This window comes from Motiliproteus sp. MSK22-1 (assembly GCF_001968815.1).
Lineage (GTDB): Bacteria > Pseudomonadota > Gammaproteobacteria > Pseudomonadales > Balneatricaceae > Motiliproteus.
The window spans coordinates 57,672-115,342 of the sequence record NZ_MIEQ01000010.1 but is presented as its reverse complement, the minus strand read 5'-3'; the positions used below and the strand labels follow the sequence as shown (position 1 = coordinate 115,342).

The following is a 57,671-nucleotide window of genomic DNA, read 5'->3' as shown; positions in this document are numbered from 1 at the left end:
AAATCCCACCGAAGTTCAAAAACTGGTAGCGGAGGTTCTCGGAGTACCCTTTAACAAAGTTGTTATTGATATGCGCCGCATGGGCGGCGGCTTTGGAGGTAAAGAAACCCAGGCAGCGGGTCCTGCTTGTATTTCTGCTGTAATCGCCAAACTGACAGGTCGTCCGACCAAAATGCGCCTGCCTCGGATGGAAGATATGATGATGACAGGAAAACGTCATCCCTTCTTCAACAGCTATGATGTCGGGTTTGATGATGAGGGTCGTCTCACCGGTGTGGAAATGAAACTCGCAGGAAACTGCGGCTATTCCCCTGACCTATCCAATTCGATCGTCGACAGGGCGATGTTCCACTCAGATAACGGTTATTATTTAGGCGATGCAACCGTCACAGGAATTCGTTGCAAGACCAACCTTGCCTCTAATACCGCCTATCGTGGTTTTGGTGGGCCTCAGGGTCTGATAACCCCGGAGATTATTCTTGATGATATTGCCCGTCGTCTTGGAAAAGATCCGTTGGAAGTCCGTAAAGCAAACCTTTACGGTGAAGAGGGTCGCAACATCACGCATTATTACCAGACCGTGGAAGATAATCAGCTGCCGGAGATGATTGCCGAACTGGAAACCAGTAGTGATTATCAGCAGCGCAGAGAAGAGATCAGTGCTTATAACCGAAACAGTCCAGTGCTGAAAAAAGGCTTAGCACTAACACCGGTTAAGTTCGGCATCTCTTTCACAGCAACCTTCCTGAATCAGGCGGGTGCACTGATCCATATCTATACCGACGGTAGTATTCACCTGAATCATGGTGGTACTGAAATGGGTCAGGGGCTGAATACTAAGGTTGCCCAAATTGTAGCTGAAGAGTTTCAGGTAGATATAAATACCATCCAGTGCACCGCAACCAATACTGACAAGGTACCGAACACATCACCAACCGCCGCTTCTTCTGGTGCAGACCTTAACGGTAAGGCCGCTCAAAATGCAGCACAAACGATTAAAAAGCGTCTAGTGGAATTTGCTGCCAACCACTTTAAGGTAACTGAAGAAGACGTTAGTTTCAGCAATAACCACGTGTTGATTCGTGATGAAATTCTGCCTTTTGCTGAATTTATTCAGTTGGCTTATTTTCATCAGATATCGCTGTCAAGCACCGGCTTCTATCGAACGCCCAAGATTTATTACGATCGTGACCAGGCCCGTGGCCGGCCATTCTACTATTTTGCTTATGGTGCCGCCTGTTCAGAAGTCATCATTGATACGCTGACTGGCGAATATAAAATTCTGCGAGCGGACATTCTTCATGATGTCGGGGCTTCCCTTAATCCCGCCATCGATATAGGCCAGATTGAAGGTGCATTTGTGCAGGGTGCGGGCTGGCTTACCAGTGAAGAATTGGTCTGGAACAAGCAAGGTCGGTTGATGACCAGCGGACCTGCCGGCTATAAAATTCCAGCCATCGCAGATATGCCGATAGATTTCAGAACACAGCTTGTGGAAAACCGCAAGAACCAGGAAGACACTGTTTTCCACTCTAAGGCAGTGGGTGAACCTCCATTTATGTTAGGTATCTCTGTGTTTTGTGCCATTAAGGATGCCATAGCCAGTGTTGCAGACTACCGTGTCAGTCCCGCAATTGATGCTCCAGCAACGCCTGAACGGGTTCTTTGGGCCGTTGAAGCTTTAAAGCAAGAAAAATCATCCAATCAAAGCGTTTTATCAGAACATACTGAAACCACGGAACCGGTACCCGCTTAGGAGGTATTCACAGTGAGCAAAAGTATGAGCACCAGCAACTGGATTCAAGCTCTGTCAGAGCTGGATCAGCAAGACACTCCGGCGGTACTGGTAACCATAGTCGAGCAACGGGGCTCCACGCCTCGTAACAACGGCAGCAAGATGGTGGTTACAGAGGATAGCTGCTTCGATACCATTGGAGGTGGCCACCTTGAGTATAAGGCAACCAAAATAGCCCGTCAGATGTTGACAGACAATGACCAGCAATCACGGATGGAGAGCTTCTCCCTGGGTGCCAGTCTGGGTCAGTGTTGTGGTGGTGCTCATACATTACTCTTTGAACCTGTTGGCGGAGCAAGATTGAATATTGCCGTGTTTGGTGCCGGTCATATAGGTCGCGCACTGATTCCGATTCTTGCCTCTTTACCCTGCAACTTGCGCTGGATTGACTCTCGGGAACAAGAGTTTCCTGAGCAAATTCCGAACGGGGTAAAGAAGATAGTCAACGAGTACCCGGTGGATGAAATTGATGATATGCCAGAAGGCAGCTACTTCATCGTCATGACTCACAACCACCAGTTGGATCTTGAGCTGACTGAAAAGATTCTGAAGCGCGGTGATTTTTCCCATTATGGACTGATCGGCTCAACAACCAAACGTAAGAAATTTGAGCATAGGTTAAAGGCCAAAGGTTTTTCACCCGACACCATCGATCGAATGGTCTGCCCTATGGGAGTAGCTGCGGTCAAAGGCAAGCTTCCAGCAGAAATCGCTATTTCAATCGCAGCGGAAATCGTTTCTTTGTACAACTGTGATTTTGGTAAAAAAACAACCACACATCAAAAAGATAAACAAACCAAGGCTCCAAAGGTCAGTCGCTTAGCCTGCTAGCCTTGCAGCTGACAAACATTCGCTTTTTGGCGTCAACCTTTTACAACAAATACGAGCATTAAAGATCATGACTCAGCCCACTAAGGCCGTTCGCGGTTCTATCATTCACAGTCTTGGCGACCCAGCTGTGGTCGGTATTGAAAACTCCCATGAATATTTCGAAGACGGTCTGTTGGTTATTGAGAACGGTCAGGTATCCCGTGTAGGTCCCGCCGAAGCTCTATTGAAGGATCTGCCTGCTGAGATTGACATTACTGAATATCGGGATTCATTGATCATGCCCGGTTTCGTTGATACCCATATACATTACCCTCAGACCGGCATGATCGCATCCTATGGCGAGCAGTTACTGGATTGGCTGAATAACTACACATTTCCAAACGAAAAACTGTTCGAGAATAAGGCCCACGCGGATGAAGTTGCCGACATCTTTGTGCAGGAACTGCTTCGCAACGGCACAACGACAGCTCTGGTTTTCGGCACGGTGCACAAGCAGTCGGTCGATGCCTTTTTTGAGGTAGCACAGCAAAAAAACCTGCGTATGATTGCTGGTAAAGTGCTGATGGACCGTAACGCACCGGATTACTTGCTCGACAGTGCAGAATCCGGCTATCAGGATAGTAAAGCACTGATAGAAAAGTGGCACGGTCAGGATCGCCTGCACTATGCAGTAACTCCCCGATTTGCTCCGACCTGTTCCGATGAGCAGTTGGCAGTTGCAGGTCAGCTTTTAAAAGAGTACCCCGATCTCTATATGCACACCCACCTTTCGGAAAACAAGGACGAAATTGAGTGGGTAAAATCCCTGTTCCCGGAACGAACCGGCTACCTGGATGTGTATGACCACTTTGACTTACTGGGAGAGCGCTCAGTCCTGGCGCATGGAGTACATCTATGTGATGACGAATGCCAGCGTATAGCAGAAACTGACTCTGCTATCGCCTTCTGCCCGACTTCCAATTTGTTTTTAGGCAGCGGACTCTTCAATCTCCCTCAGGCAGAAAAGTATAAAATGAAGGTGGGACTGGGGACTGATGTCGGAGCAGGCACCAGTTTCTCGATACTACAAACCCTCAACGAAGCCTATAAGGTTATGCAGCTTCAGGGTGAAAAGCTCAGTTGCTTCAAATCACTGTACTTAGCAACCCTAGGTGGAGCCAGAGCACTCAAACTGGAAGACAAAATTGGCAGTTTCCAAACTGGAAATGATGCTGACTTCGTAGTCCTGGACTACCGCTGCACTCCCCTAATGAGCTATCGGATGGACCAGGTGAAATCATTGGAAGAGCGTTTATTCGTATTGATGACGCTTGGAGACGACAGAGCCGTGCAGGAAACCTATGCCGCCGGTCAATCTGTATATCAGCGCGGGTAGTAGCAACCAACGCCAAAAGGGGTCACCTATGCTGCTGGCAGGAATCCGCCGGCAGCATGAAAAGCGTGGAATTCTATAGCCAAGTCAGAACCAAAGTCAGACCGGAGCTGAAGTTAGCTTATTGCTGTTCTAGTCGTTATTGTTTTCCGACCAAGTGAGAGAAAACTGCGTGCAGATCACCTGAAGCTGATTCACCATCCAGATTCAATTTAGCCTCAATATGATCCAAATGATGCATCATCAGATCCACCGCTTTCTTTTTGTTTCCAGACTCAATAGTGCGAAGCAGTTCGGTATGTTCATCATAAGAACAATGGTGCTTACCCCCACTCTCGTATTGAGCAATGATGAGAGATGTCTGTGAGACTAAACTGCGTTGAAAACTAAGCAACGGAGGATTATTTGCCATAGTCGCTAATCTCAGGTGAAACTCTCCGGAAAGACGAATGCCAGCTCCGCGATCACCCTGGGCAAAGCAAACCTGCTCTTCTTCGACAAGCTGCACCAGCTCGTTAATCTTTTCCGGCGTAGAATGCTCCACTGCTAATTCAGTGATAGCTTTTTCCACCACCCGGCGGGCCAAAAATATCTGTTTAGCCTCTTCAATACTTGGACTGGCAACAACTGCACCCCTGTTTGGGCGCAATACCACGACCTGCTCGTGCCCTAAACGCGAAAGAGCCCGGCGGATAATCGTGCGACTGACACCAAAAATTTCTCCCAGAGACTCTTCGCTCAGTTTGGTTCCTGGGGCGAGACGCTGCTCCAAAATAGCATCAAATATATGTGCATAGACAATGTCGTCTTGAGTCCCTTTGCGCTCGCCTGACTTTCGGGAAATTACACTATGTAAAGAATCGTTCATCAATTATTCAATCACTAAGCAAGTGGAAGTCAGAGGTCAAGAACAGCGTTCATCGCCTCGAAATACTATGAAAATAGTACACAAAGTGTCGAACATTGTACACAGACAGCAAAAACAACCCGATGGTCTGCTGGTTTTTAAATACTTTTTACACTCTAACGCCAGGTAACAGAGCTGATCCGAATGATAGCAATCTATTGGTGCACAATATCCGTCAATCCAAAAAACAGTAACTTATTGTTTTATTTATGCTTAAAATATCAAAAAGAAACAAATATCAAAAAAACCTGACTCCAGGGTTGATTTTTTTGTATACAATTGGATAATCAATATACGCACAACTTTTACAAATCATGTAACTGAGAGTGTGACAATCTGTCGAAATTCGGCACACAACTAGAGAAAGCCACACGAAAATAAGTATTCGGCTTTCAAATAACTCAACCCGATATGAGGAGCACAAGTTGTGGAGAGCATTCAACAAGAACAATCAGCTCACAACCTTGAGCAAGACCGCACTACTCAGGACCAAAGCACTGTAATTCAGGGCAAACGCGGAATCCTGGATCGCTTTTTTGAACTGCAAGAACACAAGACCAGCATAAAAACGGAACTGCTCGCAGGTCTTACTACCTTCGTGACGATGTCATATATCATCTTCGTGAACCCGAGCATTATGGCCAATGCCGGAATGGATCACGGAGCTGCTTTTGTAGCGACCTGTATTGGTGCCGCCTTAGGCTGTTTCTTAATGGGGCTCTATGCAAACTGGCCGGTGGGACTGGCTCCAGGTATGGGATTGAACGCCTTCTTCACCTATACAGTGGTTGGTGAAATGGGATACAAATGGGAAGTAGCCTTGGGTGCTGTTTTCTTATCCGGCATTATCTTCGTCTTCCTGAGTGTCTACAAGATACGTGAATGGCTACTAAACAGTATCCCCATGAGCCTCAGATTCGCGATGGGAGCCGGTGTCGGGCTATTTTTGGGCCTTATCGGTCTGAAAACTGCTGGTATCGTCGTTGATAACCCCGCGACCCTTCTGTCTATGGGTAGCTTTACTGAGCCAACAGTACTACTTGCCGCCATCTGTTTTCTGATGATTGCTGTACTCTCTCACCAGAAAATTTTCGGATCGGTCTTGATCGGTATTCTGGTTGTAACCTTTATCGGCTGGGCCCTGGGCTTGGTTGAGTATCAGGGAATTGTGTCCATGCCACCGAGCATGGCTCCGACTTTCATGGCTCTGGATATTTCAGCAGCTTTTGACGTGGCAATGATCAGCGTGATTCTGGCATTTCTGTTTGTCAACATGTTCGATACTGCAGGTACGCTGATGGGTGTTGCTCACCGGGCAAACCTGATTCGTCCTGACGGTTATATTCCAAACCTGAGCAAAGCGCTTAAGGCAGACAGTGTATCCAGCGTCGCTGGCGCTTTCTTTGGTGCTCCACCGGTTACCAGTTATGTAGAAAGTGCTTCCGGTGTCGCGGCTGGTGGTCGCACAGGCTTAACAGCTATCACTATCGGTGTTTTATTTGTCGCTGCCATGTTCCTGGCCCCCTTAGCAGGAATGATCCCGGCCTACGCAACAGCCGGCGCATTGATCTACGTTGCCATGCTAATGATGACCGGAATGTCCCACATTGAATGGGAAGACCTGAGCGATACCATTCCCGCTATTATCACCGTTGTGATGATGCCGCTGACGTTCTCCATTGCCAACGGCATTGCTCTCGGTTTTGTTACCTACGTAATTATGAAAGTATTCACCGGTAACGCCAGTAAGGTATCGATTAGTCTTTATGTGCTTGCAGCAGTATTTATCGGTAAGTTCATCTTCCTGTAAAATATGCTGATTTAGACGAGCTTGTTGCACAATAACCCAGGCTCCCTTAACCCAGGCCCCTTTTCTCAGGGGTCTTTTCTGTAGAAGCGTTTTTCCATTTCCGCCTTCAAGCCATTAACGGGACAAAACCCATCCATTAGAGGATTATTAATGTCATTTGAAACCTGGTTACTGTTTTGTTCTGCCTCTGTACTGGTAATTCTGGTGCCTGGGCCACTATCACTCCTGATGGTAGCCAACAGCCTCAACTACGGGATAAAAAGAAGCTATCCTGCTTTTCTGGGTGGTGTCAGCGCGTCGCTATTGTTGCTAATCGCTTCAGCGACAGGTTTGGGGGCACTGCTGCTGGCGTCAGAACAGCTATTCAGCCTGCTGAAGTATGCTGGGGCAGCCTATCTGATCTATCTGGGTTATCGAAGCTGGTGTGAAGCACAGCGGCATCGCAACGCCGAGTCAGAAAATAAAAACAACCCGAACACAACCCAGATATCAACGATCTCACCTGGTTTCAGATCGCTTTTCTGGCGTGCCTTTGGCTTGGGTATCAGTAACCCTAAGGATATCCTGTTTTTTGTTGCCTTTTTACCTCAGTTTATCAGCGCAGAACTTCCCTTTACCCAGCAGCTTCTGGTCATGGTAGCCAGCTGGACAGTATTGGATCTGGGATGCAAACTAATCTACGGCGGCAGTGCAAAACTGGTTGCCCCTGCCCTACAGTCTCATCGAGGTCAGAAAATATTCAATCGTTTTTGCGGTGGCCTGTTTATCAGCACAGGTGCCTCTGCGATGATACTGAAATAAAATTCTCCCGTTTTATCTGGACTGCTTATTGGGCAGTCCAGCCACCCTCTACAGGCAATGCCGCCCCGGTAATCGATGCGGCTGCCTCACTGCAGAGAAATACGGCCAGTTCACCGAGCTGCTCAACGGTAACAAACTTTTTTGTCGGCTGCGCTTTCAGCAACACATCCCTTTTGACCTCTTCTTCACTGATACCTCGAGCCATGGCTGTATCCGGTATCTGCTGTTCAACCAAAGGGGTTAAAACGTATCCTGGACAAATAGCATTCACGGTAACACCATATTCAGCAGCTTCTAACGCCACGGCTTTAGTTAATCCAACCAGCCCGTGTTTTGCAGCCACATAAGCCGACTTATAAGGGGAAGCAACCAAACCATGAGCCGAAGCCAGGTTAATAATTCGGCCCCAGCCCTGGGATTTCATACCTGCCAGTGTGTGCTTGATAGTGTGGAAAGAACTGGAAAGGTTTATTGCTAATATGGCCTCCCATTTGTCTTCAGGAAAATCCTCTATCGGCTGAACATGTTGAATTCCAGCGTTGTTAACAACAATATCAATCCGACCAAGCTCCTCGCGTGCCAGCTCAACCATTAGTTTGATTTCTTCCGCTTGAGTCATATCTGCATTGGAGTAAATAACCTTAACCCCATAACTGTCGATCAACTGCTTGCGAAGCCGGTCTATTTCTCTGGGATCACCGAACCCATTCAACATCACATTAATGCCAGCCTTGGCAAACGCCGTCGCAATTCCCAAGCCTATTCCGCTGGTTGATCCGGTTACAATAGCATTCCGCTGATATGTCATTGATTCGCCTGTTTATTAGTTTTGGTTTGTCATCGGCGCTAGATCAACACCTTAACGATATAGTTAGCCAGTAACGTGCCAATCACAGAAATTTTTAAAATATTAATAAATAACATATACTTAGAAAGAAAAGCAGTGATCATCCCAGGTGTTATGTCTGAGTATCCATACATTTTTATTTGGAACTGTTATTCAGTTATCCAGACATCTGTCTGATATACCAGACAAACCATCCGTATGAATCAACACCAGCGATTCAAGATTTCTCAGAACGTTCATTGCTATTGATAACTAAAAGCCTACTCTTGATGATCGCTTAGAGCCCAATCACTTTAGATTTGGCCATTGCATCGCCATGGTTGCTAACTGGGTACGGTTATCGATTTCCAGCTTTCGATAGGTATTGGTAAGGTGTGATTTAATAGTGCATTCGGATAGATTTAGCTGATCGGCAATCTGCTTATTCTTCCATCCATCCCTTACTCTACTGATAACTCTCAGTTCGCTGCTGGACAGGTAGTGAAAGGCGACCTTTTCATTGATAAGCTCTGCCTCTTGATGATTCTGAGTCTGTTCTGGATACCAACAACCTCCGGATAGAGTCAGCTGCAAAGCCTCCACAAACTGCGTACTCGGTAAACCCTTGGGAAGTAGTGTTTTGACCGCAGCAGACCGAGCCCAGCGAACCATACTGCAATCAGCATTCACTGTCGTCATAGCAATGACAGCATCGTACCCTCGAGCTAATCTTTTAATATCTTCCGGCGCCTTTATGCCCGCTAGCCCTCTATCAACGACTAGCAGATCAATCTTCTCGCCGTTGCCTAGCCATGACTCCACTTCGAGTAAGGATTCCGCTTCGATTAATCGATATCTTGATATAAATTGACGAATGGCAATCGCAACAGCCTGACGATATAACGGAGACAGGTCGGCCACAACAATAGTTACAGGGCTATTCATGACAAATTCTCAAGGCAGGGAAATGCAGGGACACTGTTGCCTGATCAGTTCCTGATAAAAGACCGATCAATGCGTGCTGGATCGGTCTGGCGTCTCAGGCTTCCCAGGCATCGATAATTTCTTTGGCCGCTCTTAGCGCTTCCTGCGCAGCAGGCGCTCCGCAATACACAGCGCTATGGAGAATAACACCGATGATCTGATCTTTACTGCACCCGTTTCGAAGGGCTCCACGAACGTGCCCCTTCAGCTCTGTGGGAGCTTTTAAAGCCGCAAGCATGGCAATGGTGACTAAACTACGAGTGTCCAGCGGCAAATCGTTACGCTGCCAGGTTGAGCCCCACGCATGCTCATTGATGAAATCCTGCATCGGTTGAGTCAGTTCATCAGCCTGGCTCAGCGCCCGGTCAACAAATTCATCTCCCATAACCTTTCGGCGCATCATCAATCCATCTTCGTAAGTATCACTCACTATCAACATTGCCTCTTATTTAAACAGAGTAAGAGCCGGTCTTTATCGGATCCTAATAAGCTTAAATTAAACAATGACCTAGAAGGTCATTTCAGGAACCGAGTCAGGCACAACCAATTCACCTTCTGTCTTCTCGACTATTTCCTCGACTGACACCCCGGGAGCCCTCTCTTTCAATATAAAAGCTCCATTCTCAATTTCCAGATACGCCAAGTCGGTCAGAACCTTTTTGATACAACCTGCACCAGTTAACGGCAGACTGCACGTTGATAAAAGTTTGGACTCTCCATGCTTGGATGCATGAGTCATAGTGACGATAATATTGTCAGCACCAGCCACCAGGTCCATTGCGCCGCCCATCCCTTTGATCAGCTTTCCTGGTATCATCCAGGAGGCAATATTTCCTTGGGTATCTACTTCGAAAGCCCCCAAGACAGTAAGATCCACATGGCCACCACGAATCATGGCAAAGGATTCTGCTGAAGAAAAAATAGACGCGCCGGTTGCGGCGGTTACCGTTTGTTTGCCGGCATTAATCATATCCGCATCAATTTCATCTTCCGTTGGAAAAGGCCCCATGCCGAGCAGTCCGTTTTCGGATTGCAGCATAACTTCCATTCCTTCTGGAACATAGTTGGCAACCAACGTTGGGATACCAATACCAAGATTGACGTAGTAACCATCTTGCAGTTCGCGGGCGACACGCATTGCCATCTGTTCACGAGTAAGTGCCATGATGTTTCCTCTTATTCCGATCGGTGACCATCAAGAAACCAGGTTCCTTAGAAAGCCCCGGCAGACCACCCAACTATTCAGGACATCTGCGATATTTATGTGTTAAACCCTGTCAGTTATCAAGCCTGGCGAACGGTGCGCTGCTCAATACGCTTTTCAAACGTCCCTTTAATCAGTCGATTAACGTATATGCCTGGAGTATGAATCTGTGTTGGCTCCAGCTCTCCGGGCTCGACAATCTCTTCGACTTCAACAATAGTGATCTTGCCTGCCGTTGCAGCAAGTGGATTAAAATTCTGAGCGGTATCACGGTAAATAACGTTACCGTAACGATCGGCCTTCCAGCCCTTAACAATGGCAAAATCACCTGTAATAGATTCTTCCAGGATATAGTTACGGCCATTAAATTCGCGGACCTCTTTTCCCTCAGCAACCGGCGTTCCGAACCCTGTTGCTGTATAGAAAGCAGGTATCCCAGCACCGCCAGCACGCATTTTTTCTGCAAGAGTTCCCTGAGGAGTAAGCTCTACTTCCAATTCACCGGCAAGTAACTGTTGTTCAAACAGGGCATTTTCGCCCACATAGGAAGAGACCATCTTGCGAATCTGCCGATCTTCCAAAAGAATGCCAAGTCCAAACCCATCAACACCACAGTTGTTGGAAACGATAGTCAGCCCTTTCGTTCCCATGACTTTGATCTGCTGTATCAGATTCTCTGGAATTCCACACAAGCCGAAACCACCAGCGATTACAGTCATGTTATCTTCAAGACCGGCAAGTGCTTCTTCATAGCTATTGACGACTTTGTCGAAACCGGACATAGGCATACTCCTGTGAGTCGTAGTTGTCTTTATCTTGTTATTACGAAGGAACCTGTCGGCCCTCCAATTAATTTTAGTAGAGTCTGCTACAATGGCTTATATTTATCCAATGCAATTATTTGATAGTTTGATTTAATATCTAAATAAATATAATCAAAATAGCAGTCGCTGAATCCAATGAACGTTACTCATAAACAGCTACGCGCTTTTGTCGCCGTTGCAAAAACCCGAAGTTTTGCTGAAGCTTGCGGACTCGTGCACCTTTCCCAACCCGCCCTCAGTATCGCGATTAAAAACCTGGAAGAAGCAGCGGGGGGGCGGTTGCTGGCCCGCACCACTCGCACTCTGGCACTGACACCCGAGGGAGAATCCTTCTACCCCGTAGCACAACGATTATTGGCTGACTGGGATGATGCGATGGAGGATCTGCATAATCATTTTGCCTTACGACGCGGAAAAATCACTGTCGCGGCTATGCCTTCTTTCGCCTGTAACTTGCTCCCTAAGGCTATACAGCGGTTTCGCGAAACAAATCCTGCGGTCAATATCGCGGTTAACGATGTAATAGCCGAAGAAGTTGTAGAACTTGTGCGAAACGGTCGTATGGAGCTTGGCGTAACATTTGATCCGGGCGGTTCCGAGGACCTTGTCTTTGAACCGCTGTTTGAGGATCAGTTCGTCGCAGTACTACCTATCGGCCACCCATTGTTACAGCAATCGGTAATCCACTGGTCCGATTTGGCAAAAAACGATTTCGTCGTACTTCAGCGGCCATCAAGCATACGGGTACTCATTGAACAACAAATGCAAAATGCAGGACTGCACCTGTCAACGATTCTTGAGGCTCACCAGCTAGCGACCGTAGGCCGTATGGTAGCAACAGGACTCGGCGTCAGCGTTGTCCCAGCTCTGTGTATCAGTCAAATGGAAGAACTGGGCGCCCATTGCCGGCCCTTGGAAGAGCCGGGCATTAATCGCAGAGTTGGTGTACTAAGCAGACGCCGATACCCGCTATCGGTGGGGGCAAAATCCATGCAGGATATATTGATTCAAACCTTTCGGGCATGAAATGTATTGTAGCTGTTGCCAATCAACATCACCGAAAGATGAACCTAGCCCTCACCAATAACCAAAAGATCTTTCTGGGCAACATGAATAACTCTTTCGGAAGTATTACCGAAGAACTTCCCGGCCAGCCCTTTTCGTCCCATAGTGCCAATGACAATGCAGTTTACCTGTAGTTCATTTGCCAGACTGGCAATCATTTTCCAAGGACTACCACTCCTGATATGGATATGGGTGTTATCCAGATCATAGCAATCAAACAGCGATTTAAACTTTTGTCGTACAGATTCTTCAACTTTCCGGTTGTGGTCTGTTACATCAACCAGATTCAAGCTCTTAAGCATTTCGGGAATTTTGATGATATAGCAACAATGCAAATCACTGTTTGTTTCCACAGCCAAGCGAAATGCGGATTCAATCAAACGCTGATTAAGATCCTGTTTTTCATCACTTTTAGCCATCAGATCAAGAGCAACTAAAACCGCTTTACCATCGGAGTAATGTTGATCTGAAACCAAATACACAGGTATCTTCGAATCCCTCAGCAATAACCAATCGGTCGGAGTATAAAAAGCAGCTTCACTACGGTGCCCTTTTTTAACAACAAGATCGTACGTATGTTCACTACAATGCTTCAATGTCCAGTCTGCAGCATATTTTTGCCAGACCAGCTCGTAGGTGACCGACAAGGATCCACATTGAGCCTTCAGATACTCTCGCCACCAAACTTCTTCTCCATTTAGAATATCCACCTTGGCATTAACAGAGGCCTCACTATTCTCAGCTTCATCAAGCCAACCTAACTCCTCATAACAGATAACCGCAACATGAATACTCGCCGAATTAAGCTTCGCAAGTGACAGAGCCTTGACCAAAGCTACCTGAGCTTCTTGGGCTCGTTCTGCAATAACCAAAATCTTTTTCATCCGAACGCCCTCCTTTCTTAGATAAAAAAGCCTGCTCTTTTAACTATAGTCCCTTGTTGATAAACACTCGTTTTGGAGTTACGTGTTTAACCTCAGGGAACCTTTGAATAGTCCATTATGTTCTCAGCGAGCCCTCGGTTCCAAGGGGCTTGTTCGCAGGCTACTTAGGTAACCAAAAACCGTCTGAGAAGTGAGCCAATACCATGATTCGTTCTGATAAATCATATGGCACTAAATAGCATGCATAAATCGCTGAAATCTATTGCTCCAGCCAACAAAATTCTGAATAATCCGATTTTTACATTGAGCGATAAACATCGACTCAAATTACAGTGAGAAACGCATGAGTAAACTCAAAAAAGACCACCAGTCTTCCGGTAAGAAGCTGGTTTTAGCTCCTGTCGAAACAGGCAGGGGAACTATTCAAGACAATTTTCTGGCAGCACTGGTCACGTCCAGGGTCTACAGGTCCCAGATTGTCAAAGCGAAGAAAGGTAAAGGTGCGTACCAGCGCAAGGATAAACATAAGAGTAAAGGACGAGAGTCCTGTTTAATAGCAGCTTAGGAGTTCCTATTAAACAGGGTTTTCGTCTTTCCTCCTCCCCCTCCTTTTTCTAGCTTGTGCACTTTTTAGTTACAGACACAAATGAGACTAGTGACCAATCCCAGAGAGCCTTCAAACCGGTTGCTTGCAGCTCTTCCTATCTGCCAAACCGAGGTCGTCCCGGAACGGATTGGAACCTACAGGGCTTACTCCCGGACTCCCTAACCAAATAACGACACAGGCTAGCCCTAAAGCGACCTTGTTCAACTCTCCTTAAATCGTAGATTGCTCTCGCTATTACCTCGCTACTAAACTCACCCTTTTCAGAGTGAACATTCTGTCGGGCATACAACAGTTTTATCAATGCAGTATTTGCCAGCAGAATAATAAAACAGGGTATTAATAATGCTTGGTGTCATCTCCAACTGCTGGGCACTTTTCCTCGGGCTCGGGCTGATCATGCTGGGCAATGGTCTGCAGGGGTCACTACTGGGTGTTCGGGCTTCAATCGAAGGTTTCAATACAACAGTCACCGGCATAATTATGGCCGGTTACTTTCTGGGTCTGATTATCGGATGTATGCTGGTTCCCAAGCTTGTGGGCAGAGTCGGTCACATCCGAATATTTGGAGCCTTGGCCTCCCTTGCCTCGACCTCTATCCTGGTACAGGCTGTCTTTGTCGAACCCTGGGTTTGGTGGGCTATGCGGATTGTGACGGGTTTTGCTTATGCCGGTCTCTACATCGTAGCCGAAAGCTGGCTCAATGAGTCATCTGAAAACAGCACTCGAGGACAGTTACTGAGTTTTTATATGCTGGTTTCTCTTGGTGGCATGGCCGGAGGCCAGCTACTGCTTAATCTGGCACCACCCAATGGCTATGATCTGTTCGTGCTGGTAAGCCTGTTAGTCAGCTTTGCAGTTATTCCTATTCTTGTTTCAGCAGCGAGAGCTCCCAGTTACGACACCCCCGAAAACATCGGAATCAAGCAACTTTACAAAGTTTCCCCCCTCGGTGTCACTGGGATGTTTATTACTGGTATGTCCATGGGATCAATATTTGGAATGGGAGCTGTTTATGCCACAAATACCGGCATGTCGGTAAAAGAGACCTCTTTTTTTATGGGTACGATCATAGTCGGCGGGTTTCTATTCCAGTATCCATTAGGTTGGCTGTCCGACAGGGTCGGCCGACGCATGGTGATTGTACTTAGTAGCACAGTGGGTGCCGCTATAGCATTCTTCGCCATGACCTATACGGGTCAAGGATTAATCGTATTTGCAGTTGTTGCAGCCATCGGTGGGATGTCTATGCCGATGTATTCACTTTGCGGCGCTCATACCAATGATTACCTGTCGCCAACACAGATGGTTGCTGCCAGTGGAACACTGGTTCTGGTCAATGCAACAGGAGCAGCGTTAGGCGCTCCCATTACTGCATTTTCCATGGAAGTTATTGGTCCTCACGGATTCTATGCCAGTATTGGAGCAATGCTCAGCATGGTAGCAATCTACGCACTATGGCGCTCCACCCAACGTGCAGCCATCGACGCAGAGGATCAAGGGGAATTTGTTGTAATGACGGCCTCAGCAATGAGCGTATCACTGACTCAGGACGTAGAGTTAGATGATATTGAGGCTGCCGCAGAGTTTAACGCGGAAGAGGTACAGAGCAGCTTCGAGGATCTGGTGGAAGAGCTGAAAAACCCGGAAAGCCAAAACCCTTGATGTCTGCGCAAGATAAGAATATAAACGTTTATCAGTACCCGCCAAATCTTCAAAATAGCAAGTTAGGCTCTGTCAGTTACAACTGATTCAGTAAAAATTACGCTGAAGAACGCTAGAACCAACTTTTATGAGTTCAGTCCCAAAATTATGAAAAGCATATATAACTGTACTGGCCATGAACTGAAAATTGACCATGTTGTGGACAGCCAAGGAGTATATCTAACAGACCAGAATGGCAAGCAATACATGGATCTCGAATCAGGGGTATGGTGTGCAGCACTAGGCCATAAAAATAACAGGATCAACAATGTAATTAAGAATCAAATTGATTCTATTATGCACACAGGGTTTTGCTACTCGACTGAGGTGGTCGAAAGAGCCGCAAAATCAGTCTTGTCTATTACAAATTTCGAGAATGGTCAGTGTGTGTTTCTTTGCTCAGGAAGTGAAGCTATTGAAGTTTTGAGGCAGATTTCAAGGCAAATTAAAGGAGAAAGTAAAACCCTGGTACTCCACGACGCTTACTTGGGTTCTTATAGCTCAACAATCGATCGAAACGATGGTTGGCATGTCTTTAATTGGGAAGAGTGCAAAACCTGCCCTGTTAATGATAAATGCTCCTCCAGTTGCCCTACACTGCAGAACATTCCCAAAGATATAACTGAGTATATTTTTGAGCCAGGTAGCGGCTCTGGATTTGTCAGATTCCCTCCAAAAGCCTTGATACGAAATATTGTAAATATGGTGCGTAACAACAATGGCGTAATCGTTGCCAACGAGGTAACGACGGGAGTCGGCAGGACAGGCACATGGTTCGGCTATCAACATTATGACATCAAGCCAGACATGATCGCGATCGGAAAGGGCATCGGGAACGGCTACCCCGTCAGTGTTGCAGCGATCAATCAGGCAACCATTAAAGAGCTGGAAAACAAGCCTTTCAAATATATGCAATCCCATCAAAATGATCCCTTAGGCGCCGCTGTCACTCATGAAGTCATTCAAATCATTGAAGAGAATGAGCTGCTTGAAAATTCAGCGAGAAAAGGAAATATATTTTTGTCTCAACTTAACGACCTTATTGATAACGAGTTCATCATGGAAGTCAGGGGAAGAGGCTTAATGTTTGCGGTGGAGTTGGCTGACGAGGAAATTGGAAACGAGCTTTACAATGAACTCATTAATGCAGGCTACATTGTCTGCAATCGAGGATCGTTATTCCGCATAGATCCTCCTCTGACCATTACAGAGGAGGAATTCAGCAATTTCATCAGTACATTCAAGTCCTTGATTGCAGCCAAAAAATGGCCTAGTGCAAGAAAGTAAAGCCTGTAGCCCCACCTGATATACGTCCAGCAGACTTCTGGACCGACGTAAGCCAAATTCGATATTTGTGAAGCTCAATATCAGCGTGGAGGATAGACAACTGGGGCCCTTAGCTACCTCGATAGGTTGAATAGCTATAAGGGGATACCAGCAGCGGAACATGGTAATGCTGATCGGCATTATCAACACCGAAACGTATCACGACCTGACCCAGAAAAGCCTGTTCAGGCAAGGTTACGCCCATCTCGCGATAATAATCAGCGATATAGAACACCAGCTCATAGACGCCTGCAGCAAAGCTTTCACCTTCCAGCAACGGGTGATCACAACGCCCGTCATCATTGGTATAAACAGTGGTAAGCAGCTGATGTTCGCCCGCTATCCGAAATAGTTCAACTTTGATTCCATGCCCGGGTTTGCCGTGTGCAGAATCAAGTACATGTGTAGAAAGGTAGCCTGTCATGGTCATCAGACACTTAGATGCATTCTCGCGTCTAAGGTCTCACCTCCTTTAAGTTATTTATAGATTATTTTTAACAGTGTAGCGGTTCAGGCCTTCACAGGTCCCAGTCGCTGTGCATATCACTGGCCAATATCAGGTATCTGGCCCAAGCAAATATCTAAGAATTCCATAGGAACGGTACCCAATATAACGCTCCCGCGGACAAATTAGCAACAATATTTTTATTTATTGTGTACATTTTTATGTTTTTTCTTTGAGTGACTAGTGATTAATGATCGATATAACAGCTTATTTTCTCCTTATTCAGGCCCAGCGTTATCATATCCAACTCTTTCAGATAGCTATCTTTTATAAAAAATAAACACGAAAAGCTTTACAAAAACACATCATAATTGTATACAATAAAGCTATCGCAGCTTTGGCAATCTACACTCACATTGATTTTTGCATAAAGCGATAGCGTTATTCCGCAAGCGGTGACCCACTACCCGGTTGCAGTCAAAGCATACTAATGATGAGGAGCCGATCCGTGAGTCAGGACTATCCACGAGATTTAATTGGCTATGGGGCGAACCCACCGCACCCCCACTGGCCAGGAGATGCTCGCATAGCGATCTCCTTTGTACTGAATTACGAAGAAGGTGGCGAGCGTTGCATACTCCATGGTGATAAGGAGTCGGAAGCTTTCCTGTCAGAAATACCGGGGGCGCAACCGTTTCCCAATGCTCGCCATATGAGCATGGAGTCTATTTACGAGTACGGTAGCCGTTCAGGAGTCTGGCGCCTGCTAAAACTATTCAGCAAGTATGATATCCCACTGACCATCTTTGCCGTTGCGATGGCGGTTGAGCGACATCCGGAAGTGGCTCAGGCTATGATGAACGCAGGCCACGAAATCTGCAGCCACGGCTATCGCTGGATTGACTACCAGTATATGGACGAAGCTGAAGAACGAGACCATCTCGTGCGTGCGATAGAAATTATCCGCAAAATAACCGGCGCCCGTCCGCAAGGATGGTATACCGGCCGCAACAGTCCAAACACTCGCAAGCTGGTGATGCAGGAAGGCGGATTCCTGTACGACTCCGATGCCTATGATGATGACCTTCCCTATTGGATCAATGAAGGCCAGAAACCACACCTGGTGATTCCTTACACTCTCGACACCAATGACATGCGCTTTGCTACCACTCAGGGTTTTAACAGTGGAGAGCAGTTTTATCAGTACCTGAAGGATAGTTTTGACACACTCTATGAGGAAGGGGCTGAAGCGCCAAAAATGCTGTCTATCGGACTCCATTGTCGTCTTGCCGGCCGGCCAGGCCGTATCGCCTCTCTGGAACGCTTTATTCGCTATGCGCGCAGTCACGACAAAGTATGGTTCAGCCGACGAATCGATATCGCACAGCACTGGTACCAGAACCATCCTTACACCGCTGACAGCCAAAAGGAGAACGGATAATGGGTCTTCGCTTCAAGCACCACTTCCCCAGCTCAATGAGCCGAGAAGATTTTGTTGCTGCTTTCGGTGACATCTATGAGCACTCCGCCTGGGTCGCTGAATCAGCCTATGACAAAGGCCTGGACAGCAGCCATGAACAGATCGAAAACTTACACCAGTTGATGGCTGATATTCTGCTGGGTGCCGACCACCAGGCTCAGCTCGATCTGATTAACGCTCACCCTGATCTTGCCGGAAAAGCCGCCATTCGGGGTGAACTAACGCAAGCCTCCACCAGCGAACAAGCCGGAGCAGGTATTAGTGAATGTAATGAAGAAGAGTTCCAGCGCTTCACTCAGCTTAATGATACCTATAAAGCCAAATTCGGTTTCCCGTTCATCATGGCGGTAAAGGGAAGCAACCGATACCAGATCCTGGATTCCTTCGAGCAACGCATCCATAACAGTAACGAGGAAGAGTTTGAACGAGCCCTGCAGGAAATCAACAAGATCGCCCTGTTCCGCCTAACAGATATGTAGACCGCTCTTCAACTTATGCCGACAACTCAAATATATAACGATAATTAACAGACAGATCAATAAAATGACACATACAGCAAAAGACTCACAAAGCGCTAGTTTCGAAAAGTACGTCAACCTGGCGGATGCTCGCCTTGGCACCCAATCAATCTACGTTACAGATGACTGGTTTGCTGAGGTTAACCGTATGTTTCAGCCAGGCGAAGCCGTCTGGAAAGAAGGCGTGTTTGACGACAACGGAAAATGGATGGATGGCTGGGAGTCACGTCGTAAACGTAGCGAGGGCTATGATTACAGCATCATTCGCCTCGGCGTCGCCGGTACCATTAAGGGCCTGGATATCGACACGTCCTTCTTTACTGGAAACTATCCTCCTTCAGCCTCACTGGAGGCCTGCTACTGCCGCGACGGAGATCCCACTGATAGTTCTGAATGGCATGAAATACTGCCCGCCGTTAGTTTATCCGGGGATAGCCATCACCTGCACACTATAGATGACCAACGCCCGTGGACCCATCTTCGCTTTAATATCTTTCCAGACGGCGGAGTTGCACGCCTGCGGGTATACGGTATCCCCTACCGCGATTGGTCCACTCAGGACAGCAGTGAACAAATCGATCTGGCTGCGGCACTCAATGGTGGCCGTGCGCTGGCCTGCAGCGATGAACATTTCGGCCGCATGAGCAACATTCTTAACCCCGACCGCGGAGAAAATATGGGCGATGGTTGGGAAACTGCTCGCCGTCGGACACCAGGAAATGACTGGGTGATTGTCGCATTGGGGCATCCTGGAGAAATCAACAAAGTGGTCGTCGATACACTGCATTTCAAAGGCAACTACCCGGATACCTGCTCTATTCAAGCTGCCTATGTTAAGGGTGGTACCGATGAGCAGATCGAAACACAAAGCCTTTTCTGGAGCGAGTTACTGCCCCCCCAAAAGCTGGAGATGCATCAGGAACACGATTTTGCAGAGCAACTGAATAAACTGGGACCCATCACTCACGTCCGTCTGAATATTTTCCCGGATGGTGGTGTCAGTCGACTACGTTTGTTCGGCACAGTAAGTCCTGCGGACTCCGACAAATCAAGCCGCTAATCGGATACCCTCTATGATTTTGTTAAAGCCAGAGCCATTAACCGCCGAAGCTTTTGCCCCCTACGGCGATGTTATTGAAACCGAGGGGCGTGATTTTTTCATGATCAACAATGGCTCAACCCGTCGCTACCATCGTCTCGCAGACGTTGAAACGGCAGAAGACGGCAGCGCCATCATCAGCATTTTCAGAGCCCGGTCTCTGGAGATGCCGTTACCAATAAAGATGATGGAACGCCACCCACTGGGTAGTCAAGCGTTTATCCCCCTCAAAGGACAACCTTTCCTTGTCCTTGTTGCTGCCCAGGGAGAGGAACTGCGTGGGGAACAGCTGCGTGCATTTATCACCAATGGCCAACAGGGTGTCAATTACCATAGCGGTGTCTGGCATCATCCAGTGCTGACCTGTGCCGCCGAAGATGACTTTTTGATTGTTGACCGCGCAGGTGATGGTAACAACTGTGATGAGTTTTATTTTTCTGAGGATCAACAGATAGTCCTTGATCCATCCTAGGGGTCAGTGTCAGAAATCAGGGTGGCATACCGTTGCCCTGTTTCCAGACGCAGGCTGAAACAATAACAATTAACAGGGTACGGATTTACGAACGTCAGTCGCAGTAGAAGCGTCAACTTTTTCGTACATTTCCCCCCCAATTAGGAGTAGACAATGGATCCGCACGTTACCGAGTGGCTAAACCTGGCCATCCGATGGGTACACATGATTGTTGGCATCGCCTGGATTGGTGCATCATTCTATTTCGTCTGGTTAGAAAACAACTTGGATCGCCGCAAGCCCCGCGAAGGGCTTTCTGGTGATCTTTGGGCTATTCATGGTGGTGGAATATACCATCTTGAAAAATATAAACTGGCTCCCCCCCAGATGCCTGAAACTCTACACTGGTTCAAATGGGAAGCCTACACAACCTGGCTGAGCGGTATCGCCCTGCTGATGGTGGTTTATTACCTTAATGCCGAACTCTACCTGGTCGCACCCGGCTCAGGGATGGGGGCAACCACTGCTGTCGCCATTGGTGTAGCCTCTCTTATCTGCGGCTGGCTTATCTATCATGCACTGTGCGAATCTCCCCTCGGCCAAAAGCCCGGTTTGCTCGGCGGCATCCTCTTTGTCCTGATAATTGCTGCGGCCTATGGACTTGCTCAGGTATTCAGTGGTCGTGGTGCGTTTATTCATATTGGTGCCATCATCGGTACCATAATGGTCGGTAACGTGTTCTTCGTTATCATGCCTGGCCAACGCTCTCTGGTAGGTGCTCTCAAAGCCGGTACGGAACCAGACCCAACACAACCAGCTAAAGCACTTCTGCGCTCGCGTCATAATAATTACTTCACGTTGCCAGTTCTATTCATCATGATCAGCAATCATTTCCCGAGTACTTACGGCAGTGAATATAATTGGGCAATTCTCGCGGCATTGGCTGTCTTAAGTGTTATGGTCCGTCACTTCTTTAATACTCGCCATCAAAGCCAAAAATACGCATGGACACTGCCAGCAGCGGCAGTAGGTATGATGGCACTGGCGTTTGTTACTTCTTCTGCACAGATATCCAGCACCCCTGGAGGTGATCATGCGCATGATGAACCAATTGCTTTTGATAATGTATACAGCATAATCAATGAACGCTGCACTGTTTGTCACTCAGATAATCCGACAAACCCGGCATTCAAAAGTGCACCCGGTGGTATAGCCATGGATAGCCCTAAGCAAATACAGCAACTTGCCTCCCGTATTCACGCTCAATCAGTGGCAACTCAGGCAATGCCGCTCGGCAACATTACAAAGATGACACAGCAGGAACGTGATCTGGTCGGTCTTTGGATAGCCCAGGGCGCCAGCGTAAACTAACCCACTTCAAATAACAGATATAATTTTTATATCAAAGAGTTACTCCCGACTAATAATTAGAATGGATTAGTCGGGAGACCTTCCCTTAATTCACAATACTCCTCCGGCTCTCTCGCCAGCAGCAGATATGGAGGGCACTGGGCGCACTAAAACACCCACGAGAATTATCCTTCCCGGCAAATACCTGTTGTGGCTGAATTCACTATCTCATAGCAATTCAGATTCAAGCGCCCAACAGAAAGCTGACTGAAAAGTCAATATTTATTGTATACATTTTGTATTTTTTATGTAGACACGATTGATTAATATCAACTATACTCGATTACGATTCTGAACAACATTTGATCAATGCATCGCGGCAATCTTGCCCCGAATTAGCACTCTTCCGACAAACCGCTCTTATAAAAACAACAGGGTAGGTCCTCAAATGACGAACTCAGCACAACCTCAACCTCAATCCCCTTCAGGTTCGTCTTACGACGATCTTGTCTATGGGCTCGAAGATACTCCCGGTATTGCACCTTCAGTGTTTGCCGCACTTCAACATGTCCTCGCCAGTTTTATTGGCATAATTACTCCAACACTGATTGTGGGAGGCGTCCTGGGACTGGGCAGTGAAATTCCCTACCTGGTCAGCATGGCACTGATTGTTTCCGGCGTAGGTACTTTCATACAGGCACGCCGATTTGGTCCTGTAGGCTCAGGCTTACTTTGTGTACAGGGAACCAGCTTTGCTTTTCTAAGTGCAATACTGAGCGCTGGGTTTATCGTCAAGGCTCAGGGCGGCGGACCGGAGGAAATACTGGCGACAATCAACGGAGTCTGTTTTGTGGCCGCTTTTGTCGAAATATTTCTCAGCCGTTTTATCGACAAGCTAAAGCGCATTGTCACCCCGGTGGTGACTGGCACGATCATTACTATTATTGGGTTATCGTTGATAAAAGTAGCGATGACCGACATTGCCGGCGGCTTTGGCGCTGCTGATCTGGGGTCTCTGGAAAACCTTGGACTGGCCGCACTGGTACTAATTACCATCGTCGTACTCAACCGCTTTCAGTGGCAGATTCTACGGCTTAGCGCGGTCATTATTGGTTTGGGTGTCGGCTTTGCAGCAGCCTGGTATATGGGCAAGGTAGACTTCAGCAGTCTTTCAACTCTTTCCAGCATCACCATCCCCAGTCCTTTTAAGTATGGCTTTAATTTTGATTTTGCAGCTTTCTTACCCATTGCAGTCATTTTCTTAATCACCCCCCTGGAAACAACCGGGGACCTGACGGCAAACTCGATGATTTCAAAACAGCCGGTAAGCGGGCCGCTGTATATCAAACGTATCAAGGCCGGCGTACTGGCTGATGGTATTAACTCTGCTATTGCTTCAATGTTCAACAGTCTGCCAATGACCACATTCAGCCAGAATAACGGCGTTATTCAGCTCACAGGGGTCGCTAGCCGCCACGTTGCCTTGTTTATTTCAGGAATATTGGTCATTCTGGGACTATTCCCTGTGGTCGGTGGTATATTGCAGCAGATGCCCAAGCCGGTTCTTGGAGGTGCCACCTTGATTATGTTCGGTACTGTGGCAGTAGCGGGAATCAAAATATTGGCCGAATCCGGTTTGAATCGTCGCAATATGCTTATCGCCGCGATCTCAATCGGTATGGGGTTAGGTGTTGCAGGTGTACCTGAAGTACTCTCAGCGTTACCTGATACGGTAAAGAACATTATTGGATCACCAGTCAGTATCGGTGCTTTCACGGCCATCACGCTTAACTTATTCCTACCCTTGGAACATAGTGAACGCAAAGCAGTTTATCACTCCGACAGTCTGGCAGCGGAGGCAGTCAGCGGAGACCATCTGGAGACGGTGAAAAGCAGCAACTGACTCTGCTTGTAGTCACTTCAATGGTAAATGCAGCAGTCAGGTCTATCACTGAAACAGACCTGACTGACCGCTATCGTACCTTTCCGGGTTGTGCGATAGCGGCTCCTACATCCGGGTTTAGGTGAGCTTCCATTCTCGGTTGCTCAGTATAATGAACCCAGGATATAGGAGCCCAATGCTCATGAATAATCCTTCTCGTATCTGGATAAAAAACCCTCTCGACTGTCTTGATCCCAACCATGCAGGTGGAATCGTCATAGAATCGGGAAAAATAACTGAGCTGCTGAAACTCGGGCAATCACCGAGCGCTCCGGTAACTGAAGTGTTCGAGGCTAATGAACACGTACTGTTACCTGGGCTGATCAATGCTCACCACCATTTTTATCAAACCTTAACACGAGCATTCCCGGCAGCGTTAAACCAGGAGCTTTTTCCCTGGCTCAAAACCCTTTATCCGGTCTGGGCAAGACTATCACCGGAGATGATTGCTGTTTCAACTCAGATAGCCCTGGCAGAATTGCTATTATCAGGTTGTACCACTGCCAGCGATCATCACTACCTTTTCCCTCGTGGCCTCGAAGAAGCCATAGATATTCAGATCGAACAAGCTCAAGCGTTGGGAATACGCGTCCACCTGACTCGCGGCTCCATGAGCCTGGGAGAAGATCAAGGAGGGCTTCCCCCCAGAACGACCATTCAATCGGAACAACAAATACTGACGGACAGTGAACGGCTGATTCGCGAATACCATGATCCAAAACCCGGAGCAATGGTCCGTATTGCCCTCGCCCCATGCTCTCCATTCTCCGTCAGTGAAGCGCTGATGAACGCTACCGCCAAGCTAGCGGCTGAAAAAAATGTGCGCTTGCATACACACCTGGCAGAGACCGACGATGAAACCGATTTCTGTATTAACATGTTCGGTGTCAGACCGGTTGATTACCTGGAACGAGTTGGTTGGCTTAACGACCGAGTCTGGCTGGCTCACGGAATTCATTTCAATAAGGAAGAAATCAGTCGACTGGGTGCTGCGGGGGTCGGAATCTGTCACTGCCCCTCTTCTAACATGCTGTTGGCTTCAGGACAGTGTCCAACATTAGATCTTGAAGCGGCAGGCAGCCCTGTCGGACTTGGCGTTGATGGCTCAGCTTCAAACGATGGCTCTAATATGATTCAGGAAGTTCGTCAGGCGCTGCTATTGCAACGCTTGAGATACGGATCGAGCCGAATTACCCATCAGCAGGCATTTAACTGGGCAACACGGGGATCTGCAAACTGTCTGGGAAGGGACGATATCGGTGAAATAGCAGTCGGGAAAGAGGCTGATATAGCGCTGTTCAAGCTTGATGAAATACGCTTTGCAGGGGCAGGCAGCCCTCTCGCAGCCTTACTGCTTTGTGGCGCCAGTCAGGCAGATAGAGTCATGGTTGCAGGCCAATGGAGAGTTCTAAACGGAACCATCGTCGATCTGGATCTGGACTCATTGATTCATCAGCAGAAGAAGCTGGCGATACAGTTAGCTGGATAAATCGCAAGATAACGGCAGCTCACTGAGCTGCCCTTCATTAACGGTCCCTCTGCCTGTTCAGCATCTTTGCTTAGGAACCTGTTTATTGCAAACAATTACGACATTAATGAGCAGCTACCAGTGGCAGTGACACTAACAGAAGGGGGGGTCGTTTTTTTGATTTTAAACTTAAGCGATTCCCGCTCGATAGTAATAAACGATGTATCAATTCCTTTAACGATGCCATTTTTTACAGACCGAGTCAGTACATAGCTGTCATTAGTGATATTGACTGCATGTCCACCTGAGCCATTAATAAAGCCCGTTCCGCCTTCCATATCAAACCTTATATCGTAATAACACAGGGATTCTGGACATGAGCGTGATTCTGACTGCGACATAAAAGAAGCATCATAACTTGACTCCGTATAGACACACCTTAATTTAACTGTCTCTGCTGCGACCCATGGAGAAAGGCATAATGCCAGGAACGTTACTACAAGACTGTTCTTATTCATCACTAAAAACTCTCATCTTGAGACCTGATCAATGTCTTCATTGATGCCGGCTTTTGACAGACTTAACTGGCCACTCCCTTCGGCGAGGCCAGCCATTATCATAATCCTTTGAGATGTCAGCATAAATTCGATCTTCATCCAATACCAGCGATTTTTTAACGGCTTGAGTGGTTACTGAACCGAGTGCTAACATGAGCTGCCTCTTAAGCTTACAGGGAGCCCTAACGCTAATGGCAAGAATTCGAGAACGAAATAAAAACCGGATTATTGAAGCAGCAAGCGAAGTCTTTGCTGACAAAGGATTTGCCGCGACTAAAACAATCGATATTGCAACAAAAGCGGGTCTGCCAAAAGCTAACGTCTATTATTATTTTAAATCAAAAGAAAATCTTTACCGAAGTGTATTGGAAACCATTGTTGAACCTCTGCTAGAAGCCGCAGCACCTTTTCATTTACATGAAAACCCTGTAGAGGCATTGAAAGAGTACGTCCGAGCCAAGATTCGCATCTCTCAGCAACATTCCTACGCATCAAAAGTTTTTGCCAGCGAAATAATGCACGGTGCCCCTCACCTGCCGGATGACATCGGCGAGCAACTATTGGCACAGGCCAGGGGCAGTGTCGCACGCATACAGTCCTGGATTGATCAGGGACTGATGGCACCTGTAGATCCAGAACACCTGTTGTTCACCATCTGGGCATCGACTCAGACCTACGCCGATTTTGATTGGCAAATATCGATGGTAACGGGAAAAGATAAGCTATCAGACAGCGATTACGAAGCGGCAGCTGATCTGATTGTGCAAATGGTATTAAAGGGGTGTGAAGTAAAATCGCCTGAACAGTGTCAAGAGCTATGAAGTGCTTATCTCAGTTAACCAGTAACCCCATGCGTTATATCGGTCCAGTTGCTGCGGCGTTTGGTCAAGACCCTACAGCAAAAACAAAAATCTCTGTGAAAGTAATGCTCACATGAGTGTAGTCAGAATATTAACTAAGCACCTGATATAGATTAATAAGCATGCCAGCAGTAGCGCCCCAGATAAAGTAGTCGTTGTACGGCATCGCATAAAAATATCGTTCGCTACCCTCAAACATCCGACTGTGACGAGCATGATTGTCAGGATTTAGTAAAAAACTCAATGGCACTTCAAATACGTCTGCAACTTCAGAAGGATCAGGCTTCAATGGAAAAGAAGGATCAACAATCCCGACAACCGGAGTCACCATAAATCCAGTACGGGTGATGTAGTCATCAAGATGCCCAAATATGTGTATATACTCCGCCGGCACGCCCAACTCTTCTTCAGTTTCCCTCAGCGCTGTGTGCTCAGGGCTCTTATCTACCTCTTCTGTTCTACCGCCCGGAAAACTGACCTGCCCGGGATGATGAGTTAAATGCTCGGTTCTTCGAGTGAACAGCACGGTAAGTCCCTCAGAACGCTTGACTATTGGCACCAGCACGGCTGCTGGCTTTAGACTTCCATCGACTCGAAATTTCGGCGACATATCCAGATTCAGATTATGATCACCTCGAAAGGCGGTGAAATCATCACAGGTATCACTATATTTGCGTGGCTGATGCTGCTTCCGGTCAAAGCGGCTAATTATCCACTCGGGTGTCATTTTTACCTCCTGACTATAGGAATGCTGGCGACAATTAGAACTGCGGAGCCATTTCTTTATATCAAATTCGATCTCTACCCTTTGACGTTATAACACAAGTCCCGTACTGACCAGTAAAACTGGCCTTCCCTGTAATTTTCTTGCCTCAAAACAACAAAAGACCAAACAACCTCGATGGCTAAGGAACCTAAGCAATCAACTCTACAGGCGTCGATTGCATTAAGATAAATGGATTTGCAGGCAAATTAATTTTTCGTTGTCCAAACAAGCCTAATAGTGTTAAAAGTACATTCAAACAAGTGTATGATGACTGCCCTTTATCCGCCCAGTTCTGTACTTCATCTCAAGCAAAGGTGGGAACCAAACTTTAACGGGTTGATTTTACTGCCAATGGAGAAATGAATCCCAATGAAAGGGATAGCATCGTTTTACTGTTATTGTCTAAGGAACCTGAGACTCGAGACACCACATGTCTAATAAAGCTTCGGATAGCATATACTCCGATATTTTTTTCGCCCGACAACCCATCTTTGATCGTGCAGGAACGGTTTGGGGTTACGAGCTGCTGTACCGTAAAAGCGCCGATTGCCGAGAAGCAATAATTGACGATTACGATCTGGCAACAGCTAGCGTTGCCACCAGCGGACTGGTTTGTCCCGATACCGATTACACCCCTTCCAAGAGAGTATTTATCAATTACACTGAGAAGCTCTTGCTAAACGGCGCCCCTAAAGGGCTTCCTCCCGCAATTACTGTTGTAGAAGTTCTGGAAACCGTGACCGCAAGCCCTGAAGTCATTCAAGCAGTTATCGATCTGAAGCAGGATGGCTACCTTATCGCCATAGACGATTACCATGGTGAAGCGGACCTTTCTGTACTCATGGACTATGCCGATATTGTTAAAATTGAAATCCTCGGAATGGAATTGGATGAAATAGCCAAAGTAGTTGCCAGCGCACCTGATCGAATTCTCAAACTGGCGGAAAAGGTGGAGGACCCGTCTCTGATTCCGCATTTAGAGGCGATGGGGTTTGACCTCTTTCAGGGGTATTACTTCGCCCACCCGCAAACGATTGCCGGTAAAAAACTACCATCAACCTCTTTATCCAAGTTGAAAATTCTATCTCTGTTAGAACTCACAGAGACCACCCCAAATGACTATACCCAGTTAATTGAAAGAGACCCTGGTATAGCCTTTCGGTTGCTTAGGTTATTGAATTCCGCCGCTTTCTGCTTCTCAGTGAAGATCAGATCTATTCATCACGCAATCTCGTTACTGGGTATGAAGCGATTAAAATACTGGCTACGAATGGTCGTGCTTTCAGACACTGGTACGAATAAGAATACCCCTGAACTTTATCGGATGTCGATTGTTCGTGGGCGCTTTTTCGAACTGTTGGTCAGCGACGATGTTAATCATCAACAACAGGAACCTGATAGTCTGTTTTTATTCGGTTTACTTTCTCTGTTGGATGTCATGCTAGACACAAGAATGGAGCAGTTACTCCCCATTTTGCCCCTACCAGAGCCACTTGCTGCGGGTCTAAGCGAAGGTAACAGCCACTTCAGCCATTACATTCGGCTTGCCGAAGCCATTGAGACAGCAGACGCCAGAGCCATCAGTCAACTGGCCAATGTACTTCAGCTGGAAGAACATCTCATTTCGGCAGCCTGGAGGGAAGCGATGCTTTGGGGTAACGAAGTCGAACAGCAGGCAACAGTCTAGATTTTATTCTGTACTGACAACGGGGGAAACATTACGCTTAAATCCGCTGGCTGAAAGACACAGAATCAGAACAAATGTTTTGATCTGCAAAAATCTTGTTCAAACGATAGCTGCAGTTATTCTGTCAAATCTGGCATCAACCCCTTTGAGCGGAGTGATACTGTACACACAGATAGTCGATAAGATCATCCAGAGCTTTTTCCGCCGCTTCCAGATCCTCATCCTTTATCGCACGATACAATGCGTAATGATACTCAACGATGGCCTCTCGTTCCCGAAAACGATTGGCTATCATATTCATCAATGGCTGCAAGGCCTCGATAACAGAAACCATATTAAACTGTAATACAGGGTTCGCCGTTGCATCCACAAGCGTTTGATGGAAACGAATATCTGAGGCACAAAATTCCTCATCACTAATATCAGAGCGCTGCAACTCCACCTCTGTGGCCATACGCTTTAAGTAATCTTCATTGCGTCGGCTAATGGCTAAACGTAAACAAAGTCTCTCCATTTCCCGGCGTGCCTCAGTAATGGCATCAACATCAAATTCTCCAAATGTCACCATCAGGGTCGCCGATGTAGCCACCGAACGACGAAGCTCGTCAGGGGTTGGCCGTTTAATAAAAGTCCCCCCAGCAGGTCCGCGGCGAGAACGTACCAGATTCTGAGCAGCCAGACGCTTCAGGGCTTCCCGAATAGTCGGACGGGACACGGCAAATTTGACCGCAAGTTCCTCCTCCGTGGGCAAACGCTCATCAACCTTGAGACGACCATCAAGAATGGCCGAACGAATCTTGTCTGCTATCTGCTTGGCGAGGCTCTGAGTTTCAAGAGGTTCGTAATGAATAGCCATATAGTGATTTTCCTAAGTAAGTACCATTTAAAACAGCGATGGCAGCGACAACTATAACATACAACCACTATTTATCTATTTGTTTGACAAATATACAAATAAGACTTAGCGTAACCGTTCTATCAAGATAGCCTTGTTACGCTGAACGGAGATTGGACTAAAGTAATGATCAGGTAACACTAAAAACGTAAATGTACAGACTGTCAGGAACAGGCAGTTAAGAACATATCAGGTAGTTAAGAACATACAGTTAAGAGAGGTCAGTCATGACGGATTCTACTTTCAATGCGCTGGTACTGCGCAAAGACGACGAAGGCAAGACACATGCGGCAATTGAGCAACTATCCGCAGCAGATCTGCCTGATGAAGAAGTATTGGTGAAGGTGGAATACTCCAGTCTCAACTATAAAGACGGCATGGCGCTGACTGGCACGGGGAAAATTGTACACACCTGGCCAATGGTGCCGGGCATTGACCTGGCGGGCACTGTTGTTGATGGTGGTACCAGCTCGTATCAGACCGGTGACAGAGTCGTTCTTACCGGATGGAGCGTTGGCGAGAAATACTGGGGAGGCTACAGCCAATATCAAAAAGTACGACCCGAATGGCTAGTTCCGCTACCTCAAGGGCTCAGCACCCAGCAATCGATGGCAGTAGGAACCGCAGGACTGACCGCGATGCTTTGTGTCATGGCACTTGAAGATAATGGCGTCCAACCAGCGGATGGACCCGTTGTCGTTTCCGGCTCAGCAGGTGGGGTCGGTAGTGTCGCCGTTGCCCTGCTGGCAAAACTGGGGTATCAGGTAGCGGCCATCACTGGCCGTGAATCAAGCCACAACTATCTGCGTCAACTCGGCGCCAGCATACTGTTGAGCAGAAAAGAAATGGCAGAACGCTCGCGCCCTTTAGAAAAATCCCGATGGGCTGGAGCAATTGATACCGTCGGTGGTGATATCCTTGCGAGGCTGTTAGCAGAAGCCAACTACGGCGGCTGCGTTGCGGCTTGTGGCCTCGCAGCTGATTTTAAACTACCCACGACAGTCATGCCGTTTATCCTTCGCAATGTACGGCTTCAGGGTGTGGATTCTGTAATGTGCCCGATAGAAAGACGAACTCAAGCCTGGAATCGCTTAGCGGCGGAGCTACCCGAAAATATGCTTAATGCTATCAATCAGGTAGCCTCTCTGGAGGAACTTCCAGAACTGGCCCAGGCCATTATTAAAGGTCAGGTCCAAGGCCGGGTTGTCGTTGACCTGCAAGCTTAAGCATCACAGTAAAGAATAGCGAACAGATAGCATGCAGGGGTAATCATTAAGGGAGGCAGCAGCCTCCCTGAAGTTCCAACCACCTCCCTGCATCGAATCCCTCCCCGAAGTGGCTTTTTTTAATCACTGATTGATCTACTCCACCCAGTTGAGATATGTTTACCAGGCAACTTTAATGCACAGCAACAAAGACGGGTAATGACAGAACCTTCGTCACAACCCTGATCAACCTCTCAAAACCGCAGGGATTGGTTATTGAGCCATAATATCGATCCCCCGACAATTCCCCCTGACAGGGAATCTGAACACCGGAGTACACTGATGGGATCAACATGGTCTGGTAAGGCCTTCTTGCACCTTGGAAAACTCTTTGCCATCTTCAGTATCAGCAGCCTGGCAACAGCAGCAACAGAGATTACCAGCGCACCGTTAAGTGAGTATTTGATTTACCCTGAGTTTAGCGCTCCCGCAACCACCCACAGCTTGAATGATAGCCGACTAAGCTCAGAAATTATGGCAAGGATTGATACAATTGCTGTGCGCGTCGGGGATCTTGTAGAAAAAGGTGATTTACTGGTCGAACTGGACTGTCGGAACTATCGCTCACAACTGGATTCCCAGCTGTCACTGCTAAAAGAATTAGACTCCCAGCAACGACTGTCTGCCTCCCAGCTTGCTCGAGCCCGTAGCTTGAAAAAACAGCGCAATATTAGTGATGAACAAGTAGAACAGCGTGAAACTGATTTAGCGGTAATAAAGGCAAAGCGAGCTTTTCAGCAACAGAGGGTGGTTCAGTACCGCCTCCAGACAGAACACTGTCTTATTACAGCTCCCTTTAGCGGTGTGGTCCGCGAACGAATCTCTAATCAGGGAGAACTTGCCAGCCCAGGGACGCCACTACTGAGATTACAGCAACTCAGTGCTTTGGAAGTAAGCGCTCAACTGCGTCCTGATCAACTTCCCGCTCCAACAGCAAAGCTTTACTTTTTCTACCTGAATAAGAAATACCCCATGAAACTTCGACGCCTGCTCCCGGTTGTAGACACCCAGATGCGCACACAGGACGCACGCTTTGAGTTTTCAGCAGAATCTGCCCCGGCAGGTGCAGCCGGTCGCCTTGTTTGGCAATCAACAACTGCTTACCTTCCTGCCTCCCTGCTGGTACAGCGTAAACAAGAAGGGAAAAGCCTATTGGGGGTCATGCTTCAGGACGAAAACAGGGCTCGCTTTCAGCCAATGCCTGATGCGATTGAGGGACAGCCGGCAAAAGTCGATTTTGCTACCAATGCCAAGCTGATTTTCGACGGTCGCCTGATCGTTAATGACGGCGATGCTATTGCCATCAAGGCTAACCCGAAAGAACAGAAAGTGGAGACAAACTAGTGTTGGCTCGCTTACTTCAAAACCATGTGCTCGCTAATCTGGCTTTTGTACTCGTACTACTGATTGGTTTTCTATCCTACCAGATGCTTCCCAGGCAACAGGACCCCAGCATCAATTTCAATTGGTTGGTTGTCACAACAGTCTTACCCGGCGCCTCTGCCAGCGATGTGGAAAAACGAGTCACTGACCCTCTGGAAGATGCCATTCGTAATATTGCCGATATCAAATTTATGTCGAGCAACAGTCGCGAAAATATTTCCAGCTTACTGATTCGTTTTGAAGATATCGATGACCGAACATTTGATAAGAGAGTGGCTGACCTTCGCAGAGAAATACAGAACAGTGAAGATGAACTGCCGGAGGCGGCAGAGGATTCACTAATTCTGGAAATAACCAGCGCTAACGCATACCCTGCGGCCACGATTGCCATAACAGCACTGGCAGACGACGAAAACCTGCGACTACAGGCCCGTAGTATAGAAAAAGATCTTAAGCGCCTTACCGGAGTCTCTCGGGTTGACCCGGTAGCCCTTAATGACCCGGAGCTACAAGTTAATTTTGATCTTAAGGAGCTTGAAAACCTCGGTGTATCTCCGAATCAAATTGCAGACACCGTCAGAGCCTTTTTTGAAGACAGCGCAGCAGGAAGCCTGACCCAGAATAATCAAAGCTGGTTGGTACGCTTAGTGGGGACCCATGCTGCTCCATCGCATTTGGCCAAGCGACCAATCATTGGCACAAACAGCGAGGTGCTCTTGGGCCGAGTCGCTCAGGTTGAACGATCCAGAGAAAAACCCACCAAAATGGTAAGGGTCGATGGTAAGCCTGCTGTTCTTATGGCCATCATGAAAAAAGACAATGCCAATACCCTGGAACTGGTTGAGCGAGTCAGAGACTATCTGGAAAGTCGTAAAGCGCTATCGAATGTTACTGGTGTTGACCTGATACTGATTGATGATCAAACAGTACAGACCCGTGAATCCATCGCTATCATGCAAAACAATGCCTACATTGGCTTGCTCATGGTTCTCCTGGTGACCTGGGCTTTTTTGGGATCCCGCATCGCCCTGCTGACGTCTATCGGTATACCTTTTATCCTGGCCGGGACTTTCTGGATACTTTCAGGGATAGGAGAGACACTTAACGTCACCGTCCTGTTAGGTGTGGTTATAGTACTCGGTATGCTGGTGGATGATGCTGTGGTAGTGGTGGAGTCAATCTATTATCGTCTACAAAGAGGTGTTGCCCCGCTAAATGCAGCACTGGAAGCCCTTAAGGAAGTCGGCAAGCCGGTAACCACGGCAGTTCTGACAACCATCGCAGCGTTTATGCCGCTGATGTTGCTTCCCGGTATTCTCGGCGAATTTATGCGCGTTATTCCTATGGTTGTGACTATCGCGCTGTTAATCAGTCTGGTTGAAGCTTTTTGGATGCTTCCCGCTCATGTTATGGCGGCAAAGATCAAATTCACTAATCCGTCACGATTGCAGAAACTGCGAGAAAGTCTTACCCACCGCGTACAAATCAGCTATGTGAGATTACTGATTAAGGCGCTGAGACGGCCAATGATATCTCTGGCATTGGCGATCATTCCTTTTATCGCCTCCATCGGAGCTATCAGTGCAGGGATGATCAAAATGGACTTTTTTGCCTCAGACCCAATTCGCTTATTTTATGTCAACATTGAAATGCCCTCTGCGACCCCTGTGCAGCTCACAATGGAAAAAGTATCAGAGATAGAAGCTAAAGTCAGAGAGCGGGTTCTTGATGGAGAGGTTCGCGCAATTGCCAGTTACGCAGGACAAATGTTTACCGAAACAGAACCTCGAATCGGTGATCAATACGGACAAATACTGGTGGGATTAAACCCTAAGACTGAAGATCTAAGAACCGTTGATGCCATGCTTAACGATGTACGCAAGGCAGTAAATCCTCTCGCTGGCTCAGCAAAGATATCATTTTTGAGGCTCGCAGGAGGTCCTCCCGTCTCCAAACCAATTTCTGTCAAAGTCAGAGGCGACAACTATCAGGAATTACGCAAGGCGGCCAACAGTCTCCGCGAAATTTTAGCCCAAATCCCGGATGTTATAGATATACAGGATGATGCCAGCCGTGGCCGCTATGAGCTGACGCTGGAACTGAATGCTGACGCAGTCAATCGCGCAGGCCTGAACCCACCCGATATTCGTCGGATGCTGAGATTACTGGTGGATGGGGAAGTCGTCGCCAGTATGCGTGACAAGGGCGAAAAGCTGGAAGTGAGAGTCCGTGCTGATCCTGAATCCAGACCCGATCTGGAAACCCTGCTGAACTATCGCCTCCCCCTGCAAGAGGGAGGCAGCATTCCTTTATCTGAGCTTGTTATACAACAACGTCATCAATCTCTGGGGAATATCAGGCACTACAACTTTCGCAGGGCGATTACCGTCGAAGCCGATATTGTCGAAGGAGGCATCGATACGGTCACGGCAAACAACATTATTCAGGAGCGCTGGACTGGGTTGGCTTCAACCTATCCCACCATCGATTTGGACTTTTCCGGTGAGCTTGATGATATCCAGGACAGTATGGACGCCATCGGCACATTATTTATCTTCGGTATCGGATTGATGTATTTGATTCTAGGTACTCAATTCAAGAGTTATTGGCAGCCCTTTATGATTTTGGCAACCGTGCCCATGGCCTTTACGGGGGTCGTACTGGGGCTGATGATAACGCAGAATCCCTTAAGCCTGTTTACCATGTATGGTGTAGTCGCATTGGCAGGCATAGCGGTCAATGCAGCCATTGTACTGATCTCTGCCGCCAATACCCGACTCGACTCAGGAATGAGTTTGCTGCATGCCACACTTTATGCAGCCCGCAGACGGGTAATACCAATACTCATCACGACTCTGACAACGGTTGCAGGCCTCTTCTCCTTAGCCGTTGGACTGGGTGGAAAGTCGCTGATCTGGGGACCGGTAGCTACCGCTATAGTCTGGGGACTTGGCTTCTCTACGCTGCTAACCCTGTTTGTGATTCCATTGCTATTTCGTCTTAGTATGCGACGCCGAGCAAAACAACGCCGTTCTATGAACGAAACTGACAACGAGGAAGCGGCTGTTTCCTAGCCGTAAATTTTATCAATAGGTACGCCAGCTTTTGTTTGACGGATCAACCAGCCTATTCAAGGCTTAAAATCATCGAAAGAGGATCCGGGAGTTCACCTCTAGCCCTGTGCTCTCGACTGCACTGTATGGGAGGGACAGATATCATCGGCAGGAACAGGCTTTCCAAACAGATATCCCTGGCCGACATCACAGCCATATTTTTTGAGAAGGGCTAAATGTTTTTCACTTTCAATCCCTTCAGCAACCACTCGAAGCAACAGCTTATGAGCCATGGCTATCACCCCCTCTACGATCATGCGATCACTCCAGTCACTGTCCATGTCCATAACAAAACTACGATCAATTTTTAATGTATCTACTGGAAGCCGCTTCAGCTGAGCCAGGGAAGAGTAGCCTGTACCAAAATCATCGATGGATACGGTAATGCCCTTCCCCTTAAGCTGATCCAGCTTCATGATAGCGTCACCGACATCCTTCATCAGAATAGTTTCCGTGATCTCGATACCCAAAAGACGTGGCTCAACACCCGTATCTTCAAGGACCTGGGTAATAAAGGAAACCAGATTGGGGTCGTTAAACTGCTTGGTTGATAAGTTTACGGCAATCCGTACAGAGACTTCACCCCGTAACTTTCGCAGTTTGATAAACTCGCAGGTCTCCCTGATAACCCAATAGCCGATATCAACAATTTTTCCGGTCTCTTCAGCCACCGGAATAAAACTGTCGGGGTATATCATGCCCCGCTCCGGGTGATACCAGCGAATTAATGCTTCATAACCACAGACACAGTCGTCCACCAAGTCCACTAGAGGTTGATAGTTCAGGGAAAACTGATGGTTATCCAAAGCCCCTTGCAGCTCTTCTTCGATACGCAGCTGCTGAAGAACAGAGGCCTGCATTTCTTCGTTATAGAAACAGAAGGTTCGTTTACCTTCTTTTTTCGCCGCATACATGGCCATATCAGCATTTTGAAACAACGTAGGAACCTGACTTCCATCAGATGGGATCATGACAATTCCAATTGAGGTAGAAATCGTATACTCACGAGACTCTATCTTGACTGGCTCCTCCATCACCGCCAGTACCTCATCAGCAATGGTTGCAACCTGAGTTTCAGACTCAACGTTTTGCAGCAACATGCCGAACTCATCACCGCCCAGCCTGGCGACAACATCCTCTTCCCTAACGGCATCTCTCAATCGTTCAGCGATCTGTTTCAGTAAGTGGTCACCAGCGTCATGACCCATTGAATCATTAATTCTCTTGAAGTCATCCAAGTCAAAAAACAAAAATGCAGCCTGAGTATAATAATGCTCGGATTCAGCAATCGTATTGGCCAGAATCTTACTCAACAAATGACGATTGGGAAGCCCCGTCAGATTATCATAAGACAGCATGTCGTCCAGTATTTGGGTTTTTTCCGTAATTTCCCGCTGTAATTTGAGGGGATGCTGTAACACTGAATACAGCAGGTAAACCAAGACACAGGCCACCAGGAGGCTTGCAAGGTACCCCCAGAATGTTCGGCTTATTATCGAGCCAGGAGGGTTCCGACTCATAGTCAGGGTCCATTGACTGTTAGGAACATTGACAGCAACGGACAGACTATTGCCGGAAAGTGCCTGTTGAGATCTTGCGAATACGTTCACGCTGCCGCTATCAGGGTGCAAACGAGACAGTTGATAGCTATAACCCCGCCGCTCAAGATTCCTTAACTCGGTAACGTCTAAAAGATCATCAAGATATATAAGAGCAGAAGCGAAGCCCCAAAACTCCTCAACACCTCCCTGATTAAGAAATACAGGATTACGCCCTATAACCGCAACCCCTCCTTGAAGTAACTCAAATGGACCGGCTAAGGTCAGACGTTTTTCAGCTACAGCCAACTGAGCTTCCCGTCTCCTATCGTCGTCATTGAGAATATTATGGCCGATCGCTTTTTCGTTTCCGCCCAAGGGATATATTTGACGGATGATTCCGCTAGGTGCTAACTGAAGGTTTGATACACCGCCAATGGTACTGATAACCTCTTCAGCATAGCTTTCAAAGTTCTCAAATATGCCATTGTTACGCTTGATTTCCTGGGCCAGAATATAGGTTGTAGAAAGAGAGCGTGATAAGCGACGTTCTATTGCCGACGCTTCCGCACCAACAATATCATTCATTAGCAAACGCTGTTCATTATCAAATAATGACTTACTGACATGGGTCCAATAGGCACCAATGGCCACAATAATCATGAAGACCAACACGCAAATTATGTTTATATTTCTGATCTGCATAAAAAGGCTGTTCACCCAAGAGAGCGTTTAGCACTAAGTATAGACATCTGAAACAGAAAGATACTTACAACCATTAAAAACATAGCCATTACGACCAATGGATCAATACACTATCTATCCTTATATTCAGATATAGTCATTCAGGCCTCTCTTTAATCCTGATCTTGCCGGTTAAGGTCTGTCCAGGTTCCCGTTATACCTTTCAGTGGTTCGGTATGTAGTGTTTCAATAAACCAGACCTGCATCGCTTTACAAGCCGCTGCGTACTAAGAATCACACTACTGCATATGAATAATTGTGTAATTAACATCCAGTCCTTTGACTTTAAGGGTAAAAACATCGTCGATGACTTTACCCAGTAATGCCCCACCTACGGGTGATGTAGGTGTTACAACTGTAACTTCATCCTCCCCAAAGTGCAGTTTTATGCCCCCTCCTGACGGGCCGACAAAAACCCGTCTTTTATTACCGTCGTCATCTTCTAAACAGACCAGTGTTCCAACTTGCACACAAGAATACTTATCAATGTCCAGCCGCTGTAGCTGGCGGTAATCAATTATTGATTGTTGCAGTTCTTCGGCTCGAACGGACAGTCCGTGAGCAAGGTAAGCCGCCTCTAAACCACGAGTATCATATTTGTTCTCGGCTTTATTCTCTTCATGAGTAGCACCATCATGAGCACTCTGAGCGGCGGTTAACAAGGTTGAGAGTTCTTGCTCAATGTGATCAAGAATCAGTGTAATCAGGCTGTCCATCTACATTCTCTAGTTTTTTTGATCGACACATTATGGCCCATTATGGTGTTTTCCTCGATCCAAATGATTAAGGGGCTTGTACGCAGATTTTCTAAATCTTTGTTAAACGACTTAAATGGAAACCCCTTCCACAGCAGTGGAAATATTCTAATCATGATCTGGGCAACAACTTCAGATATTTACGGATATTGTCAAAAAGTCCAGATAAACTGGCACCTTAAGGACTGTGGATATCGAGGAGGGATGGGGGCCCGAGAACCTTGAACAGCAGAGATCTAACTGAAATTAAGGCCCTGGAAGGGGTGTTCGACGCCATCAACGTCTGTTGGTGAGATAACTCTACCTTGTGATCGAAACAACAATAAGAATGCTACACGCAAACACCAGCGCACAATGGGCGCCGGTGTCTGCGTAGTTTAGAACGATTGAGCAAGCTGCACGCGACCGCTCGGTTCTGGCAGCTTAAAGCTTAGCCTTGGCTAGACTCCAGCTCCTCATTCTCTTCCATCATCTTCTTAATGATAATAGCAGCCTGACTCGTGACATCATCAGGAACAGCGTTAGATGAGATCCATTCAACCTGATCTGCATCATTGAGTCCTTCGGCTATCACTGTTGCACCAGTAGCAGCATCTACGGCATACAATTTCAAGGACTTGGAATCGCTGTTCGCAGCATCCTTCGAGCCATTAAAATTGTCGTTACGCAACTCAAAGAGTCCATCTTCAGAGCGATATAGCGGCTCTGGAGCAGGCTTGGCATTCTCAGCTTTCAGCTCTTTGAGCTCAGCCTTGACTTTACGTAGCTGCTCGCTGAGACGTGCAGAACCTTCCTTTCCTTCAGCTATACGTTTTTGCAAGTCTTTGTTCTGACGATTCAAACGTTCAGGATTCAATGCTTTTGCTTTCTTAAGCTCCGCATTAAGCTCCTTCTGAGCAACTTTCAGTTTTTCAATTTCTGCATCTTTAGCAGAGGTCTTGGCCTCCATTGCAGAAAACTGTTCCAGACGCTGAATTGAGCGCTCCTGCTCAAGCTGCTCCCAGTTCAGAATTTTGTTATTGAGATGACGAGAAGTTTCAGTTAATTGCTGATTTTCCTTCTTACATTCACTCAGTTCAGCCATTGTAAGAGCAGCTTTTTCTTCACTGGTCTGCAATTGACCCTTAAGGCTGTCAACTTGTGCCAGCAACGTCTCAACTTGGCTCTCCAAGTCTACCAGGCGAGCTTTCTCTTGTGCTTTACTGTTCTGAATGTCTTTCAAAGATAAGGTTGGGTTGTAACTCATTTACGGCCTCTATGGAGCGGTTCGCATTTAATCGGGGCTAATCCCAGGACTGCCCACTAAGCGAACATCGCTTGCGACAGATTTATTTTCAATCCCCCTTGCGCCAAATTAGCACGGCTCAATATCCTTTGATCGCCATGGCCAATCCAACAATGCGCAAAGCAGAAACAACTCCGCTCTAGAATGCTGTTTCTTCTTAATTCGTATAACGTTAGGGCTGAGAAAGGTAGGGCTTTCATAGCTATTGCTTGACTACCGTTGCTTGACTGCCGTTATCTAAAATCCTGAATAAATCAAAGGGGGTCGAAATTCCGGGAGGAAGTATACCAGAGTTGATCACAAACAGAACGCCTGTCGACCGAAGAACAACTAACATTTCTCATATTTTGCAAGTTTTCGCCTCAAAATTTTTCTAAATCCAGCTAATCATTGTTGATAGAGGCTCTATATTCACCTTTTAACCTGGTATTTATAACTATAAAAACATCTGAACTGAGTGATCCAACCGTTAAAACACTCTGCTACAATGCTGGTTTTTTTGAAACCAGATGCAATACTTTGTATTTAATGGAAGAAATAATTCACTTTGGGAACCTGTGAATAAGTCCATTACGTTCTCAGCAAGCCCTTCGCGGCCTAATGAAAACTTATTTGCGGGCTCCTTAGGGAAACTCCTTGTTAGGAAGTCCTAAAGAGCATTTGCACATGAAACCATTTGCACCCTGGAATAAATAGCCGTTTACAGGTTCCCGGGCAATGTTAGTAACAAGAGCTAGAAGCGTAACAAGGAACATCCATGCTTGAATTAAGCGAACATATCCGTATACAGCTGGAACGTTGTTCAGATCTCCCTTCATTACCCGCTGTTGCTGTGCAGATTTTAAAGCTGGCACAAAGCCATACCTCTACAATGGGTGATGTTGCTGATGCTGTAGGCTATGATCCTGCTTTAGCAACCAAACTACTCAAGATTGCAAATTCTCCCCTTTATGGGCAGCGCCGTAAAAGTGGCAACATTCGCCAAGCAGTTATGCTTTTAGGCTTGAATTCTACCCTGATGTTAACCCTGAGCTTCTCTTTGTTCTCTTCATTACGACAGCAGGAAGAACGCGGGCTGGATTACAACGCCTATTGGCAACGTTCCTTGCTGTCCTCCACCGTCGCGCGATTGCTGGGCCGAATGCCTGAAGAGGTCTCCCCCGAGGAGGCTTTTCTTGCCGCATTACTGCAAGATATTGGTATGGCAGTCATGGACAGGGCTTTTGATCAGTTTTATCAGCAGATGGAAACTGATGAAAATCGCCATAGTGAAATCATCGAGTTTGAAAGAAAGCAGATCGATACCGATCATGCTGCTGTTGGAGCCTGGCTGCTGAATCAATGGAATTTTCCTGAACACCTGATTGAAGCAGTTAGCGGAAGCCACCAGACAGTTGATAGTAAAGAATTAGCCAGGGTTTCAACTCTGACAGAGTGCATCGCTTTATCAGGGATAATTGCTGACGGGATTATCGCTGTGGACAAAAATCAGGATGACGAGCCCCCTGCTTCTTTGCGGCTGGGAGACGATTATGAAAGCCTCATTGAAGAGCTTTATGAAGAAATTCCTGTCGTAGAAGGACTTTTTGAAATGAGCCTGCTGGACAATAAATATACCGACAAGGTTCTTACCGAAGCAAAAAATCAGATGCTTATGCGAGGCCTCAGTTTTTCTCAGGAATTGAACGCCAGCCGACAGGAAATGGATCGTCATGAGCAACGAACACAGTTACTGAAAAAGGAGTCAATGCAGGATCATCTGACAGGTCTGTCTAACCGCAAGCACTTTGACCTTGCCCTTGAGGAAGAATTTATTCATGCCAGAAAAAACGGCTGGCCTTTAAGCGCAATTTTTATTGATCTGGACAAATTTAAAAGTATCAACGACAAGTTTGGGCATACTGTCGGCGACAGCATTCTTAAATTCAGTGCCAAGATACTGAGCGCCTACACCAGAGACCAGGACGCTGTCTTTCGCTACGGTGGTGAAGAGTTTCTAATATTACTGCCAGGCTGCTCATCAGAAGATGCCACTTCGGCAGCAACACGCATTGTTGAGGCCATTCGAAGCAATAAACTGACCTTGAAAAGTCAGCATAAAATATCAATCACCTGCTCTGCCGGGGTTGCTACCTTAAACACACAGCAACGGTTCGACAACAAGGAGTTATTAATCGAGGCAGCAGATCACGCAATGTACGCGGCGAAACAAAATGGTGGTGATAGTGTGATGGTATATCAACAATCTCTGGCAAAAAATTATCACTGACACTAAAGCCTGGGTATCTCACGAATTGTCACGCAAACAATAAAGGCACTCTTTTCAGCAACTTTCAAAAGGGGTGCCAAGACTGTCTGTTCACAATTTCACTATTGGTTACAACAAATCTGATAAATCTGATAATTCGCCACCGACTGCAGCCTGTCGCTAACCTGTACCCAGATCTAACAGATCATCTGCCAGATTCTCCAAATCTATCTGGGTTAACCCCAAGTAGGTTAGCACCGGGGTCTTAAGACGCTCAAACTCATAGTCTGATTCACAGTTACCCAACACCCGATGGGCTTTACAAAGATGCTCAGCAATTTTAAGTACGGCTAACAAATCTCTCAGTTGAGTCTGGGGACAGTTACCAGTACCAAAGACCTCCTCACAATCATGATGCTGAGCAATCGCTTCACCAATGTATTTTGGCAGTTTCCAGGCACTGGCTACAAAAAAACCTATGGAACAGTGATCCGTCCCCAACTGATCGACCTCTTTGCTATTGATCGCAGCTTCAGAGCACTGATAAGAACTCTCCATTACATCCTGATAATTATCATAGCGCTGCATCATTAGCGGAATAGCACTGTTGTGGAAGAGCCCTAGCGTATAGGCCTCCCCTGATGGTGTGGAAATTGTTTGCTTGGCGATATACGCACAAGCCGCGGCAATATCCATCGAGTTATCCCAAAAACTATTCAGCGCCACTATATCCGCATTGCTCATGGCACCACGAATGGAAATAGCATTGATAATACTGGTGAGACTATCAACGCCCAGCAGGCTGATAGCCTGGTGAATAGAGGTTACTTTCTTCTTTAAGCCAAAAAATGAAGAATTAACCGTCTTCAGAATCGATCCGGATAATCCAACATCTTTGGCCACCAGTTTTGATATTTCACCAATATCAAAATCAGGCATAACCATTTCCATTTCGATATCGACCATAATCTGAGGCTGTGGTGGGATTTTAATCCCTTTAAGAATTTTTTCAGCGGCAGATGCGTCAATCTGGACAGCCACGGTGCGTTACCTCCCATCATCAAGCTTCTGCAGGGCTAAAATCACAAACAAAAACACCCCACAGCAGGGTTATAGCGCCTATAGCCCTGCTACTATTTCTTAACTTAACTTTGGTTTTATTCTAGTCTGGAATTTTCAATCAAGGAGTAAATAATTAACCTCGCTGTTTAGCTTTTTGCCACCTTCTATCTTCGCTTTCTATCATTTTCAATCTTAGTTTTCAGCGACTTTCGATTGCACTTGAGACGGAGAAGCAGTCATTAGTCGAGACAGAAAAAAATCAGTTGAGAATACATCAGCATAACCAAATTCCAGAGCGGCCATAAACGCAGCATGCACATGCTCCGCTGGTACGGAGATACCATTAAACTCCATTCCCAGTGTTGCACAGCCATCGTGGATCACCGTGCAGTGATAACCAAAATCCTTACCAGCCCGCGTAATAGCATCTATACACATGTGACTCATCGCCCCACAAATAACTATACTTTCGATCCCTTTATCTTTCAGTAGTCGATTAAGATCAGTGCCTTGGAAGCTATTCACCTGATTCTTGATAACAACCTCTTCGCTATACTCTGGAGACACTTTGGGGTGAATATCAGCTCCTGCCGTTCCCTCAACAAAAAAAGGAGCCTCAGCAGCTGAATTAATATGCTGAATATGAATGATCGGAAGTTGATGAGCCCGAAACACTTCCAGTAATTTTTTGGCTTGAGCTGTAGCTTGATCGACTCCCTCTAAAGTCCAGCGCCCACCAGGAAAATAGTCGTTTTGTAAGTCAACTAATACAAGTGCTGTTTTTTGAACATAATCAACGCTCATGTTTTTAACCTCTACTCGGTGCTATTAGCAAATTTCCGAACAAGCTCATTTGTTCTTGGTACTGACCAAGAACAAAGTAACCCGTGTAGAAACTCAATTAGAAGTCTATTGTATGAGTCTTCATCATTTGATATTAATGTCAGCAATGACACAATTAGTGCAAATAATGACATATGAAAACTCCACCAATAGTGACCATCGCCGTACTGAGTTATCCAGGCGTGTTAACTTCATCTGTCCACGGATTAGCTGAGCTGTTTAATGCCAGCAATCGCATCTGTGGGCGCTTTAGAGAAATGGAACTCCCCAAGTTCCAGATCAGACATTTTGAGATTGAAGAAACAACCGGAAGAGTTATATCGGCAACAGATCAGAATGACCATCACAGACCAGCACCAAACAGATCAAAGCAGGATGGAATACCACAAGACAAATCTACACAGAATATTCAGGCTCTGATTGTCTTACCGAGTATTGAAGACAATTACTATGAATCACCCAGTCAGGAGCTAATCAAATGGATCCAAGACCTTCATAAACAAGGAACAATCGTATGCTCAGTCTGTGCAGGCGCATTCATCCTTGCAGCAGCAGGAGTCGTTGACGGACGAACGGTAACAACACATTGGGGTCTGGCTGAAAAATTCAGGGAAAGATACCCAACCATAAAACTAGATGCCGATCAGATCCTTATAGATGAACAGGATTTGATCACGGCCGGTGGTGTCATGGCATGGCTCGATTTAGGTATTCATCTGGTGGAGCGATTTAGCCGACCAACAGTTGCAATAGAATTAGGAAAATTTCTCCTGATAGATACAGGCCGCCGCGAACAAAAGTTCTACAGAAATTTTCAGCCTCCACTCGATCATGGTGATCAAACGATATTAAAAGCCCAGCACTATATTCATCGCCACTACAAAGAAACAATCAGTGTAAAAAATCTGGCAATCCTTAGCCATAGAGTTGAACGCAGTTTTTACCGGAACTTTATTAAATCTACAGGTTACAACCCCGGAGAATACTTACAAAACTTTCGAATCCAAAAGGCCCGCGAACTGATTGAAACCAAACAGTTGAGTTTTGAGCGCATTGGTTGGGAAGTAGGGTACGCGGACAGTAGTGCTTTTCGAAAAATGTTCCAAAAAATCACTGGATTAACACCTGGTCAGTACCGGCAACGATTCACAAGACAGCAAAATTTAAAAAGTCATTTACAGCGTTGAATCTATCGTTAAATCTGTAAAAGCCTCGTTTGGCAGGCTGTTCCAAAAATTCACCACCTTCCCTATCTCAGCCCAACACTGAACTCGCTAAAAGTAGCCAAACCTCAACATAAAACCATCTTATTTTTAGATCATCTTATTAGAATTTTAATAATTTTTTTAATACCACTTTATAAGTATGCTTACTATCCATATTTTTCTCATATAGTCTGCTCACAGGTGAAGCATGAATTTAGCAGAAGTATTGCTGCAAGCATTAAAAGATCATGGCGTCAGCGAAATTTTTGGCATTCCAGGTGACTTTGCGCTGCCATTTTTTAAGGTAGCAGAAGAGTCTGGAATTCTACCGCTCTATACATTCAGCCATGAGCCCACGGTAGGTTATGCAGCAGATGGGGCAGCTCGCTGCCACGGAAAACCCTCTGTGGCAGCAGTCACATACGGCGCAGGCGGATTCAACATGGTTAATCCAATTGCTGCCGCCTATGCCGAAAAATCGCCGGTTATTGTTATTTCAGGCGGCCCTGGTGAAGGAGATAAAAATACTGGGTTGCTGGTACATCATCAGGCAAAAAGCCTTAACTCTCAGCTGGAAGTGTATAAAGAAGTCACCTGTGACCAGGTTATTTTAAATGACGTACAAACTGCGCCTGCAGAAATAGCTCGAGTATTGGAAAACTGTGTCCGCCAATCCCGCCCCGTTTATATTGAAATCCCCAGAGATATGGTGTTCCACTCCTGTGAACCTGTCACTAAAAACATAACACCCAGCCTCTCTTTAAATGAAAAAGCACTGGATGCCTGTGTTGATGAAATTATGCAACAAATTGAAGGATCTCATTCTCCGGTACTTGTCGTCGGTGTTGAAATTCGCCGTTTTGGTATTGAAGAGCAAACAGCAGAGCTGGCCAAAAGACTGGGGATTCCAGTCGTAACGACCCTTATGGGAAGAGGCCTTCTATCTGATAAGGATGTCAACATGCTGGGCACTTATCTGGGAGTTGCCGGTGATCCAGACTTAACACAGCTTGTGGAAAATTCTGATGCTCCTATTTTGCTTGGAGTAACCCTGACAGATGGTAACTTTGGCGTATCAGAAAAGAAGTTTGATTTCCGCAAAGTCATCCTGGCATCAGATGGCCAGGTATCAATGGGTTATCACCTCTACCCTGAGATCCCTCTGGAGCAACTGGTCAAACAATTACATCAAAGAGCCCATGCTATAGAACCAGAAGTCCGACTAATACCAACTCCCTCTAAATATCCCACAGGCTTGATTGCAGATCAGACTCCGGTAACGCCGACTGATATCGCCACTGCAATTAATGACTTATTCAGCAACCAGGGCCCCATGCCTATCGCTGCCGATATGGGAGACTGCTTTTTCACCACGTTGGACATCGAATATACCGATCTTGTTGCCCCTGGATTCTACGCAACGATGGGATTTGGCGTACCGGCAGGGTTTGGTATGCAAGCAGCAACAGGACGTCGACCCATTGTTTTAGTTGGGGATGGTGCGTTCCAAATGACAGGCTGGGAGCTGCTGAATGCGCCTCGATATGGCTGGAATCCAATCGTGGTCGTACTGAACAACAGCAGCTGGGAGTTGCTTAGAACTTTCCAGCCGGAATCAAAATTCAATGACCTACCTGTTCTGAACTACGCCAATATTGCTAATGATCTGGGAGGCGACGGACACCAGGTAACGACCCGACAGGAGTTGAAAGCAGCCCTCGACATGGCTGTTGAGAACACCGATAAATTCCAGCTAATTGAAGTGATTATCGGTCAGGGAGTACTGTCCAATACACTGCATCAGTTTGTAGATGGAATTACGCGCATGAGAAAGCAGGCTGAAATAAACGGCGCTTGCAGCTAGTTTTAACTCTTGATCAGGTAGCCTGATGACTAGCAGTGATCACTATTCATTGGGCTCGCGCTGTTTGCATAATAACTAAACGCTGGCAACCCAGTTATCTGGATCATAAAACAAGTAGGGATAACAAAAAAGTAAGCAGGATCAGAAGACAGTTTCGAGTAAACCAAAACATCCGCCAGGAAACAGATGGGGTATCCAAATAAAATGGTGCCGGCACCAAGAGTCGAACTCGGGACCTACTGATTACAAGTCAGTTGCTCTACCAACTGAGCTATGCCGGCAACATAAAATGGTGCGGACGGAGAGACTCGAACTCTCACACCTTTCGGCACCAGAACCTAAATCTGGCGTGTCTACCAATTCCACCACGTCCGCAATACGTCATTCCGAGAATACCGGTATTCAAGCATTTAATGCTCGATACTGGGTAAAGATGGTCGGGGTAGAGAGATTCGAACTCCCGACATCCTGCTCCCAAAGCAGGCGCGCTACCAGACTGCGCTATACCCCGATACCAGTTACATATCCTCGTATCCCAAACCAATTTGGCACTCACTCAGTAACATTAAACGATGACCGGGTGCGCTTTCAATCAGCTGGGGCGCGAATATTACTCAGGGATTAAGATTGATGCAACCCCCTAAGGAAAATTTCCTTCAGGGTAAATCCCAAACAGGGTCGCAACATAAACATACGCAAGCAAGGGGGCACACCTGTTCCCGGAATTCTCTAAACAGTTAACATGGTTTTATCACTGAGTTACGATACCATGACAGCCTGACTGGAGACTTTTCCCCTGATAACAACCAAACCAGTAACTTCAGCGCTTAAATACCAACAACGTTACACAATACGGACAGGATCAACTCTATGACTGATACAGAGACAAACGATCGGCTATTCTATGAAGCTGGAAGTGATGCTCAAGGCTGTCAAATTGTTGCTATAAGCGGAGCCAGGCATATCACTGTATCCAACAATGATGACCTGTGCGGCGACTCTTCGACAGGCTTTGGCGCAACCGTCGCCATCGACATATCCAGGGCTGATGTTGAGCGCCTACGTGATTTCCTGAATCAATGGCTGGAGTCTCCGACTGAACCTCAGTCAACGCTTATAGAGCACCAGACAGGATAGCCACGCAATAATACCGACCGCTACGGCAAGACCGATGACAGGTGCTTGAATAATCAATACTTCAATCAGCAAAAAGCCTCCGGATATTCCGGCAAGTACTCGCAAATCGGGGGTCGATGAGGCGGGACTACTATCAGTTTTGATCCTAGTAACATTATCCATAATGTAATTCCTGGTTCAAAAACGTTACAACGATATCGAGACCCTATAGTGATCTCAATTGTTGAAGTATAGAACAGATTTACAGAGTGGCTCGCTAATCCTGCCAACAAAATTGAGCAAGCATACTCATCAAGGTACTTCATTCAAACAGCCCTTCCTAAAGGGAGAATAAAATGCCTAAGTACATGCAGGGAGAACAAGTCTATCACTACAGCCATCTCCCTGAAGCCTGTACTCTGCGTTATCATCTCAGCCTTATCTTTACGGGATTCTATAATCCGCCAGGACACGTTCGCCTCGTAATCTCCCGCCAACTTCCCCACAGGAGAGACCTTGTCCCACGACTAGGTCAATTACCCCCGGGGTTTCAGATAATGGGTTCTTCGATGTACTTCTGACATTTCATTCACTACCTCTCTGTTGTGAATGATATCCCACTTAAACCTGTTCGAAACCACTCTGCAGAACATTTATCTACTGAGATAAAACAGGCCATAAAGCTTCCGATCAAAAACTCTGTTTTGTGGGCTCTACTGATCCTTCTTTTCAAAGAATTATATTCAGGGCGAGTTTAAATTAAACAAGACTTCTGTATACCCTAATTATTTAACCCAGACGTCAACAAATTGAATATTTAATTTTTATAGATAATAATTTATATTTTAAAAATATCGTCCTCTTGTTGAGTTCCACAACAGGCAGAAGACCCTAAGAACCTATCTAATTAAATCTTAAAAATTCAATTTCACTATATCTATAAGTCTGACCTGAATTAACAATACTTGACATACGATTAAGCAACAGGACTAATAGTATACATTGGACAGTCGTGGCCTATTATGGAAAATACTTTTGGTTTAACGAATCAGCCCTGTGGCACTGGATTACCTTTTAGCTTTTCCCAGTTCTCAATTGGCCCATACACCTCTTTACTCAACAAAACATCCAGATCCTTTTCAATTCGATTGTAGTGCTCCTCACGTTTTTTCTTTATAGCGGCATTATTAGCGCCTGTTTCCTGAGTTCCATCAGCTTCATCTTTAAACCAACTTTTGCAAACACTTCGATCCATAATAACGTCACATTTTCTCTGAACTTCACCAATTTTTGCCAAACGCCTCTCTTTCAATTCTCGAGCACTATTTCGGGCGTACGGTATATAATCATCGATTAAGGTCTCTACAATCTTGGCATAGTCCGATTTAGCGGGATCTCTCACTTTAGAATCAATCAACGCTCGCTCTTGATTCAATGCTATTTGCATACAAGCTGCAGTCATAAAATTGAGGAGTGCCGAAATCCCAACATCAACCTTATCCGGTTCGGTGAACTTTAAAATATTGATGATGTCAGTGTAAAAGTCTTTGGCATAAGGACTAAGAAGCTCCATTAATTCGTCTTTTGAAGCTCGCCCCGAATTCTTTTTGACCATATACTCTGTATTCAAGAATAAAACAAAACCATCCACTTTTTCGGAAGCCACCTTGATATCATGCTCTGCCAACCCACTCCGAAGTACTTCCTCCAAAGCCTTATAAATCTGCATCCATTGTGCACCAGATTGACTTTGAGAAGGCCAGAATGCCGCAAGCATGGTTGCGCCAATAATATCCGCGGGCGGAGGCAACATCTTCACCAGTCCTTTGGCCAAAGTACTGGCCGCCCCTTCTAAATTGGGTAAATCGTTGGCTGCTAGATTTTGAGTTTCAACGGGAGCAGCGTCTGCGTCTTTCGAGTTTGACACGACAAAATCAACAGTGGCCATATTGGTGGTTTGTCTAAGAACCATCGTTCCTGAGCGTAACCCTTCCCACTCTTCAGTGAGATAAGTGGTGAACAATTGAATTTGATATTCACTATCCAACAGTGGAAATGACTGATTGATTTCCGAAATAATATTAGAGTTCAGGTGGGGATCAATGAATTGAGCTGCGCAGGAATCAGAAGACAACTCTTCTATGGAAGCCACGTGCAGCGGGGAAGATTTAGAAGAATTATCGTTAAGAAAAACTTCTAAATTTTCAGACATGTCAGTGTCAATAAAAAAGTTAAGTCGATGCTTGGCATAACTATTAATATTCTGGCCATTTCCAGACTTAAACATAACAATAATTTCAGACATACGATTTTCCTTTATAAGAAAATGAAAATATGGAGTATCACGCTTGTGCTGTATGCTGGCAAAATTTCGTATTGCAAGTTGTTGTGCACAGACTACGTCGGAAACTCCAAATCAGAAAAGTGTTGAATTCCTGTGTACTGAAACACCCTTGGGCTTTGTTCTCCTTTTTTCTAGAAAGAAATCCAAAAATTTAACCCATATAGGAAATTCGCCTTCCCGTAACTCGCAAATGTTTCAATACTATTACCTATCCACCAACGAGGATATACAACTCAATTTATTTCGTACCAATCAGCTGTCATCTCTGATATTTTTTATATTGCACACAAGTGTACTTCCTATCCAAGATAGCCAACAAACTTATACGTAAAAATTTCAGAAAATTAGAATATTTTTAGACATTTACAGCCTCCTTTCTGCGGGACAACACATATTTTCGTTATCCAGTATTAGAAATGCACGACACATCCTTAAGTGCATTAAAACATTGTTAATCCAGCCCTATCTTTCACTCTAAACTTAGAGAAAATCTACTTAGAAATTAAATAACATTGAACTCTGGAGCTTAGTGTTACACTGTATGTTGCATGTAGGTATAGTACAAAAATAGCAAACCGCTAGTTATCCAATAAAAAAAATATGGCGTTATCCTGTACATACTCTGATCCATAATGAACTTCCATTCTGACGGAACGAGAGCACCAATGGCCATTACAATCAAACAAACACTTGAGGCTCCATGGGTAATCCACTGTCCGATGTATCTGACATGTTCCTGTTCGTCGTTCAAGTCTGTTGATGTTTTAACAGGATCAGCTGCAGGTGTAGATTTAGTGGCAGGTTTATCCTTACCCAGTTCTATTGCCTGGGCCGTACTGAGTTTGACTTCATCCCCCACAGCAATAATTGTCTTTTCTCCAGATCAATTTCGATCTTCAATCTGGACTTTTACACGGTAGGTTTTAATCGCTGCCATTCTGGGCGCTCCTATAGACTTCTAGTGTTCTCGAATAGCTTGCTGCTTCTGACTGCATTTTTTGGGAGTACTGTGACGCAGTGACATATAATTCATTTGCCTTTTCATTAGGATCGATGAAACATCCAGAGAGCAATATGATCCAACTTAACCCTACTAGGCTCAATACTCGTTTTCTCATCGTATCTCCTGCGGTTACCGCCTAAATTAAAGTCACGCATTTTATATTCAACTAGACTGATTTACTTGTGTATAAGGGCATTGGGGTCTGCCCCTATGACGCTGGGGTCTGGCCGTTTGGCTTTGTACACGCCATAGGTCCTAGCCGCGTAGCGACGGTCTTTGACCTGATTGTTCGGCGCAATGGACCAATTTTTGAATAGTTCATGAACACTTTCCTTTAAAGAGGCTTAGTAAAATAAGCCATAGGCCGGTAAGAGAAAATGCATAGCCAATAAAGATTAGCCTACCACCAAAGCCAGGATCAGAGATGTCACGATGTAGAGAAAGGTAAGCGCTCATGTGTTCTGAATCAGCAGATAAAAGAATCAGTACAATATCTGCCCCAACGAGGATAAGCCCAAAACAGATAAACCAGGCGCCAATTTTTCTAAAGCCCGTAGCTGTTTCTTTGTTAGTCATGCGGTAGTACGCCGCACCACTGATAGAAAGGGCAATAACGGATGCGACCTTGAAAATATACGCCGAGATCATTTATGCCGCCTAAGGGAACTCAATGAGGTTTGACCTTTTGGTTTCAGAATGAGCACTGGTAGAAAATACCACTTTTTACATTACTCCTTCGTAGAACCACTTTACCGGCAGAAAGTAGGTCTGCCAAAAAACAACCATCACCACCAACGCCAATAGACACCCGATGATAGTTGCTTCTGCTGTATCGGGACCGAATAAAATCAGATAGCGACTAGATAGATTTATCTCTTTTTCACTCAATAGGCGCTTGCTGAGCCTGGTGTTCATAGCTGCATCATAGTGTACGAGTATACGTGAAGCTCACCATCCAGGGACTTTCGGTTGGTAGCAAATGAAAAGTAGTGAAATGAAAGCTAGAATTGTTGCGACTGCTACGATCCTACCCAAGTTTCAATCCCTCGAAGAACACTAAGGAAATTCAAAAAGGGTCTGACCCTTTGGCTGCTTGAGTTCAAAATCACTTGGCTAAAGCGGACACAGAATGCAGCGCACCCTTCGGCGTCTGTAGGGCCTAGATGAATTTGAACCATTCGTATGACCATTTCAGATTATCCACGGATCTGGGTTACCATCTATAGTGATTTGCATACTTTCAAAGTGGACGATATTTCTTGATGGCATTTTTGAATTCAATGAGATCTGAATCATTTTCTTCTATTGATGGGTTTGTAATATGATTGTTCGCTCGATAAACCCAAATACTATTAACCCAACCATGATTACAACGAACACTTTTAACCATTGAGTTTTTCTCTTGATTCCAGCTTGCATTTTCTCACCTGAATCGATCAGATCAAACAGTTCCAAGGTATAACTCTCTGCTCTATTGTTCTCATAAATAAATCGTAACGACTCCTGCACTAATGGAATCCAAACTGACGGTGGTTCTTCACCTTCAAATTCCTTATCAAGTGCTATTTCAACACTCTTTGCATCTGATTTGAAACCTAACCTCTCAAGCTTTCGTTGAAACGCTTTAGCCTTATGGTAATACTCTTGAATATCCATATTTTCCGCCAATCACGATTGCAATAGGGATCTGACCCTCTGGTTTCGAGCGCCAGCTAGGAATAGTAGTTGGGGCTAACTCTTTGCCTTTTATACCTAACGAATTCACGATTTCCACACGCTCTTTTTCAACCGCAAATAGATCCCCCCCAAAACAGATAAAACAGCGGTAGCTGCTATGTCCAAAACCGCCAAAAATGGTATGGGATCAGACCACTTATCCATATTAGCCGTCTGACCATAGTACGGAGGGCCTGCACCGTATGCCTCAGAAAGAGTTATATAGTTGATATAGATTCCACAAGCTATCAGTAGAGCGCCAGTAACCAAAACACTCAAATGCAGCACTTGAAGCATTGTGGGTAATCCCCTGTCAGATGTATCTGGCATTTTCTTAGCCCTGATTCCTTTATGAGGTTATAAGTCAGGTGAATACAGCCACTACGTCAAACACCGCTTTTCGCTGTGTCGATTCCGTCTGCCTTAGTTTCTTTCTAACAATTCATTAAAGGGCGTTTTCCATGGTGCTGGACCTGTAAACAAGTAAACAGATTCATCACTAGTTTTAGCAGTTATTTGAAAGCCAAAGAGAACACTCTCAATACGCCAGTCTAAACCTATGCCATCAGCAATATTGTAGTTAAGGCGATGAAATGGATATAAGAACCACTGATCTTCTAATACAGCACGTTTATGGTTAAGAACTACTGTATGACTCGCCAACCCTGTTAACAAAATGGAGCAACCAAGCATGCTCAACAAGTACTTCCAACTTTTTTTGTACAGCGCGAAGCAAAACATAAGTACTGATAAAAAAGCGGTCGCTCCCTTAAAGTTAACCGATGCGGTGAAGATCGGTATTCCTGCCTCGCTACCATGAGCCACATAAAATGGATCTGATGACACGTAAAGAACACCACACATCAACACTGTATAGACAACAATCAACAGAATTTTCATTCAAGCAGTCCTTTTAGAGGGAAAATGAAATACCCATAGTATTCGACTCATTTTTATTAGCCCCTTGTCGCACATGAAAGAAGCCATTAGCAAAGAGCATTACAGAGTCAGATCCATCTAGGAAAATCGCGTTTTCGCAGCCTTGCTTGATTAGTTTGGACTTAATCGTATCAAAACTTAGGCCAGCCACTCCGTTCGGTTGAACAATGACCATCAGCTTACCGGCCTGACTGTTCGCAGCGATAATAGCCTTTCCCGTAGGTAAAGGTCTTTTCTGCTGATCTGCGTACGTGGAGTTGTTTCTTTGCGTCATTACAGCTTTTTGCTCATCAGAAACCGCTCCTGTTGGCTTACAGCCCGGAGGGACTGGGCAGACACTTTTCCATTCTGATAAACATAACCATCTGCTTCCGTATGATGCGCAGGTACGGCATCATTTCCCACGCTAACATCTGCATAACCGATGGCAGAAAGCGAATACTGCATAGCGTTAATAGCACAAACAAAATGAGATTTATCGTAGGCAGATTCGACCGTAGTCGAAAAGTGCTCTTCTTTTGTGCGAACAATAGCATTCATCTTTGCTGTAATAGGCAGAATCATAAACTTCAAAGAACCATCACAGTGAACGGTGTAAGGGTTGGTTGCTTTAACCCACAACTTTGGGTCATCAATTGATAACATCGGTGTTCTTCATCCTTGGACTATAAGTTGACCTGCTGTTAGCGGATCAAGATGTGCTGAATTCCCAAGATGTCGTCGCCTTGGGAATCAGGAAGTATCTAAGCCTATTCGAGATCTGGAGTCATTCCCGGTAATAAATGTAAATCAAACTAGTTGAGGTTTTACGTGCGGTTTGAACCAAAAACTGGCGTCATTCCAGCTTCTGTATATCCGTATGGGTAGCCGGTCGGTAACCATGGTCGGTGAATTGAATCAATTGATCTGCTAGTTGATCAGGACAGATAAATGTTGAGTATCGAACAGGGGTAGACATGATCGCCTCCATGCAATTTTAAGATAGAATCGTTCCATCAATCTAAGCCGTGGATTTAACAAAAAAACAGCATAAATGTCAATAATTTGGATATTCAGCACCTTATCTCGACCGGCGCTGCAATAGATAAAGAAGGAGTGTTATATTAGCTGTAGCATCTAAAACACTAACGCCTCTGCACTTCTTCCAGGGCGAAGATGTGTATAACGTTGTAACACCGTCCAATCTTCATGCAGTGTAAACAGCTGCACTTCCTGGATACTGTACCCGACTTCAAACAATCGACTCGTGGCTTCATGTCGTAGGTCATGAAAACACAAATCCTCTATTTCCAGCATTTTACATGCTCGTGTAAAGGCTGCACTTACCGACCTTGCATTGCAGGGAAGAATGAATTCAGAGGTCTGTAGCTGCCGTTGGACAATTTCCCATGCCACTTCGGTGTATGCAAATCGATGATGGTTACCCAGCTTCTCTCGCGGGTGTTTCAGGTCCCGGACCATACCCGTTTTTTCTTTCTTATTATTGGTCCACTCCAGCCGAGTAATTTCGGATTGTCTCCGCGCCGAGTGAACAGCAAACCACATGATATCCCGCATAGGAATTGCCGCTCTGCCATCACGTCGACCAAAATAGAGATCCAGCGCTTCAAGTTCTTCCGTTGACGGCCTGCGATCCCTGATTGCTGATCGAGCAACCAGCCGCTCAGATTGAGCAGCGATCACCGCGTCTTCAACGGCACCAACAGCCACTGGCCAACCCTTTGTGACACGAGCAGATTTAAAGGCAACCCGTAACCAGGCTAAATCATTATTTGCGGTCTGCGGTTTTACTGTCTTAAGTCGCTCCATTAAATGATTCAGAATCTGTCCATTGGTCAACTCAATGGCATCAAGGTCTGACAAATCTGATTTAATCAGTTTATTGATGTCGGCATTCTTGCTACGCCCCATTGATCGAAGATGGGACATATCATCTTTGTACCACTGAAGCACTTGTCCTACAGTGATACCTTGATGCTGGACCTTTTCAAGTTCCCTAGGGTCTTGTAATATTGCTTCGCGCCGAACGGCCCAGTCTTCAGCCAATTTTTTTTACCAAATGATCGGCTTTCTTGGTGTATAATCTTCCCTTTCCGTTTTATTCTTATTTTCGCACGATAGGTCACATTACCGGTCGGCCAAGCCCTTTTCTCAATGGTTGCCATAGTGTTCGCCTTAGTGGTGTCCCGCAAAGAAGTTCGGGACACTTACGGGACACCAAGATTAAAAAAAACGGGCTGAAACAGGCAAGAATTGGTTACAAACAGAATGTTAGAAAATGCAGTAAAAACAACCACCAACACAGATAACACGCAGCCTGCGCTAGACAGACGCTTCTGCGTTGCGCCGATGCTGGACTGGACCGACAAGCACTGCCGTTATTTTCATCGTCTGATGAGTAGCCAGTCTGTTCTTTATACGGAAATGGTAACTACCGGCGCTTTAATCCATGGTGAGCGGGATCGCTTCCTTCAATATAACAACGTCGAACACCCTGTTGCTTTACAGCTGGGAGGCAGTGATCCTAAAGCTTTGGCGGAATGCGCTCAGATGGCTGAGGATTACGGCTACGATGAAATAAACCTGAATGTCGGCTGTCCCAGTGATCGTGTTCAAAATGGTCGATTCGGTGCCTGTCTGATGTCAGAACCCGATTTGGTTGCAGACTGTGTCACGAGTATGCGCAAGGTAACCAAAATCCCTGTGACCGTTAAACATCGTATCGGTATTGATGATCTGGACAGCTATGAGTTACTGCACAAGTTTGTCGATACTGTTGCCGGTGCAGGTTGC

At 46.1% G+C, this 57,671-nt stretch carries 53 protein-coding genes and 3 tRNA genes (2 of these 56 cut by a window edge); 26 read left to right on the top strand and 30 right to left on the bottom strand.

The window, feature by feature from the left end:
• The 3 genes from xdhB to guaD all read left to right on the top strand — a co-directional run.
• Window positions 1-1,756, top strand: partial view of a xanthine dehydrogenase molybdopterin binding subunit gene (gene xdhB, locus BGP75_RS00560; RefSeq protein ID WP_076713976.1) — the 3' portion only. Its footprint begins 659 nt before the window's first position; 1,756 of the gene's 2,415 nt are visible here — the last part of the coding sequence; its start codon lies beyond the left edge, outside the window; the stop codon is at window positions 1,754-1,756.
• A gap of 12 nt (window positions 1,757-1,768) precedes the next feature.
• Complete coding sequence (gene xdhC, locus BGP75_RS00555; protein ID WP_233152807.1) at window positions 1,769-2,626, top strand: xanthine dehydrogenase accessory protein XdhC; 858 nt, start codon at window positions 1,769-1,771, stop codon at window positions 2,624-2,626.
• Between the two features lie 67 nt (window positions 2,627-2,693).
• On the top strand, window positions 2,694-4,001 hold the full coding sequence (gene guaD / locus BGP75_RS00550; protein WP_076713971.1) for a guanine deaminase: 1,308 nt from the start codon (window positions 2,694-2,696) through the stop codon (window positions 3,999-4,001).
• Between the two features lie 136 nt (window positions 4,002-4,137).
• On the opposite strand, the gene BGP75_RS00545 is transcribed toward guaD, so the two are convergent.
• Window positions 4,138-4,866, bottom strand: coding sequence for a GntR family transcriptional regulator (locus BGP75_RS00545; protein ID WP_076713968.1), 729 nt, complete (start codon window positions 4,864-4,866; stop codon window positions 4,138-4,140).
• Window positions 4,867-5,425: 559 nt separating this feature from the next.
• On the opposite strand from BGP75_RS00545, the gene BGP75_RS00540 reads away from it, so the two are divergent.
• Complete coding sequence (locus BGP75_RS00540; RefSeq protein WP_198939245.1) at window positions 5,426-6,715, top strand: NCS2 family permease; 1,290 nt, start codon at window positions 5,426-5,428, stop codon at window positions 6,713-6,715.
• 150 nt (window positions 6,716-6,865) lie between these two features.
• A complete protein-coding gene (locus BGP75_RS00535; RefSeq protein ID WP_076713964.1) occupies window positions 6,866-7,516 on the top strand; it encodes a LysE family translocator in 651 nt (216 codons plus the stop codon).
• A gap of 25 nt (window positions 7,517-7,541) precedes the next feature.
• Here BGP75_RS00535 and BGP75_RS00530 read toward each other — a convergent pair whose 3' ends face one another.
• From BGP75_RS00530 to BGP75_RS00510, 5 genes are all read right to left on the bottom strand, one after another.
• Entirely contained in the window at window positions 7,542-8,324 is a 783-nt protein-coding gene (locus BGP75_RS00530; RefSeq protein ID WP_076713962.1) for a 3-hydroxybutyrate dehydrogenase, read from the bottom strand.
• A gap of 327 nt (window positions 8,325-8,651) precedes the next feature.
• The gene (locus tag BGP75_RS00525) at window positions 8,652-9,287 is read right to left on the bottom strand and encodes a response regulator transcription factor (protein ID WP_076713959.1); all 636 of its coding nucleotides are present in this window, start codon (window positions 9,285-9,287) and stop codon (window positions 8,652-8,654) included.
• A 94-nt stretch (window positions 9,288-9,381) separates the two neighbouring features.
• Window positions 9,382-9,765: a carboxymuconolactone decarboxylase family protein gene (locus BGP75_RS00520; RefSeq protein WP_198939244.1), complete on the bottom strand. Its 384-nt coding sequence runs from the start codon at window positions 9,763-9,765 to the stop codon at window positions 9,382-9,384.
• A 69-nt stretch (window positions 9,766-9,834) separates the two neighbouring features.
• Window positions 9,835-10,491 (bottom strand): CoA transferase subunit B, encoded by a 657-nt coding sequence (locus BGP75_RS00515; RefSeq protein WP_076713957.1) that lies wholly within the window; start codon window positions 10,489-10,491, stop codon window positions 9,835-9,837.
• A gap of 119 nt (window positions 10,492-10,610) precedes the next feature.
• Window positions 10,611-11,312, bottom strand: coding sequence for a CoA transferase subunit A (locus BGP75_RS00510; protein WP_076713955.1), 702 nt, complete (start codon window positions 11,310-11,312; stop codon window positions 10,611-10,613).
• Window positions 11,313-11,489: 177 nt separating this feature from the next.
• Here BGP75_RS00510 and BGP75_RS00505 point away from each other — a divergent pair, with 177 nt between their 5' ends.
• Window positions 11,490-12,380, top strand: coding sequence for a LysR family transcriptional regulator (locus BGP75_RS00505; RefSeq protein WP_076713953.1), 891 nt, complete (start codon window positions 11,490-11,492; stop codon window positions 12,378-12,380).
• A 44-nt stretch (window positions 12,381-12,424) separates the two neighbouring features.
• On the opposite strand, the gene BGP75_RS00500 is transcribed toward BGP75_RS00505, so the two are convergent.
• Complete coding sequence (locus tag BGP75_RS00500) at window positions 12,425-13,303, bottom strand: universal stress protein (RefSeq protein WP_076713951.1); 879 nt, start codon at window positions 13,301-13,303, stop codon at window positions 12,425-12,427.
• Window positions 13,304-13,646: 343 nt separating this feature from the next.
• Between BGP75_RS00500 and arfA the strand changes: the two genes are divergently transcribed.
• From arfA to BGP75_RS00485, 3 genes are all read left to right on the top strand, one after another.
• Window positions 13,647-13,868 carry a ribosome alternative rescue factor ArfA gene (gene arfA, locus BGP75_RS00495; protein WP_076713949.1) on the top strand — a complete coding sequence of 74 codons (222 nt, stop codon included), beginning with the start codon at window positions 13,647-13,649 and terminating at the stop codon, window positions 13,866-13,868.
• A gap of 384 nt (window positions 13,869-14,252) precedes the next feature.
• Entirely contained in the window at window positions 14,253-15,572 is a 1,320-nt protein-coding gene (locus BGP75_RS00490) for an MFS transporter (RefSeq protein WP_076713947.1), read from the top strand.
• Between the two features lie 147 nt (window positions 15,573-15,719).
• A complete protein-coding gene (locus BGP75_RS00485; protein WP_076713945.1) occupies window positions 15,720-16,898 on the top strand; it encodes an aminotransferase class III-fold pyridoxal phosphate-dependent enzyme in 1,179 nt (392 codons plus the stop codon).
• A 109-nt stretch (window positions 16,899-17,007) separates the two neighbouring features.
• Here the strand turns inward: BGP75_RS00485 and uraH are convergent, their stop codons facing one another.
• Window positions 17,008-17,361, bottom strand: coding sequence for a hydroxyisourate hydrolase (gene uraH, locus BGP75_RS00480; RefSeq protein ID WP_076714005.1), 354 nt, complete (start codon window positions 17,359-17,361; stop codon window positions 17,008-17,010).
• Window positions 17,362-17,875: 514 nt separating this feature from the next.
• Here uraH and puuE point away from each other — a divergent pair.
• The 7 genes from puuE to BGP75_RS00445 all read left to right on the top strand — a co-directional run bounded on the left by puuE (window position 17,876) and on the right by BGP75_RS00445 (window position 25,711).
• The gene (gene puuE, locus BGP75_RS00475) at window positions 17,876-18,823 is read left to right on the top strand and encodes an allantoinase PuuE (protein WP_369832083.1); all 948 of its coding nucleotides are present in this window, start codon (window positions 17,876-17,878) and stop codon (window positions 18,821-18,823) included.
• Complete coding sequence (gene uraD / locus BGP75_RS00470; RefSeq protein ID WP_076713941.1) at window positions 18,823-19,341, top strand: 2-oxo-4-hydroxy-4-carboxy-5-ureidoimidazoline decarboxylase; 519 nt, start codon at window positions 18,823-18,825, stop codon at window positions 19,339-19,341. The genes puuE and uraD overlap by 1 nt, the downstream gene beginning before the upstream one ends.
• Window positions 19,342-19,405: 64 nt before the next feature.
• Entirely contained in the window at window positions 19,406-20,440 is a 1,035-nt protein-coding gene (alc, locus tag BGP75_RS00465) for an allantoicase (RefSeq protein ID WP_076713939.1), read from the top strand.
• A 13-nt stretch (window positions 20,441-20,453) separates the two neighbouring features.
• Window positions 20,454-20,951 carry an ureidoglycolate lyase gene (locus tag BGP75_RS00460; protein WP_076713937.1) on the top strand — a complete coding sequence of 166 codons (498 nt, stop codon included), beginning with the start codon at window positions 20,454-20,456 and terminating at the stop codon, window positions 20,949-20,951.
• A 153-nt stretch (window positions 20,952-21,104) separates the two neighbouring features.
• Complete coding sequence (locus BGP75_RS00455; protein ID WP_076713935.1) at window positions 21,105-22,301, top strand: urate hydroxylase PuuD; 1,197 nt, start codon at window positions 21,105-21,107, stop codon at window positions 22,299-22,301.
• A 427-nt stretch (window positions 22,302-22,728) separates the two neighbouring features.
• Entirely contained in the window at window positions 22,729-24,183 is a 1,455-nt protein-coding gene (locus BGP75_RS00450; RefSeq protein ID WP_083704544.1) for a nucleobase:cation symporter-2 family protein, read from the top strand.
• Between the two features lie 181 nt (window positions 24,184-24,364).
• Window positions 24,365-25,711, top strand: coding sequence for an 8-oxoguanine deaminase (locus tag BGP75_RS00445; protein ID WP_076713933.1), 1,347 nt, complete (start codon window positions 24,365-24,367; stop codon window positions 25,709-25,711).
• A 95-nt stretch (window positions 25,712-25,806) separates the two neighbouring features.
• Here BGP75_RS00445 and BGP75_RS26680 read toward each other — a convergent pair whose 3' ends face one another.
• A complete protein-coding gene (locus BGP75_RS26680) occupies window positions 25,807-26,208 on the bottom strand; it encodes a hypothetical protein (RefSeq protein WP_143820938.1) in 402 nt (133 codons plus the stop codon).
• 230 nt (window positions 26,209-26,438) lie between these two features.
• On the opposite strand from BGP75_RS26680, the gene BGP75_RS00435 reads away from it, so the two are divergent.
• Window positions 26,439-27,068, top strand: a complete 630-nt coding sequence (locus tag BGP75_RS00435) for a TetR/AcrR family transcriptional regulator (RefSeq protein ID WP_076713928.1) — start codon at window positions 26,439-26,441, stop codon at window positions 27,066-27,068.
• Between the two features lie 130 nt (window positions 27,069-27,198).
• Here BGP75_RS00435 and BGP75_RS00430 read toward each other — a convergent pair whose 3' ends face one another.
• Window positions 27,199-27,834 (bottom strand): CoA pyrophosphatase, encoded by a 636-nt coding sequence (locus BGP75_RS00430; protein WP_076713926.1) that lies wholly within the window; start codon window positions 27,832-27,834, stop codon window positions 27,199-27,201.
• 469 nt (window positions 27,835-28,303) lie between these two features.
• On the opposite strand from BGP75_RS00430, the gene BGP75_RS00425 reads away from it, so the two are divergent.
• Window positions 28,304-29,560 (top strand): EAL and HDOD domain-containing protein, encoded by a 1,257-nt coding sequence (locus BGP75_RS00425; RefSeq protein ID WP_076713924.1) that lies wholly within the window; start codon window positions 28,304-28,306, stop codon window positions 29,558-29,560.
• A gap of 136 nt (window positions 29,561-29,696) precedes the next feature.
• On the opposite strand, the gene BGP75_RS00420 is transcribed toward BGP75_RS00425, so the two are convergent.
• Window positions 29,697-30,416, bottom strand: a complete 720-nt coding sequence (locus BGP75_RS00420; protein ID WP_076713922.1) for a FadR/GntR family transcriptional regulator — start codon at window positions 30,414-30,416, stop codon at window positions 29,697-29,699.
• A gap of 266 nt (window positions 30,417-30,682) precedes the next feature.
• On the opposite strand from BGP75_RS00420, the gene BGP75_RS00415 reads away from it, so the two are divergent.
• The 3 genes from BGP75_RS00415 (at window position 30,683) to BGP75_RS00405 (ending at window position 36,177) form a co-directional block, all read left to right on the top strand.
• A complete protein-coding gene (locus tag BGP75_RS00415) occupies window positions 30,683-31,681 on the top strand; it encodes an MDR family oxidoreductase (RefSeq protein ID WP_076713920.1) in 999 nt (332 codons plus the stop codon).
• A 321-nt stretch (window positions 31,682-32,002) separates the two neighbouring features.
• Window positions 32,003-33,064, top strand: a complete 1,062-nt coding sequence (locus BGP75_RS00410; protein WP_076713918.1) for an efflux RND transporter periplasmic adaptor subunit — start codon at window positions 32,003-32,005, stop codon at window positions 33,062-33,064.
• Window positions 33,064-36,177, top strand: coding sequence for an efflux RND transporter permease subunit (locus BGP75_RS00405; RefSeq protein ID WP_076713916.1), 3,114 nt, complete (start codon window positions 33,064-33,066; stop codon window positions 36,175-36,177). Before BGP75_RS00410 ends, BGP75_RS00405 begins: the two co-directional genes overlap by 1 nt.
• A gap of 98 nt (window positions 36,178-36,275) precedes the next feature.
• On the opposite strand, the gene BGP75_RS00400 is transcribed toward BGP75_RS00405, so the two are convergent.
• From BGP75_RS00400 to BGP75_RS00390, 3 genes are all read right to left on the bottom strand, one after another.
• Window positions 36,276-38,417 (bottom strand): bifunctional diguanylate cyclase/phosphodiesterase, encoded by a 2,142-nt coding sequence (locus tag BGP75_RS00400; RefSeq protein WP_233152805.1) that lies wholly within the window; start codon window positions 38,415-38,417, stop codon window positions 36,276-36,278.
• A 320-nt stretch (window positions 38,418-38,737) separates the two neighbouring features.
• Complete coding sequence (locus tag BGP75_RS00395; RefSeq protein ID WP_076713912.1) at window positions 38,738-39,214, bottom strand: GreA/GreB family elongation factor; 477 nt, start codon at window positions 39,212-39,214, stop codon at window positions 38,738-38,740.
• A gap of 469 nt (window positions 39,215-39,683) precedes the next feature.
• A complete protein-coding gene (locus tag BGP75_RS00390) occupies window positions 39,684-40,499 on the bottom strand; it encodes a hypothetical protein (RefSeq protein WP_076713910.1) in 816 nt (271 codons plus the stop codon).
• Between the two features lie 796 nt (window positions 40,500-41,295).
• Between BGP75_RS00390 and BGP75_RS00385 the strand changes: the two genes are divergently transcribed.
• On the top strand, window positions 41,296-42,807 hold the full coding sequence (locus BGP75_RS00385) for a GGDEF domain-containing protein (RefSeq protein ID WP_076713907.1): 1,512 nt from the start codon (window positions 41,296-41,298) through the stop codon (window positions 42,805-42,807).
• Between the two features lie 159 nt (window positions 42,808-42,966).
• Here the strand turns inward: BGP75_RS00385 and BGP75_RS00380 are convergent, their stop codons facing one another.
• Together BGP75_RS00380 and BGP75_RS00375 are read right to left on the bottom strand one after the other, a co-directional pair.
• A complete protein-coding gene (locus BGP75_RS00380; protein WP_076713905.1) occupies window positions 42,967-43,827 on the bottom strand; it encodes an HDOD domain-containing protein in 861 nt (286 codons plus the stop codon).
• A 213-nt stretch (window positions 43,828-44,040) separates the two neighbouring features.
• Window positions 44,041-44,652: a cysteine hydrolase family protein gene (locus tag BGP75_RS00375; RefSeq protein ID WP_076713902.1), complete on the bottom strand. Its 612-nt coding sequence runs from the start codon at window positions 44,650-44,652 to the stop codon at window positions 44,041-44,043.
• Window positions 44,653-44,825: 173 nt separating this feature from the next.
• On the opposite strand from BGP75_RS00375, the gene BGP75_RS00370 reads away from it, so the two are divergent.
• Window positions 44,826-45,878 (top strand): GlxA family transcriptional regulator, encoded by a 1,053-nt coding sequence (locus tag BGP75_RS00370; protein ID WP_076713900.1) that lies wholly within the window; start codon window positions 44,826-44,828, stop codon window positions 45,876-45,878.
• A 226-nt stretch (window positions 45,879-46,104) separates the two neighbouring features.
• Window positions 46,105-47,760 (top strand): indolepyruvate/phenylpyruvate decarboxylase, encoded by a 1,656-nt coding sequence (gene ipdC, locus BGP75_RS00365; RefSeq protein ID WP_076713898.1) that lies wholly within the window; start codon window positions 46,105-46,107, stop codon window positions 47,758-47,760.
• A 205-nt stretch (window positions 47,761-47,965) separates the two neighbouring features.
• On the opposite strand, the gene BGP75_RS00360 is transcribed toward ipdC, so the two are convergent.
• The 3 genes from BGP75_RS00360 to BGP75_RS00350 all read right to left on the bottom strand — a co-directional run bounded on the left by BGP75_RS00360 (window position 47,966) and on the right by BGP75_RS00350 (window position 48,271).
• Window positions 47,966-48,041: transfer RNA gene (locus BGP75_RS00360), tRNA-Thr, on the bottom strand.
• Between the two features lie 9 nt (window positions 48,042-48,050).
• A tRNA-Leu gene (locus tag BGP75_RS00355) sits at window positions 48,051-48,135 on the bottom strand.
• Between the two features lie 59 nt (window positions 48,136-48,194).
• Window positions 48,195-48,271: transfer RNA gene (locus BGP75_RS00350), tRNA-Pro, on the bottom strand.
• Between the two features lie 359 nt (window positions 48,272-48,630).
• On the opposite strand from BGP75_RS00350, the gene BGP75_RS00345 reads away from it, so the two are divergent.
• Window positions 48,631-48,897, top strand: a complete 267-nt coding sequence (locus BGP75_RS00345) for a hypothetical protein (RefSeq protein WP_076713896.1) — start codon at window positions 48,631-48,633, stop codon at window positions 48,895-48,897.
• Here BGP75_RS00345 and BGP75_RS00340 read toward each other — a convergent pair.
• The 11 genes from BGP75_RS00340 to BGP75_RS00280 form a co-directional block, all read right to left on the bottom strand.
• Entirely contained in the window at window positions 48,868-49,059 is a 192-nt protein-coding gene (locus tag BGP75_RS00340) for a hypothetical protein (RefSeq protein ID WP_076713894.1), read from the bottom strand. The two genes, BGP75_RS00345 and BGP75_RS00340, sit on opposite strands and share 30 nt — an antisense overlap.
• An 865-nt stretch (window positions 49,060-49,924) precedes the next feature.
• Window positions 49,925-51,181, bottom strand: a complete 1,257-nt coding sequence (locus tag BGP75_RS00330) for a hypothetical protein (protein WP_076713890.1) — start codon at window positions 51,179-51,181, stop codon at window positions 49,925-49,927.
• Between the two features lie 1,360 nt (window positions 51,182-52,541).
• On the bottom strand, window positions 52,542-52,871 hold the full coding sequence (locus BGP75_RS00315) for a hypothetical protein (RefSeq protein WP_076713883.1): 330 nt from the start codon (window positions 52,869-52,871) through the stop codon (window positions 52,542-52,544).
• A gap of 75 nt (window positions 52,872-52,946) precedes the next feature.
• Window positions 52,947-53,138 (bottom strand): hypothetical protein, encoded by a 192-nt coding sequence (locus BGP75_RS00310; RefSeq protein ID WP_076713881.1) that lies wholly within the window; start codon window positions 53,136-53,138, stop codon window positions 52,947-52,949.
• Between the two features lie 387 nt (window positions 53,139-53,525).
• Window positions 53,526-53,879, bottom strand: coding sequence for a hypothetical protein (locus BGP75_RS00305; protein WP_076713879.1), 354 nt, complete (start codon window positions 53,877-53,879; stop codon window positions 53,526-53,528).
• 105 nt (window positions 53,880-53,984) lie between these two features.
• Window positions 53,985-54,269, bottom strand: a complete 285-nt coding sequence (locus BGP75_RS00300; protein WP_198939243.1) for a hypothetical protein — start codon at window positions 54,267-54,269, stop codon at window positions 53,985-53,987.
• Between the two features lie 93 nt (window positions 54,270-54,362).
• On the bottom strand, window positions 54,363-54,839 hold the full coding sequence (locus BGP75_RS00295) for a hypothetical protein (RefSeq protein ID WP_076713873.1): 477 nt from the start codon (window positions 54,837-54,839) through the stop codon (window positions 54,363-54,365).
• Between the two features lie 13 nt (window positions 54,840-54,852).
• Complete coding sequence (locus BGP75_RS00290; RefSeq protein ID WP_076713870.1) at window positions 54,853-55,152, bottom strand: phosphodiester glycosidase family protein; 300 nt, start codon at window positions 55,150-55,152, stop codon at window positions 54,853-54,855.
• On the bottom strand, window positions 55,152-55,523 hold the full coding sequence (locus BGP75_RS00285; protein ID WP_076713867.1) for a hypothetical protein: 372 nt from the start codon (window positions 55,521-55,523) through the stop codon (window positions 55,152-55,154). The genes BGP75_RS00290 and BGP75_RS00285 overlap by 1 nt, the downstream gene beginning before the upstream one ends.
• 190 nt (window positions 55,524-55,713) lie before the next feature.
• On the bottom strand, window positions 55,714-55,836 hold the full coding sequence (locus BGP75_RS27555) for a hypothetical protein (protein WP_255395913.1): 123 nt from the start codon (window positions 55,834-55,836) through the stop codon (window positions 55,714-55,716).
• A gap of 158 nt (window positions 55,837-55,994) precedes the next feature.
• Window positions 55,995-56,924, bottom strand: a complete 930-nt coding sequence (locus BGP75_RS00280; RefSeq protein ID WP_143820937.1) for a tyrosine-type recombinase/integrase — start codon at window positions 56,922-56,924, stop codon at window positions 55,995-55,997.
• A gap of 222 nt (window positions 56,925-57,146) precedes the next feature.
• Between BGP75_RS00280 and dusA the strand changes: the two genes are divergently transcribed.
• Window positions 57,147-57,671 carry the 5' portion of a tRNA dihydrouridine(20/20a) synthase DusA gene (dusA, locus tag BGP75_RS00275; protein ID WP_076713865.1) on the top strand. 528 nt of this gene lie beyond the right edge of the window, so 525 of the gene's 1,053 nt are visible here — the first part of the coding sequence; the start codon lies at window positions 57,147-57,149; its stop codon lies beyond the right edge, outside the window.

Excerpts from the sequence above, each read along its gene's own strand:
- BGP75_RS00490 (WP_076713947.1), top strand. The coding sequence starts at position 14,253 with ATGCTTGGTGTCATCTCCAACTGCTGGGCACTTTTCCTCGGGCTCGGG.
- BGP75_RS00290 (WP_076713870.1), bottom strand. The coding sequence starts at position 55,152 with ATGACGCAAAGAAACAACTCCACGTACGCAGATCAGCAGAAAAGACCT.
- uraH (WP_076714005.1), bottom strand. The coding sequence starts at position 17,361 with ATGACAGGCTACCTTTCTACACATGTACTTGATTCTGCACACGGCAAA.
- BGP75_RS00410 (WP_076713918.1), top strand. The coding sequence starts at position 32,003 with ATGGGATCAACATGGTCTGGTAAGGCCTTCTTGCACCTTGGAAAACTC.
- BGP75_RS00500 (WP_076713951.1), bottom strand. The coding sequence starts at position 13,303 with ATGAAAAAGATTTTGGTTATTGCAGAACGAGCCCAAGAAGCTCAGGTA.
- BGP75_RS00345 (WP_076713896.1), top strand. The coding sequence starts at position 48,631 with ATGACTGATACAGAGACAAACGATCGGCTATTCTATGAAGCTGGAAGT.
- BGP75_RS00535 (WP_076713964.1), top strand. The coding sequence starts at position 6,866 with ATGTCATTTGAAACCTGGTTACTGTTTTGTTCTGCCTCTGTACTGGTA.
- BGP75_RS00400 (WP_233152805.1), bottom strand. The coding sequence starts at position 38,417 with ATGATTATTGTGGCCATTGGTGCCTATTGGACCCATGTCAGTAAGTCA.
- alc (WP_076713939.1), top strand. The coding sequence starts at position 19,406 with ATGACACATACAGCAAAAGACTCACAAAGCGCTAGTTTCGAAAAGTAC.
- BGP75_RS00545 (WP_076713968.1), bottom strand. The coding sequence starts at position 4,866 with ATGAACGATTCTTTACATAGTGTAATTTCCCGAAAGTCAGGCGAGCGC.
- BGP75_RS26680 (WP_143820938.1), bottom strand. The coding sequence starts at position 26,208 with ATGAATAAGAACAGTCTTGTAGTAACGTTCCTGGCATTATGCCTTTCT.
- guaD (WP_076713971.1), top strand. The coding sequence starts at position 2,694 with ATGACTCAGCCCACTAAGGCCGTTCGCGGTTCTATCATTCACAGTCTT.
- BGP75_RS00420 (WP_076713922.1), bottom strand. The coding sequence starts at position 30,416 with ATGGCTATTCATTACGAACCTCTTGAAACTCAGAGCCTCGCCAAGCAG.
- BGP75_RS00520 (WP_198939244.1), bottom strand. The coding sequence starts at position 9,765 with ATGTTGATAGTGAGTGATACTTACGAAGATGGATTGATGATGCGCCGA.
- BGP75_RS00305 (WP_076713879.1), bottom strand. The coding sequence starts at position 53,879 with ATGGATATTCAAGAGTATTACCATAAGGCTAAAGCGTTTCAACGAAAG.
- ipdC (WP_076713898.1), top strand. The coding sequence starts at position 46,105 with ATGAATTTAGCAGAAGTATTGCTGCAAGCATTAAAAGATCATGGCGTC.
- BGP75_RS00315 (WP_076713883.1), bottom strand. The coding sequence starts at position 52,871 with ATGATCTCGGCGTATATTTTCAAGGTCGCATCCGTTATTGCCCTTTCT.
- BGP75_RS00425 (WP_076713924.1), top strand. The coding sequence starts at position 28,304 with ATGTCTAATAAAGCTTCGGATAGCATATACTCCGATATTTTTTTCGCC.
- BGP75_RS00450 (WP_083704544.1), top strand. The coding sequence starts at position 22,729 with ATGACGAACTCAGCACAACCTCAACCTCAATCCCCTTCAGGTTCGTCT.
- BGP75_RS00460 (WP_076713937.1), top strand. The coding sequence starts at position 20,454 with ATGATTTTGTTAAAGCCAGAGCCATTAACCGCCGAAGCTTTTGCCCCC.
- uraD (WP_076713941.1), top strand. The coding sequence starts at position 18,823 with ATGGGTCTTCGCTTCAAGCACCACTTCCCCAGCTCAATGAGCCGAGAA.
- BGP75_RS00415 (WP_076713920.1), top strand. The coding sequence starts at position 30,683 with ATGACGGATTCTACTTTCAATGCGCTGGTACTGCGCAAAGACGACGAA.
- arfA (WP_076713949.1), top strand. The coding sequence starts at position 13,647 with ATGAGTAAACTCAAAAAAGACCACCAGTCTTCCGGTAAGAAGCTGGTT.
- BGP75_RS27555 (WP_255395913.1), bottom strand. The coding sequence starts at position 55,836 with ATGTCTACCCCTGTTCGATACTCAACATTTATCTGTCCTGATCAACTA.
- BGP75_RS00435 (WP_076713928.1), top strand. The coding sequence starts at position 26,439 with ATGGCAAGAATTCGAGAACGAAATAAAAACCGGATTATTGAAGCAGCA.
- BGP75_RS00510 (WP_076713955.1), bottom strand. The coding sequence starts at position 11,312 with ATGTCCGGTTTCGACAAAGTCGTCAATAGCTATGAAGAAGCACTTGCC.
- BGP75_RS00310 (WP_076713881.1), bottom strand. The coding sequence starts at position 53,138 with ATGAACACCAGGCTCAGCAAGCGCCTATTGAGTGAAAAAGAGATAAAT.
- BGP75_RS00505 (WP_076713953.1), top strand. The coding sequence starts at position 11,490 with ATGAACGTTACTCATAAACAGCTACGCGCTTTTGTCGCCGTTGCAAAA.
- BGP75_RS00430 (WP_076713926.1), bottom strand. The coding sequence starts at position 27,834 with ATGACACCCGAGTGGATAATTAGCCGCTTTGACCGGAAGCAGCATCAG.
- BGP75_RS00485 (WP_076713945.1), top strand. The coding sequence starts at position 15,720 with ATGAAAAGCATATATAACTGTACTGGCCATGAACTGAAAATTGACCAT.
- BGP75_RS00395 (WP_076713912.1), bottom strand. The coding sequence starts at position 39,214 with ATGGACAGCCTGATTACACTGATTCTTGATCACATTGAGCAAGAACTC.
- BGP75_RS00385 (WP_076713907.1), top strand. The coding sequence starts at position 41,296 with ATGCTTGAATTAAGCGAACATATCCGTATACAGCTGGAACGTTGTTCA.
- BGP75_RS00390 (WP_076713910.1), bottom strand. The coding sequence starts at position 40,499 with ATGAGTTACAACCCAACCTTATCTTTGAAAGACATTCAGAACAGTAAA.
- BGP75_RS00375 (WP_076713902.1), bottom strand. The coding sequence starts at position 44,652 with ATGAGCGTTGATTATGTTCAAAAAACAGCACTTGTATTAGTTGACTTA.
- BGP75_RS00515 (WP_076713957.1), bottom strand. The coding sequence starts at position 10,491 with ATGGCACTTACTCGTGAACAGATGGCAATGCGTGTCGCCCGCGAACTG.
- BGP75_RS00285 (WP_076713867.1), bottom strand. The coding sequence starts at position 55,523 with ATGTTATCAATTGATGACCCAAAGTTGTGGGTTAAAGCAACCAACCCT.
- puuE (WP_369832083.1), top strand. The coding sequence starts at position 17,876 with ATGAGGAGCCGATCCGTGAGTCAGGACTATCCACGAGATTTAATTGGC.
- BGP75_RS00340 (WP_076713894.1), bottom strand. The coding sequence starts at position 49,059 with ATGGATAATGTTACTAGGATCAAAACTGATAGTAGTCCCGCCTCATCG.
- BGP75_RS00530 (WP_076713962.1), bottom strand. The coding sequence starts at position 8,324 with ATGACATATCAGCGGAATGCTATTGTAACCGGATCAACCAGCGGAATA.
- BGP75_RS00455 (WP_076713935.1), top strand. The coding sequence starts at position 21,105 with ATGGATCCGCACGTTACCGAGTGGCTAAACCTGGCCATCCGATGGGTA.
- BGP75_RS00370 (WP_076713900.1), top strand. The coding sequence starts at position 44,826 with ATGAAAACTCCACCAATAGTGACCATCGCCGTACTGAGTTATCCAGGC.
- BGP75_RS00525 (WP_076713959.1), bottom strand. The coding sequence starts at position 9,287 with ATGAATAGCCCTGTAACTATTGTTGTGGCCGACCTGTCTCCGTTATAT.
- BGP75_RS00330 (WP_076713890.1), bottom strand. The coding sequence starts at position 51,181 with ATGTCTGAAATTATTGTTATGTTTAAGTCTGGAAATGGCCAGAATATT.
- BGP75_RS00445 (WP_076713933.1), top strand. The coding sequence starts at position 24,365 with ATGAATAATCCTTCTCGTATCTGGATAAAAAACCCTCTCGACTGTCTT.
- BGP75_RS00300 (WP_198939243.1), bottom strand. The coding sequence starts at position 54,269 with ATGCCAGATACATCTGACAGGGGATTACCCACAATGCTTCAAGTGCTG.
- BGP75_RS00295 (WP_076713873.1), bottom strand. The coding sequence starts at position 54,839 with ATGAAAATTCTGTTGATTGTTGTCTATACAGTGTTGATGTGTGGTGTT.